A 57,372-nucleotide genomic window follows, 5' to 3' on the forward strand; every position below is an offset into this window, starting at 1 on the left:
ATCACTCCTCAACATCAGGCGGGTAGTGTCGCGTATCTGTGGTGCGTTGTTCAGAGTTTCCCTAACTCAAACTGGATCAATCTTACGGGAGGCTGATACAGGCGCCACTACTGGTCTGAGAACTATCCGAATGTGGCTTCACACCACTTCGCATGTGCAACAACGAGGCGAGCAGCGCCGAATCGATCGTGGAGCGGTGTACCTTCGCATCGGCATGACCGAGCGCTCGCATGAGCATCTCCCAGCGCTTCCCTAGATTTTTCTCTCTTGCCGTTTTCAGATGGACGGCGTTAAAAGCCTTGTAGCCTAGGGTAGGCAACGCGTCCGCCGTCACCGGCTCGGCAGTATGCAGGTGTACGAACCATGGCGCAGGGCGCTTGCCGTTGGACAACGGTGTGTGGTCGATACGTATCTCAAACAGCGTGCCGCGATCTCCATTGTCGTGGTCGGAGGGTAATCGAATTGGTGAAGTTACGCGGGCAACCTCGCTCATCTTCAGCAAGCGCGAAAGATGCGGCGAACGGGGCTGCGGGTCGCTCTTCAGCGCATCTGCTTCGCGGATCCGCACACGCTGCTCGATCATGTCCACCAGCTGCAAACGCTCGGTGAGTTGGGCAACCCGATCGTCTTCTGGCGACAGTTTCGCCTTTGTCTGCAGCAACCGATCCCTTGCGAACCAGTCCCGGACCGACGCGCGTACGAACGTGAAAGCAATCGCCGCATCTTGCCCGGAGCGATGCATCATACTGCCGACGCTGCTGGTGTCCCTTCCCAGCATTTTCGCAATCAGCATGAAGTCCGCGTCCAGTTCGTTCACCATGGATCGTTCCAGCGGAATGCTCTTCAACAGCGCATCCGCTTGTTTTTGTGCAAGCGTCCGTTTATCGCTCAAGATGGCAGGAGGTGCAGGGACTAGGCTAGACTCTTCGGCCGCTCGATTGACCGGCTTGCGATGCTTACGGGCCGGTCTCGGCGACGCCCTCGGCACGGGCAGCTGCTCGATCGTTGCAGATGGCGACGTGACGACCTCGCGCTTTCCGGCGACAACGGAACTGGTGAGGTCAAGCACACACTGTCGATAATCGGTCAGTGCCTGCGCCAAATCGAGCATCGATCTCCAGATATGATCGTCACAATCATTCTCAATGAGAGCAGCGACATCCACGCATAGCTTCAGACCGATGCGCCCAAAGTGCTCTGCATAGTCCTCAAGAACGTCTTTGTGTTGTGCCACCACCTGCGGAGTCAATGCAACGCCGGCTTCCGAGGGACATATCGATTCGATCACGACTTGGCTCAGCGCCGAAAACGCCGCTGCTACGTCATCGCCGCGGTAGTTCTTGGCCTCGTCCAATTCGTGCAATCTAGCCATGACTTCCGGCATGCCCTTGGCCTCGACCTGACGCTCCAGCTGCAGACGATGGATATCGACGAGCCGACTCCGGATTGACTGCATCGTTTCATGGCAAAAACCCAGATTGGTCCTGATCAACGGCACCATGGCTGAGACATTTTCGCGTATTTTCTTGTGTGTATCCGGCGCCTTCATGCGTCTCAGCAACTCATCCATTGCTCCCCGGCACTGTTCGATTTCGCTCAAATACCCCTGCCACTCTTCGGTTTGCTGACGCTCAACATCACTATTGTGCAGCTCCGCCTGCACAATAGTGGCGCCGATCGCGGGCTCAATCGGCTGAATGATGTCAAATTGCTGCATCCACTTGTCTTCCAGCAGTTCGTCACGTGCTGCATAACCGACTGCAGCGGACGTTCCGAGAAGCGTCAACAATGCATGTTCGTGCTCCACTGCGGCTTTAGACTGCAACCGCCCCTGCACCTTCAAATCGGCGACTGCCTGCAATCCTTCGCGGGCAGACTTCATGGCAGCCAGCGATAGCTTGACCTTCTGTTCCGGGACCACTTTTGACGTAGCCCCTCGTTGTCCCTGCGGGCCTTCGTTACTGCCGATCACATCTCTAAAGATCTTGGCCTTGCTAAGCGCTTTTCTCAGCATTTCGCCTGGGTCAATGCGCTGAAGCTGCATGGCAGCCGCGGGTAATAACACAGGGCTTGATGGCCCCGGCAACACATCAGACGAACCCACAACGGTCTGCCTTACCGGCTTGGGGGGCCTGGCGGCAAGTCCGTGTAGTTGCGGCGACTGCTTAGCAGGGCGGCCGCCAGTAGTGTTTGTTGCCGTCGCGGAGTCTGTCGGCACAATGGCAAGGTTCGTCGACTCAGCCAACTCTATAGAGCGCTGCTTGATCATTTCGACACGATGCATGATTTCTTCCTTTTCTTCTGGCGTTCGTAACGCCGTCACTGATTAACTGTTCGCTGCGCTCTATTGACAATTATTAATCACGTCGCCAGCAACTGAAAATAATTGCTGAATACTGCCGATTGCCCTGCCAGCGCACAATTAGTCAATCGAAGGATTAGGAATAGCCCCGATTTTCTGCCAGCTTCCGCGATTAAAGGTGGCGCTTTCGTCCCTTCGAAAAGATCTCGAAGAGGATCCTTCTGAAGCATGTGGTCGGGCTGCCAATGAGTATGAGTGCGCTCGCCTTGTCTAGTTTTGTGTAAATGAATGTCCGCATATTCGTCGACAAAAGCGCGGGGACAACAAGTAAGTCAGAACCGATCCGGCTCTGCGCAAAAAGATGCGAACGGATGGCTATTGCTCCGAATCTCCGCACTGCTCCCCAGCGTGCATCGGCGATGCGGCGGTGGATCCGATTTTTCCTTGTCCTTGAGTGGCACTGATTAGCCCACCCTTATTCTCCATCGCGCGTTAGACGACGTCCAGAACGACGGTCGATTAACTCGCTTATTTCGCACATGAAAATAAAGGTTCGCTCTTCGAGAAATCTTAAAGTGCCAAGAGGATCAGACTTGCCGTCCCGTATCCAGGACGTTGACATGCCAAAGATCCATCGTTCCAATGGCTTACACGAATCCCATTCACCCAATGGCTTGGCAGGCTTCGATCAAGAGTCCATTGTCAAACTTCATGAATATACAGCTCCTGAGTTCCTCGGGTTGAGTAAGTTCAGTTCGAAAAAGAAGAAAGTAAACGCCTCCACTATGCAAAACTTGAAGCTCGCTGAAGATGCAGTGCTGAAAGTGAAGTACTTGCTACCTTATGGTGCAGGTAACCAGAAAACTGACATCAGTTACACCCAAGGAGAGTCATGGGCAAGGCGGGCGATGCTGCGAGACAATGAGTATAACCAGGATCCCATTCAGAATGCGGGTAGGGCTGTAGCTTACCAAGCCGGAAACTGCAACGAACATGCAAATGTGGGTTATACGCTATTGGCGGCCAGCTCACTCAATGCGCCTCTACTTCGAGTAAGCGACGCAGATGAAGACCATGCTTACGTGCTGATCGGTGATCCCCGTGACCCCACGTGGGGCGAGAAAGATACGGTCGTTGTGGATGCGTGGGTGACACATCCAACAGCAATGACGTTAGACCAATCAAAAGGCTTAAATCCGCAGCCTACTCCCTTGTTCCAACGGCCTCCACGGGCTCAGCCAGATGCCAGAGCGACCGCTGCACTTGCCAACGTAAGCCCAGTATCGACTGAGAATGTCAATAAATATCTTCTTGAGCAGAGAGGCGCACCTGAAATTGGGCAGCCGCTCCTAAGGCATATTGATGCCTATGTGGATACAAGCAAATTTTTCAACGAACGCGTTTCGGTTGGCGACCCAAGCACCAGATATCAATCCTCAGCACTATCCTCAAAGTCGTTCGATAAGATTATGTACTGCACAATCGAGAAAGAAAATTATGCAGATGCTGCCTGGCGTGGCAACGGGTTTAGGTGGTAGGTCGATGGAGGAGCCCGCCATCCGCCCGCGCAAGTGAACCCGACATCCCCCCGATTCGACTAGCGACCCGGTTTGGAGTCTGATTTCCTACTCCGAGGAAGTTGACGTGAAGAAGCGTTTTCCCCGTAGAACAGATCATCAGGCTTCTGCGCGAAGCCGACGCGGGCGTCGCGATCAAGGACCTATGCGGGCGCCATGGCTTCAGTGGGGCGTCTTTGCTCCCCGTCGCGTAGCAAGGCTCGCCGTAATGAGCGTGCCCGATGCCAAGCGATTCAACGTTCTGGTCAAGGATGCGCGACGAGAAAAGTCGTGAGCGCATTGGCGCACCGTGCGCCGGTGCACGCGTGGATCGGGGGTGGTGCCAGCGAGCGCCGCACCTTGGCAGCGATCGGCATTGGCACCAGTGCGCTGAGCTATTGCCTGCGCGACGACAATAATTTCGAACTGCGCTGGCGCCAAGGCGCCTTGGCGCCTTGGCGCACCGCCGTCGCCGTTATGGCGTTGGGATGATCGATCCCAAGTTGCGACGGCAAAAACGCATCGTGAAATACAAGCGTGGGGCGTGGTTGTACCCAATAGGGCTGCCGCCTCAATGGAAGAGAGAGAATCGTCGTGCTGAGAAAATTGTTCTGGAGTGCTCCGAAAGCCCATTCCGATGCTGCAAGCACAGACCATGGCGGCCCGCCGGCCGCGCGAGTGGTACCGGGGGAATGGTCAGGACTAGGTCGTGCGCCAAAGCGGCCTGACGGCACAGCTAAGCGGCGTTCCCCAGTCCGTATCCCTGTGCTCCCGGTGCCAGCGGCTAGGGCAGGTCGGTTGCCAGGGACCTCCGCGGTGGAAAGCCTCCCTTCAGCCCATTGGTCACGGGGCGAGACCCAGTTCCATCCTTCCGTAAGCAACCCGCTGCCTTTGCAGCAGCCCCCGCCGACTCGTCGCCAGACGCTGGGTGCATTGTTAGCCGAGGAGCTAAGCCAGGAAGAAGCCGCCAGGCTGGGCAAGCAAGCCCGGCGCGACGCACTGACGCAACTACTGCAGGCCGCCTTGCCCAACGGGGGGCGAACCATGAAGCGGCTGAAGGCGCGGGCGGCCAGAAAGCAACCTGTCAGCGTGGCCGATCGATGGAGCGTGATCCGCAATGGAGCTCCCAAACCGATGCAAGGGGAGCGAAGGGAGTCGTTCGAGGCACTGGTGCGCAGTGATCTGCTGGCGATCGCACGCGCCGGCGAGATCGATCCATTGGTTGCAGTCAAAAAAATGGCCGAAGCCCTGGAAGAGGCAATTCTGGGCCAGGGCATTTTGATGAGCGATCGGCAACTGCTGGATGAAGTATTGGACAGCCTGTCGATTGATCGCCTGTACACGCGGCTGAATCTAAAGATGACGGACGACACCATGCCTGCCTTCACCAACGCGCAGGTGCTGCAGGCGCCGAGGGAGCTAGGAGAAGGCCGCTCCAACACGGTGTACGAGGTCGAGATCCGGAACGCGGATGGAGCTGCGATGAGCGCGGTTTTCAAGCCGCTTATCCACGAGCCACCCTCTCCGGATAAGTGGAGTGTGGTTGCCAGATTGACGGGCATTTCCAGGGAAGAACCGCAAACAGCGATGCGCAATCTCGCAACCGTGGCCTATGCAAGGAGGCTCGGGTTCCACGTGGTTGCCGACACGCGCGTGGCGCTGATGAATTTGGGACAAGATCCCTTTGAGCCAGCTCTGGGTCTGATCATGGAACGCGCCCAAGGAAAACCAGCCGAAGAGGTCGATGCGTCCACCCTGGTCCAGGCGAACGTGTGCGCCGAAGTGATGAAGCTGCAGCTGCTCGACCATCTGACGGGCGAAGCTGATCGCCACGACAAAAACTATTTCATTCACGTCAAGCCGGATGGTCGAGCCAAGGTTATGGGCATCGACAACGACAACTGTTTTGGTGCGGAACTTACCGCCCCAGACGGTGCCCAGCCGGACCTGGAAGACCCGCAACGCAGGGCGTTTCATGGGACTGCGCTTCCCCCGGTGGTAGATACCGACATGGAGCGCGCCATCCTTGCACTCACGGAAGAAGACATTCGGTCGATGCTGAAAGACAAGCTCAACGATTCCGAGATCGCTGCCGCCATCCAGCGTTATCAAGGCGTCCGGCAGCATCTCCTTGCCCTGCGGAATTCCGGCCTGGTTATCGAGCCGCACGAATGGGGCCGGGCGGATGTACAACAACGCCTGACCCCGACAAACAGCTATTTGGGCCGCGAACTCGAATTTGCTTAGCTTCTCGGCCCGGCCATCCCAGGCCGCGATGCCACTCCTGCCAACGATAGCCAGCGAGCAACATCCCTGGGACCCTCTTGCAGGCGATGCGGACCAGGGCACCATCGCACCCACAGCCTAGTTCCAGTTTAGCCGGGAGCGGCCTCGCACGCAGGGTGCCCGTCTCCGTTACGCGCAGTCCGGCGGGCCGTGTCACCTCACGCGCTTTGGCAGGCACATGCCTGCCGGTAGAAGGCGACCGCAGGTAGAGCAGTCCCGGGGCGGGCGGCACAGGCCCGTGGGAGGTGCATGCCCGATGCCGTGCTGTGTGACGAGCGCCTAGCGAGGCTCTGGTGCCCAGTCTGGATCTTCGAAGTTCAAACGACATCGATGGGTAGAGGATCTTGCTGCGGACAACTTCCCGTCCTCGGGTAGCGTTGATCAGACCATCCCTAAGAGAATCGAGCAGCAACATTACTCGGATCTGGTCAGCCGGCTCGCGCTGGGTGGCATTCTGAGCAACATCGCCGTGGGTGCGGCCGGCAAGTCAGCGGGCCAACCGGAGATGGCGGCGAGGCTGCTGGCCAGCGATCTGAAGATCGCCGCTTATGCCGCAGCCCGCGACACCATCCAGGCGACATTTCGCATGGTGGGAATGCGTGGCCCCACCAATGGCGGCATCAGCGACCCGCGCATCACCAGCGCCGGCAGGTTCTATGGCATGGCCAACGTGCTGGCCAACCTGGCATCGAACGAGCTGGCATCGCCGGACTTTGCAGCGGCCGAGCAGCGCTGGGCCGGGCTGAACTCGCCTTTCACCAAAGGCGAGGCGACCAGCGTCATCTTTCGTCAATCGGCAGTGAACACCGCCTTGAATGTCGGCCTGGAAACGTTGGACTGTATCAACGTCACGCAGCACGAAGCCGACGAAGCCGGGACCAAGCAAATCTGGGAACCCGCGTGGAAGGGCAAGCGCGGGGATTACGAGCGGGTGATGATCACTCGGTCGCACGCACGGCCGCCATCAACTCCAATATCGCGCTCGGTACCGCCATCAACATGATTGGCGCCTGGGTCGGGTTGTCGCCTGCACGCAGCGGATTGCTCGCCAACACGGTGTCCGGCGTGGTCGCCGGCATGCAATACAAGACCATCGGTGCCACCTGGCAGGCCGAGGCCGCGGTTCGCGGCGCCGAAGCATCTCGCGCGCAGTCTGATTAAGCACAGCGCTCAAACCACCGCCCCCGGTGGGCGCGGCGATGTACTGCATTACACGCGCCACTGCGGTCGCAACAGTGTCATTCGACAACCACACCGCGCCTGATCAGAATCGCATGAATGGCGTGCGCATATTTATCGCGCTCCGCGGGCGTTTCGGAATGATAGGCACCCACAGCGGCCCAGGTATTCCCGTATTTATTGATCATCTCGCGCAGCCGCCAGGCGGCGACATACACGCTGACGCACGGCTGCATCAACGCATCCCTGGAGATACCGTAGCTGGAAAGACGTCGCAGATGGATCGAATTGATCTGCATCTTTCCATAATCGATCGTGCCGTTGTTGTTGCGATGGATCGCGTCGGCACGACCACGTGATTCCTGCCACGCAATGGCGCGTAGCACCCATGGATTGACATGTTGATAGCCGGCGGCTTCTTCAAAACAGTCTGCGCGTGCGAGCGGCGCGGCGCACAGCAACGCCGCCGCAATCAATACGCGTCGCAGAGGGGCAGCAGCCTGCCCGGGCTGAAGCGCACAGCGTCGCTGGTCTGCTCGCATGTTGCTGCAGAGCGTGGCCCAGCACTGTGGACGCCAAGCACCCGTGCCGTGCACGGACGCACACGTGGTCGGCGTATCGGTCTCTTTCATGCCTGTCACCTGATCGTCGTTGATTCGAGCAACGCAGCGGCGTGGACGCACACCTCGATTGATCCAACGCTTCGCTCGATCGCAGCACCATAACGGTGCTGCGCACACGCATGCGCACGCTGGACGAAGCGTCTATGACGTAAACGAAATCACAGCGCGCACCGTTGCAACGCAGCTGTTTTTCAGTGTGTTTCCGATGTTTTGCGCAATCACGTTCGCAAGCAAAAGCGCGCCTTCGCGTCCTGGAAGATGCACCGCCGTTGCCTCTTCTACTTTGCGCTCGGGGGCAGCACAGCGCCCCGGTTGCGATCTTGCCGTTGCAACTTCCCCGGCAATCAGCGATGCATCCAGTTCAACCACATGAGACGAGAATCACCATGGACTCATCTATCGGAAACAAATTTTCCAACTTCATCAACCTGCAGACGATGGGCATCGGGCCCCAGCAAACCCAGAACTCCAGTCAGCGCTCGCCTTCGGCTGACTCCGAGCAGCAGCTGGATCAGCTGCTCGCCATGTTCATCATGATGATGCTCCAACAGAGCCAGGGCAGCGATGCCGATCAGGAGTGCGGAGACGAACAACCGCAGAGCGGTCAACAGGACGGTGTGAGTCCGTTGACGCAGATGCTGATGCAGATCGTGATGCAGCTGATGCAGAACCAAGGCGGCGCCGGCATGGGCGGCACCAGCTTGGGTGGCGGCTTCAATGCCAACCTGTCGAGCATCACCGGCCAAGCCTGATTGACCATGCGTGCAGGCTGCCGCGCCGTGCGGCAGCCTGCACGTTGTACCCGTATCGCGTGCAGCCCGACGCGTTGCTCAGGGCGAGACGATATGCGGGGTCAGCAGGAACAACCGCTGCAACCGCGACCCGCTCTGCTGGCGATGCTTGAACAGGTTGCCGACCAATGGAATCCTGGACAGCCCGGGGACGTTGTTCAGATCTGTCTGATCGGTGTCGGAAGCATAACCGGCGATCAGCAGGCTCTGGCCCTCGTTGACGAAGGCCTGCGTGGTGATCTCGCTGGAGGTGATGACGGGAATGCCATCGACGGTATTGGCGCCCAACTGCCCGTCTTCGATACGCACATCCAGGCGCATCTGACCATTTGGCGACCCCGGCACCACACTTGGCAATACGCGTAGCGATACACCCGCGGACAGGTTGTAGAGGTCGGCGGATGCATAACCGCTGACACGCACGAATGCCTGTTGCTTGTGGTCCATCACCGCTTCCACGTTGTCCAGCGTCGCCACCTGCGGGGTGGAGACGATCTTGGCCTTGTTGGTCTGCTCGAGCGCCGAGACGCGCGTCATCAGGTAACGCCCTGCATCGCCCAGGACAGCGGTCAACGTCCCGCCCAACGGCGCGGCTGCACCTGCGGCTGCTGCACCGCTCAAGCTGCCATCGTAGCCAAGCTGGCCACCACGCCCGTCGCCGGTCTGCACATCCACACGCCGGCTGTGGAACCGCCAGTCCACGCCGAGATCCTGCAGGGCGCCGTCGCGGATCTCGATGATGGTGGCATCGATCTGCAGCAGCTTGGGACGGTTGTCGAGCTGCTGGATCAACGTGCCATAGGCGGCCATCCGCTCGGGGCGGTCGCGAATGAGAATGCCGTTGGTGCGCGGGTCGGCTTCGATCACCGGCGCGTCGGATGCCAGCTCACCGCCGCTGCCGGCGTCCACCGCCAGCGGCGCATCGCGTCTGGCCTGGCTCATCTCCGGCCACACGCTGGCCGGCGCATTGGCGCTATTGCCACTGCCCGGCAACGGCGGACTGACCGGCACCCGCTCGGACGGCGACCCAGCGCCGAACCACGACGCAGGCAAACCGAGAATGCCGCTGCCGCCACTCTGGCGCTGACCGCTGTTGCCGAAGGTATTGGACGAGCCACCGCCGATCGGTTGCACACGCCCGAAATTCGCGCCTGGCCCGGGCAGCGCCGCAGTGGGCGCGCCACGCACGCCGTATATGTTGCGCAACAGGCTGGCCATGCCCGGCACCTGGATGTCTTGACCACCGATGCGGGTGGTGTGGTCGGCCGCCTGCGCATAATGCAGCTGAAACACCTGCACTTCGGTGGCGTCGCGTTGGCGCGCGACCTGCTCGACCTGCTTGGCGATCGCCGCGACGGTATCCACATAACCCGGCGGGCCCGACACCACCGCCAGGTGCGCGGTCTCGTCATAACGGACCGGAAAGCGCGGATCGTCCAGCCGCATGCGCGCAAGCGCATCGCGCAGCGCACTCGTCGATGCAGCGCCCAAACTCAAGGTCGCATTCTTGGTCTCGTTCGCGCCCCAGATTCTGAGCACCGAGCCATCGTAATACCAGACAAAACCGAACGTGCCCGATAGATCGTCGAGAAACTTCTGCGGAGTGGCTTCGAATTTGCCACTGAGCGTGCCGGTCACCTCCGGTGAAATCCAGGTGGTGATGGATTGGCTGGCGGACAGGTCGCGCAGCACCTCCTTGAGATCCTTGCGGTCGGCAACGTATTTGAAGCTGCGCGAGTGCCACGGCACCGACGCGGCGTTGGCATGCGGCGGCAGCAGCGGCAGCAAGCCAAGCAACAAGGCAGCGGCCAACGGCGCGCGTCGATGGCGGTGAACTGGAGGACAGGCGTATGCCATTGCGTTCCCTCTGCGAGGAAGTGAAAGAACATCGGAAAGGCAGCGCGCCTGGCGTGCACGCGTCTGCAGTGAATTGCGTGCCGGATGAGCCGGACTGGGACCGCAACGTTGCGCAGCACGTTGGCACTCCTGCAATCAGCGTCGGCAGCACACGGCCGTTGGTGTCTCAACAAGGATCAGTGCGATGCGCCTCCTTTTGCACTTGCGTTGGCGGCATCGTGCAACTGCTGCTGGAAGTGGAGGAAGCCGAGTGCGTCACCGGATTGCGCAATGAACACGCTGGTCAGCAAGGCCAGCAGCAGCAGCGCCAGCACCCCACGGATCGGTTGACTCAGATTGGAGGGTTCCAGCTTGTCGGCGGCGCGCGCCACAAAGCCGATGGCCAGATCCACCAGCACCAGCACCAACATCACTGGTGCGGACAGCTTGACGATGGCGGCCATCATGCCGTCGGTCTGCTGGATGACGAACGACTCGCCGATCGCTCCCATGTCCGGCATGAGCTGGCTCAGCGGCCACCAGCGAAACGATTCGAACAGCGCGCCGAGCAGCATCAGCATGCCGCCCAGCGCGTAGAACGACACGATCGCCAACTGCATCAACACGGTGGAGACCGGCGTGCTCTGCTCACCGCTCAACGGGTTGATCATCTGCACGTTGTTGTAGCCGGACACATCGTCGATGAGCAGACCCACACTTTCGGCAACCCAGAACACCGTGGATGCGGCAAACCCGATCAGCAGGCCGATAAAGGCTTCCTTGAACACCAGCCCCACCAGGCCGGCCGCTTCGATCCTGGCCAGCGCATCGGCCGGTTGTCCGTAGGCGATGAACGAACTCAGCACATAGATCACGCCGTTGCGCGTCATTCCGGGAAGACTGTCCTGCGCGGTTGCCGGCAGCACGAAGAACAACACGAACACGCGCACACCGCACAGCGCCAGCAGGGTCAGCAGCGACACGCCCTGGGATGACAGCGCCAGCAGCGCGGTGGCGGTGTCGCTCATGGCCCCACTCCGCGGGCGGCACGATGCAGACGCAGCCCGATCAAGGCTTCGATCGCGTCTTCCTCCTCGGCCGCTTCGCGTTGGGCTTGCCAGGCACGGCGCGCGCGGGCGGCTTTTTCCGCATACACCTGCGCCTGCGCCTCCAGCCTGCTCACTGTCTGTTGCACAGTCGCCACCTCATCGTGCGCGCGCTGCAACGCCTGCGTCGCTGCGACCAGCGCCTGCTCTGCGGCGCCGCAGCGCTCTTCCAGCACTGCGCGGAAGCGCTGGTGCTGCAGGATCGCCTCGATGCCGATCGGCTCACCCGCGCCGGCCGTGTCGGCCAGCGCGGCATCGAACGCGGCCAGGCGCGTGGTGCAGGCGTCGGCCTGCTGACTGCAACTGGCGCGCTCGCCATCGCACTGCTCCAGCGCACGCCTGCAGTCGCTCAGGCGCTCCTGCATCCGCTGGTAACGGCGCGTCTTCAACTGCTGCAACGTGGCCCAGGTGCCGGCACGCTCACGCATCGTCGATCACGCCGGCAAGCTGCTCCAGGGTGGCGTCATAGTCGCTGAGCTGATCGGTGGACTGGCTGAGGAAGTCGCGAATCGCATCGATCCTGGCGATCGCCTCGTCGGCGACCGCATCGCTGCCCTGGCGGTACTCGCCGACCTGCAGCAAGGTCTCCACCTCGTTGTGCTTGGCCAGCAAACGCCGCAGCTGGCCGGCGTACTGGCGTTGTTCGGCAGAGACGATCTGGCTCATCACCCGGCTTAGGCTTCCCAGCACATCGATGGCCGGGTACTGGTTTTTGGCGGCGATCTCACGCGACAGAATCAGATGGCCATCCAGGATGCCGCGCACCTCTTCGGCGATCGGATCGCTGCCGGTGTCGTCTTCGGCCAGCACGGTGTAAAACGCGGTGATCGAGCCCGTCTCGCCCATGCCGGCACGTTCGAGCAGGCGTGGCAACTCGGCGAACACCGACGGCGGGAAGCCGCGCCGTGTGGGGGGCTCGCCGGCGGCCAGACCGATCTCGCGTTGCGCGCGGGCAAAGCGCGTCAGCGAGTCCATCATCAGCAGAACCCGCATGCCCCGATCGCGAAAATATTCGGCGATGGCGGTGCCGACATAAGCCGCCTTGGCGCGCTCGATGGAGGAGCGATCGGAGGTCGCGCACACCACCACGCTGCGCGCCAGACCGTCTGGGCCAAGAATCATCTCGATGAATTCACGCACTTCGCGCCCGCGCTCGCCGATCAGCACGATCACGTTGACGTCGCACTGCGTGCCGCGCGCGAACATCCCCATCAAGGTGCTCTTGCCCACGCCGGCTGCGGCGAAAATGCCCATGCGCTGGCCTTCGCCCAGCGTCATCAGGCCATCGACGATGCGCACACCGGTCGGTAGCGGCTGTTCGATCAGGCGCCGGCGCATCGGATCCGGCGCCTGTGCCTGGATCTGCACCCAGCCGTCGCCGGCGAGCGGCCCCTGGCCGTCCGCCGGCTCACCCAGGCCATCAAGCACGCGCCCCAGCAGCGCCTCCCCGACCGGCACCGCCAAGGGGCGCCCCAATCCGATCACGCGCGTCTCGCGCGACAGGCCCACCAGCTCGCCAAACGGCGCCAGCAAGGCGAGAGTGCGGCTGAAGCCCACCACCTCGGCGCGCTGCAACAGCGTGCCGTCGCGCTGGCGCAACTCGCACACCTCGCCCAGGCTGACCTGCACCCCGGCGACCTTGAGCATGGTGCCGATCACCTCGACCACCTTGCCGTAGCGACGACCGAAGGCCAGCGCAGCCAGTTCGCGCTCGAGCGTTGCCTCCAGCACCGGCATCTCAGCAGACATCCGGCACCGCCTGTGGCGCGGCCAGCACGCGGCGGATGACCCGCTGGAGGCTGCGCAGCTGATCGCGCAGATCGGTCTCAAACACGCCGGTATCCCATTCGCACACGCAGGCACCCAAGGCCAGCGTCGCATCGCCGCACAGTTCCACCGGCATGGCCCAGCCTGCGGCCGCGGCGGCCGCATCGAAGGCGCGCCGTGCGTCGTCCAGCGCATCGGGATGCACGCTCACCCGCAGGGCCTTCGCCTCGTCCAGGGCGCCGTCCAGCGCCTGTGCGGCGCGCGCGTACAGCGCCGCAGGATCGTGCCCGTGCAGAACCTGCTCGCAAGCGTGCGCGACGATCTCGGCCAGACGCGCGCGGGCGCGCTGCGCGGCGTCCTCGGCCGCGAAGGCATGCCGCACGCCGCGCTCGTTCCACGCGTCGAGCTGACGGCGCAGCCCGGCGGCATAGCCCAGGCGTGCACTGCGCTCGGCCTTGTCCTGGGCATCCTGGAGGATCGCCTCGGCCTGTTGTTGGGCGTCGTCGATCAGCGCCTGCGCACGCGTCTGGGCGTCCGCCAGCGTCTGCGCGCACCGCGCGTGCACCTGTGCAGTCGCTGCGTCCAGTTCCAGCACACAGGCCAAGGCCTCGCGTGGGATGACCTCGCAGTCCAGGCCGACTGCCTCCGGTGTGGACCTCAGCCAAAGACGCATGGCAGCTCCGGCAACAAGGTAGGCAGCGCCTGCAGAAACGCATCGCTCGCGCCATCTGCTGCGATGGGCGCCACCTTGGCAGCGCCCAACGGCAAGGACAGCGCCAGTACCTTGGCGATGCAGGGGTCAGGCCAGGCACCATCGGCCTCCATTCGACGCCAGCCATCGCCGATCCATGCCGCGTGCTCGGCATCGCGCGGCAACAGCGGCACTGTCATGCCGGTGACTGCGCGATGGCGCACATGCTCAAGCACCGCCGGCCCCACCCACTGCTCGAACCAGGTCAGGCGCTCGCGTTCGATACAGCGGCGCAGCGCCAGTGCGCGCGAAAACACTGCGCGGCTCATCAACACCTTGGCGAGCAGATCGGGCGCGAGCACGACCAACCGATTGGCCAGCGGATCCAGCGCCGAAACCTGCATGCGCGAGCATCCCGACCAGGCCTGGATCACGCGCACACGGCGCTGCGCCGGTGCCCATTCCCAGCCCAGCGCAGCGACCGGACCCAGCCAGTGCGCCACCCGCTCTGCCTCCAGCGATTGCGCCAGCACGGACACGGCCGCCGTCCATCGCTGAAGCCACAGTGCTGCGTTGTCGATGCGTGCCTTGTCCATCCGCCGGCCTCATCCAGCATGTTTTCTGGACAACGCGCGCAGGCGCTGCCAGCCGCCCCAGCGGCGTGCATCGGCGCTCGGCCACCAATACAGCGCTGCCGCACCGACCGCTACGCACAGCGCCAGCGCGCATCCGGCCAGCCACGGCCACGGCCATGCGCGCGCAGGCGCCGATACAGAAAGCTGCGCATCGCTCTCCGCCCCGCCCGGCACCAGCGTGACGCTGACGTTCTCGTAGGTCAGTCCTTCCACGCTGTGCATCACCAGGGTCTTGATGCTGGGCACCAGGCTGGTCAGATCGCTACCGACGCGAAACTTGATGAACACCGCAGCGCTGGAGGGTTTGACCGAGGTGGACAGCGGGTCGTTGTTGGGAAGCACGATCTGCACATCGGCCGCGATCACGCCGTCGATATTCGACAAGGTCTGCGACAGTTGCTGCGACACGCCGTAGATGAAGCGCACGCGTTCTTCGGTGGGTGTGGAGATCAGGCCGTCTTTCTTGAACATCTCGCCGAGATTGGCGTGCCGCTCACGCGGCATGCCATGCGTGCGCAGCACGTTCAATGCGTACGCCACCTGATCGTGCGGCGCGTTGACCGCCCAGGTCTTGCCGTCATCGGGCGTGAGCTTTTCTGCATCCACACCGGCCGTCAGCAGCACGGCCAGCATGTCGTTGGCGTCGTTCTCGGTCAGCCCGGAATAGAGCTGCTGGTCGCAGCCAGACAGCAGCAGTGCCAGCAGCAACACCAGCAGATATCTGAGCTTTCGCATGCTATTGGTTCTTGAACAGCGTCTGCACGGCGTTCTTGCCCGACTGCGCCACGCCGACGCTGACATTGAGGTTGAAGCCGACCATCGTCAGCTCGTGCATCAACTTCATTTGTTGCGAGGCCATTTCCTGCAGGTCCATGGTCGGCGCCTGCATGCTGAAGGCATCGATATGCTCGGTCATGCTGCGCACGCCATCGTTCTGCACGTCGACCATGCGGCTCATCATGCTCGGCTCGCCGACACGCTGCATGGCAGGCGGCAACGGGCTGGAGGACTGCATCAGCGCCTGGAAGCGATTGACAAGCGCCTGGTTCGGCGCCGCCGTCGGCGACACCGCTGGCGTGGACAGGCCGGTACTGGCAGTGATTGCTGGGACAGGAGGAATGAGCGTCATGACATGTTCCGCAGGCTGGGTTTGGTCGGGGTCAGGCGCGCAGATACTGGGCGTTGGGAACTTCCATCGGCGCGGCGGATTCGGCCGCCGCTTCCAGCGGCGCGGGTGCCGGGGTGTAGCGTCCTGACAGCGCCTTGACCAGTCCAACGGCGTCGGCATCGGCGCCCTCTTCGATCAGACCGTCTGCAATGCCATGCCAGGACGGGTCGCCCACCGCAAACAGGCAACACGCGTACAAGGCCTTGCACAACGGCTTGGAATCGGCATCGGCCTCCAGCTCACGCAGCAGGCGCGCGCCCTCCAGATAACTGCCGCGCTTGATCGCAATCCAGGCATCGAAGGTATCCAGCGCCTTCAACTCTGGCCGCAGTACTCGCACGGCGGCCAGCACCGCTGCGGCCTCTTCGATTTTTTCGTGGGTCAGCCCGACCGTGATCAGTTCGATCAGCCCGCTCACGACCGAACCGGGACATTCAATCTTTTCCATACCGCACCTCTTCATTCAATGGCTGTGGACAGCATGCGTGCGTAACGTACGCTTCGGCGCCAACGAAGACTTTTCAGAAGCGAACATCGGAATGCCATCGCGAACAAACACGTCGTGCTTCGTACACCCATGCACACGTTCGCCTTGGAAGCGGATCGTCCGGCGACGGCTCGCTCAGAATGGGGGGTGCAGCAATAGCGGCCGGAGATCGCCATGTCGGATGAGAAGACCGAGAAGCCGACAGAAAAGAAACTGCAGGATGCGCGCAGGGATGGGGAAGTCCCGATCAGCCCGGATGTCACTGCAGCCGCGGTGCTGCTGGCCGCGCTGTTGGTGCTGAAGCTGGCGGGCAGCTATTTTGTCGAACATCTGCGTGCATTGATGTCGATCGGTTTCGACTTCACCGCCAATACGCGCGATGCCACCGCCTTGCACCGGGCGCTCGGTCGCATCGGCATCCAGGGTGTGTTGCTGACGCTGCCCTTCGTGACGGCCTGCCTGGCCGCAGGATTGATCGGCACCTTTGTGCAGACCGGGCTTAATGCCTCGCTCAAACCGGTCACGCCCAAATTCGATTCGCTCAACCCCGTCAACGGCGTCAAAAAACTTTTTTCGTTACGCAGTCTCATCAACCTACTGAAGCTGGGCATCAAGGCGGCCGTGATCGGCGTGGTGCTGTGGTACGGCCTTCGTGCACTCATGCCGACCATCATCGGGCTCGCCTACCAGCCACCGGCCGACATCGCCCAGATCGGCTGGCGCGCACTGGGCATTTTGTGCGCCCTGGCGGTCCTGGTGTTCGTACTGGTCGGCGCAGCGGACTGGAGCGTGCAGCACTGGCTGTTCATCCGCGACAAACGCATGAGCAAGGACGAGCAGAAACGCGAACATAAGGACAGCGAAGGCGACCCGGAACTGAAGGGAAAGCGCAAGGAGTTCGCCAAGGAGCTCGTCTTCGGCGACCCGCGCGAGCGCGTTGCCAAGGCCAAGGTGATGGTGGTCAACCCGACCCATTACGCCGTCGCGCTCGCCTACGAGCCGGACGGCTTCGGTCTTCCGCAAGTGGTTGCCAAGGGCGTGGACGAGGGCGCACTGGAACTGCGTGCCTATGCGCACACCCAGGGCATTCCGATCGTGGCGAACCCGCCGTTGGCGCGTGCGCTGCATCAGGTCGAACTGGGCGAGGCGGTGCCCGAATCGCTGTTCGAAACGGTTGCAGTGGTGCTGCGCTGGGTCGATGAACTGGGCCGCGACAACGATGAAGGCAGCGGTCCGCTGCCCTGCTAGGAGATGGCATGCGCGTAACACGGTATTTTGCATACACCGGTGAAGTGGCGATCGCCGCCTTGGTGGTGGCGGTCATCGGCTTGATGATCCTGCCGCTGCCTACCCCGCTGATCGATACGCTGCTGGGCATCAACATCACGCTGAGCGTGGTGTTGCTGATGGTCACGATGTATGTGCCCGACTCGATCTCGCTGTCGTCGTTTCCCTCGTTGCTGCTGTTCACCACGCTGCTGCGGCTGTCGTTGAACATCGCATCGACGAAATCGATCCTGCTGCACGCCGAAGCCGGCCACATCATCGAGAGCTTCGGCGAGCTGGTGGTGGGCGGCAATCTGGTGGTGGGCCTGGTGGTGTTCCTGATCATCACCACGGTGCAATTCATCGTGATCGCCAAAGGTTCCGAGCGCGTTGCGGAAGTCGGCGCGCGCTTCACCCTGGATGCGATGCCGGGCAAGCAGATGAGCATCGACGCCGACCTGCGCGGCGGCAATCTGACTGCAGACGAAGCACGCCGCAAACGCGCCCGGCTGGCCATCGAGAGTCAACTGCACGGCGGCATGGATGGCGCCATGAAATTCGTCAAGGGCGATGCGATCGCCGGCCTGGTGATCACCATGGTCAACATCTTGGCCGGCATCGTGGTAGGCGTGACCTACCACGGCATGAGCGCGGGCGAGGCCGCCAACCGCTTTGCGATCCTGTCGGTAGGCGATGCGATGGTGTCGCAGATCGCCTCGCTGCTGATCTCGGTGGCGGCCGGCGTCATGATCACCCGCGTCGCCAACGAGAATGAAACCAAGATCAGCTCGCTCGGGCTCGACATCGGCCGCCAGCTCACCAGCAACGCACGTGCCTTGATGGCAGCGAGTGTGCTGCTGGCCTGCTTTGCGTTCGTGCCGGGATTTCCGGCGCTGCTGTTCCTGCTGCTGGCAGCGGCGGTCGGTGCCGGGGGCTATACGATCTGGCGCAAGCAACGCGACACCAGCGGGAGCGATCAGCCCGCACTGCCATCAACCAGCCGCAAAGGTGCCAAAGGCGATGCGCCGCACATCCGCAAGAGCGCCCCGGATTTCGCCTCGCCCTTGTCGATGCGGCTTTCGCCGCAACTGGCTGCACGGCTCGACCCGGCGCTGCTGGATCAGGCGATCGAAAGCGAGCGGAGGCAATTGGTCGAGCTGCTGGGATTGCCGTTCCCGGGGATCGCGATATGGCAGAGCGAATCCCTGCAGGGCCTGCAGTACGAAGTGTTGATCCACGACGTGCCCGAGACCCGTGCTGAATTGAACGACACCGCAGACATGCAAAAGGCACTGGCCCAGCAGGCCATTGCGCCGCTGCATGCACGCGCGCACCTGTTCGTCGGCATCCAGGAGACGCAGTGGATGCTGGAACAGGTCGGCGCGGACTATCCCGGGCTGGTCGCCGAGGTCAACAAGGCGATGCCGGCCCAGCGCATCGCCGATGTGTTGCGACGGCTACTGGAAGAACGCGTCCCGGTGCGCAACATCAAGAGCATCCTGGAGAGCCTGGTGGTGTGGGGACCGAAGGAAAAGGATCTGCTGATGCTCACCGAGTATGTGCGCTGCGATCTCGGCCGCTATCTTGCGCATACCGCGACCGCAGGCACCGGGCAGCTGCCTGCGGTGATGCTCGACCATGCGGTGGAGCAACTGATCCGGCAGTCGATTCGCGCTACCCCGGCCGGCAATTTCCTGGCCCTGCCGCCGGAGCAGGCCAGTCAGCTCGTTGAGCAGGTGGAGCGCATCGTGGGCGATCAGGCGCGGCATCCACTGGCAGTGGTCGCATCGATGGACGTGCGCCGTTATGTGCGTCGCATGATTGAGGCGCGGCTGGGTTGGCTGGAGGTCTATTCGTTCCAGGAACTGGGCGCGGAGGTGCAGCTGCAGCCGATCGGCAGAGTGGTGGCCTGATGCGCAAGCCACCGGTCCGCCATGTGCGCATCCTGCCCATTGCCGGCGCACCGCTGCAGCCGCACGCAGCGGCAGCACCGGCGCGTGCGACGCAACGTGTCAGCTTCATGCAACTGCGCCGACGCCTGAGCAGCGTGCTGGCCGGATTGCCGGACACGGTGGTGCCGGAGGACGGCGACGACGATCCGACGCTGCCCGAAGTGGTGGATGCTGCCAGCGACGATCACGGACCCGCAGCGCTGCCAACCGCACCGCCCTGCCTGGATGACGGCAATCGTCGACAGATCGCCCGAGGCGATGACGGCGACGCACTGGGTCGGCAGATCGCCACCGAGTGGATCCGCACCCAACGCGCGCAGCTGGCCATCAACCACATCGCGCTGCGGGTTGCCGAGTTTTGCAACGCCACGCCGGTACGCGGCGCAGGTACCTGGGAAGCGTGGCTGGAGATCAACCACGACATCCTGCCGCAGACCACGCTGTTCTTGCGGCTTTCGCCAGACCAGCTATCGCTTCGCTTCGACAGCGGCTCGCCGGAGACGCGCGAGGTACTTTTGAATGGAAGAAAACGTTTGGATACTGCATTGAAGGCTGCGCTCAGCGACACGCTTCAGATCAGCATCGAGGTCGTCTAGCGCTGCATCTGCAGCAAACCAGCCATAGCGAGGGACGCCGTGTTGTCAACAGAGCCGAGCCTGACGTCGCCGGCACGCGACTTGTCGCAGGCGCTGACCCACGTGCCCGCCGTGCGCGCGCAGCTGGGCAGAGTGCTCTGCGATCCGCGTGCGGCACAGCGTTGCGGCTACACCGCGCAACGCCGCGGCATTCGGGCTGCGGATGCAGCGCGCCTGCAGCTGCAGTTCGATAGCGGCAGTCTGGAGTTGCGGATCGCGGCACGCGACGGCCTGGCGCTGCTGTTGAACGAAGCCGATGACGCCCTGCGCGTGGCGATCGCCGGTGTGCTGTTGAGCGATGATCTGCGCGCCCTGGAACCACTGGGACTAGGCGCTGCCGAGGTGGTCGCCTTCGAGCGCTGTGCGGATGCGGTCGATCGCCTCGATATCGGCATCACGCTGGGCGGCATCGACGCAATCGCAGAGACCGCCAGCCCGCTGCTGCTTGCCGCGCTGCAAACGGCTAGCGCTGCGCTGGCTCAGCCATCGCCACTGCCGGCCTGGCTGAGCGCACTGCGGGTGACTACGCGCCTGCGTATCGGCCAGCGCACGGCAACGGCGGCGTTGCTGCAATCGCTGCGCCCGGGCGATGCCCTGTTGCACGCGCTCGCCACGGCTCCCGTGCGCAGCGGCGAGCTGCTCTGGGGCATCCCTGGAGGTGCAGTGTTGCGCGCTCCGGTACGCCTGACCCTGCAACAGATGATTCTGGAGACTGCCCCCACCATGCAGCACGATATGCCCGCGTCCGACTCCTCATCGTCCGCCACCGATGTGGCGGCACTGGAACTGCCCGTACAGCTGGAAGTGGACCAGCTTGCGCTGTCTCTATCCGTGCTGTCGGGCTTGCAGCCCGGCCAGATCCTCGAGCTGTCGGTGCCGGTGGACCAGGCCGACATCCGCCTGGTCGTCTACGGCCAGACCATCGGCATCGGCAGATTGCTGGCGGTGGGCGAACATCTCGGCGTGCAGATCCTCAGCATGTCGGAGACTGCGCATGCAGATGCCTGATGTCGGCTCGCTGCTGCTGGTGGTCATCATGCTGGGGCTGCTGCCCTTCGCAGCGATGGTAGTCACCTCCTACACCAAGATCGTGGTCGTGCTCGGCTTGCTGCGCAATGCCATCGGCGTGCAGCAGGTGCCGCCGAACATGGTGCTCAACGGCGTCGCGTTGCTGGTGTCGTGCTTTGTGATGGCGCCGGTGGGCATGGAGGCGTTCAAGGCCGCGCAGAATTACAGTCCCGGTGCCGACAACAGCCGTGTAGTGGTATTGCTCGATGCCTGTCGCGAACCGTTTCGGCAGTTCCTGCTCAAGCACACCCGCGAGCGCGAGAAAGCCTTTTTCATTCGCTCGGCGCAGCAGATCTGGCCCAAGGACAAGGCCGATACGCTCAAGCCTGACGATCTTCTGGTGCTGGCACCGGCATTCACGCTGAGCGAGCTGACCGAGGCATTCCGCATCGGATTTCTGCTGTATCTGGTCTTCATCGTGATCGATCTGGTGGTGGCCAATGCGTTGATGGCGATGGGCCTTTCGCAGGTGACGCCAACCAACGTGGCCATTCCGTTCAAACTGCTGTTGTTCGTGGCGCTGGATGGCTGGTCCATGCTGATCCATGGCCTGGTCCTGAGTTATCGGTGACGCCATGGACCATGACGATCTGGTGCGATTCACTTCCGAAGCCTTGTTGCTGTGCCTCAAGGTGTCGTTGCCGGTGGTCGGCGTTGCCGCAGTGGCCGGGCTGCTGATCGCCTTCATCCAGGCAGTGATGTCGCTGCAGGATGCCTCGGTTTCGTTCGCGCTCAAGCTGGTGGTGGTGGTGGCTGCCATCGCAGTCACTGCGCCCTGGGGCGCCTCGGCAATCATGCAGTTCGGTCAGGCGCTGATGCAGGCGGCGTTTCCATGATCCGGCGCATTTCGCCAGGCGCTGTGCCTCCGTCGCTGCCGAGCGCGCCCGGCGCATCGCACCACCACGCAGATGCGCCGCAGGCTGGCGTGCAGCCGCCGGCGGACACGGCACATCATGCACCCCGTCTGCGCCCCGCCCCGCCGCGCAAGCGGCGACGCGGCATGCGCTCGCTGGATGGCATGGACGACGAACTCGACGCCACCGAACTGGAAGAAGCCGAAGCGGCACGCGTCTCGGCGCTGCGCGGCCGGGTCAGCATCGCAGTCGCTCAGCCACAGGGCCAGGGACAACGCCAGGATGATCAGCACGGCGAGGGCGGCAACGCGCAGGCCGGCGATCCGCAGGCCGGTACGTGGCCGATCGCCGCGCCATCGCAGGTAGACGACAGCGTCCGTGCCAGCGTCCAGGAAGTGCTCGACCGCTACGCGGCGACCCCTGCCGCCGACCAGACGATCCGGCGACGCGCGCTTGCCGTTGCGCTGGTTGAGTTGCGTGCGATCGGTGTCGCCCATCCTGCCGCAGCACAGTTGACGACCATGGCCTGGAGGTTGATGCGCGAGCATCTGCACTCGGGCAGCGCAGGCGCAGCTGCCGAAACCCTGCAGGCCTTGCGCAAGCGCCTGCTGGATCTGGTGCCGGCGCAACCGGATACATCGCCTGCACTGCGCAGTTTCCATCTGCTGCTGCCGTTGATGCTGCTCAACGCAGAAAAACCGCGTAAACGCCTCGATCGCGCGCGTGCCATCACGCGTTTGAACACGCTATTGATTGAACACCACGATGGGACCGCTCAGGAGATTCGCGCATGACCATGCAACTTCGCGTGCTGACGGGAATCCATGCCGGCGCACGATTAGATTTGCAGCCAGGCAGCTATACGTTAGGCGCCGATCCCCAAGCCGAAATCCGGATCGAAGATTGGCCTGATTGTTCGCTCATCATCGAGGTGGATGCAGATGGTCAAGTGTGTTATCGCAGCGAAGCGTTGCCAACGACAGCGTTTGTTGCGCTGCATCCGGTGCGCTTTGGTCCGTTGGTGCTCTGCATCGGCGACGCTGCAGCCGATTGGCCGGACGACGTTGCGCTGCTGGAGCAGCTACTGTCGCCCGCCGCGACGCCGGCAGCGCCTTTGCCACGCAGGTCCAGGCGCAACGCACTGCGTGCAGTGGTGGGCGCCATGCTAGCGCTGGCCGCTGCGGCACTGTTGCCCTCCCTGCTCCCGGCCTTCCTCTCCGATGCGGCTCCCCCACGCAGCCAGGACAACCAGCTCAATCAGGTGCGATTCGTGCTCAAACAGCTGGGCTTGCGCGAAGCGCGCGTGGAGCAGGTCGGGTCGCGCGTGCGGGTCGAGGGCCTGGTGACAAGCAGCGCGGATGCGGCACGCCTGCGCGCACAACTGCATCGGTATCAACATGCGGTCACCGTCGATGTGGTGGTGGTGGATGAGGTATTGGCAACCCTGCGCGATACCTTGGCCGACCGCGACCTGAGCGTGCGTTACGACGGCCAGGGCGTTTTCTCCATTGCCGGCAGCAGCGACAACGCCGAGCGTGCGACCCGACGCATCGCCGACCTACGCAGCGATCTGGGCCCGGAAATCCGCACACTGCATGTGGAGATCACCCAGCAGGACCCGTCCGTGAAACCGCCCGCCAATTACGACGCCGCCCTGCTCGCCGACGGGCTGCATTACGTCGAGACGCCGGACGGTACCAAGCACCTGACTTCCCTGCCGCAGCAAGCGGCGCCATGAGAGCCGCACCATGTTCGATGCCATGACCGACACGCTCACCCAGGATATGAGCAAGATCTTGCAGACCAAGGCGCAGGATCTCTCCGGCGAGCGACTGCGCAACATCGAGGCAGCGCTGCACGCGACAGCGCAACAACTCCGTGTGCATTGGTCCGCCGCGAGCGATCAGGCTGCGCGCAACGATTTCATTGTCTTGCACGACGGCATCAACGCTGCACAAGACATCGTCGCGCACATCGCCAGCATGCCTTGATCATCGATTTCCTTGGCCACGTTGGTCAAGCAAAACGCGCCGACAAGCGCTCCACGTTACTTCTCTTCAGCTAAGGAGTATTTATATGCCAAATTTACAATCGATAGTGCCGCGATTGGGCCAGGGCAGGGATCTGTTTGGATCTGACCTTTCAAGCAGATTTGACAATCACACTACCACTCAGACCTCGGACAATCAGATGGATAGTCTGATGGGTGGCATTGGTAAATCAGCCGCAGCACAGGAGCGCATGAACAACTACCTGACCGCGAAGAAGAACGAACTTGACTTCAACGTGGCGCTCAACAAATTCATCGGCAAGGCAGGCGACAACGCGAAGCAGCTGGTTGGCCAGTAATAGGCCCTGACATGACGCAGGGCCGGTGCATGGCCCTGCGCATGTCGTACGACAGATGAGCAGCACCCGATTCGAAGCGATCGTTCAGCAGATGTGCGAAGCATTGGACCTGCCGGATGTGCAGGCGGTGCTCAGCAGTCGTGTGCTCTGGGTGGAAGGGTTTGAAGTCTATCTGCACATGCCTGCAGCCCAGACCGACGATGAAGCACAGCAAGTTCCGGAAGAAGAAGCGCTGTACCTACGCATCTCCTATGGCCTAGCACCTGCAGGACGCACCTTGACGGTCTTCCGGCTGTTGCTGGAAGCGAATTTGTCGGTGTACGCACAGGACCAGGCGCAACTCGGATTGAACGATGCCGGCGTGATCGTGCTGGTCGTACGTGTTCCACTGGACGACGACGTCGACGGCGCATGGATCTGCGATCTGCTCGCCCACTATGCCGAGCATGGCCGTTACTGGAACAACAACATCTTCATTGCACACGACGAAATGTTCGAAGGAATCGCAACCGGAAATTATCTGTGGCTACGCGCGTGAGGTGCTCGGTCTTGCCTGCCTGCCGATGGTGCTAGAGAGACATGCACGCCTCCATAGCACGCTGCCGCAGCCTTGCGTCTCCGCTGTGCTGTAGGACATCGCCACGCTGTGTCGCGGTTATTTCCCGCCGCAGGACTTCGTCCACCATTCATCTCTTGCAAGGACACTCGCCAATGAATCTTGCGATCCCCTCACAGACCAATGCGAGCTTACCGCCGTCCTCATTCTCCCTTTCGCAGCAGCAAGCCCTGACCGCGGTGATCATGAGCATGCTGACGTACTGCATGCAACGCATGCTCAGGGACATGCTGCAGCCACAGGATCAGCCATTCAGCGACGGTCAGCCACCGACCAACCCGAATCCGACACCACCGATGCCGCCCTCGCGCCCGCCCTGTTCCACCAACCCCGGCGGACAACACGGTAGCGGTACTGGCGATGGCAGCGGCGGCAATGGCGGCAACCACAACAGAGGCAACGGCGGCACCTGCGGAACGGGAGCCGATCACCGCGCATCGCCCACCAACCCGGGTCAGGCGGTGAGGCCCTGCCCCGATGGTCCGCAGGCCCCACTTCCTCCCGGCAAGGTCGTCACCGCGCCACCCGGCCTCCAGAACAAGACCATCGTGGTGCATAAGGGCGAGGTATTCGACGGCAAGGGTCAGACCTACATCGGTGGCCCTGGTCTGGGCGATGGCTCCCAGAACGAACACCAGCAGCCGCTGTTCGTCGTCGAGGACGGCGGTAGCCTGTGCAACGTCAACATGAAGGGCGGCGGCGACGGCGTGCATTTCATGGGCAGCGGCAAGATGGTCAACTGCGTCAACGACGATGTCAGCGAGGATGCGGTCACCATCGATGGCCAGGGCAACCGCGAGCATGATGCGCGCATTGCCGGTTGTCGCCCGGAGGTCAGCGGCCGGCCGAAGGTTGAAATCATCAACTGCACGTTCAAGAACGCCGCAGACAAGGTCGTGCAGGACAACGGCGCTGCCGACGTGGTGATGTCGGGTTGCACCGTCAACGGCGCCGGCAAGGTCTTTCGTACCAACGGTGGACACGCTGATATCGACACGCATCTTCAGGTCGAAAATTGCGATTTCCAACAGGTCAAGGAAGCGGTGTTCCGTACCGATGCGCCGGGCGCGACGGTGAAGCTGGCAAACCTGAAGACCGATGCGCCCGACGAGGTGATTGCCCCCAGCGCTTTCCAGGCCACCGGAGCGACCCGAATCGGGCATCAGCCCTACAGCGGCTGATTGCCTCCTGCGTAAGCGGTGCCGGGCGCCGATCGCGCCCGGCAGATGCACCGCTTCGCCCCATCTTCCGGGCGTCGTCGCTGGGTGGTGTCCCTGATCGACGACCACCGACACATCGGTGGGCCGGTTGGCCTGCACATCGCGTACTACGTCGCAGGGTGCAAGAAGGCATGCGCACGCCCGGTCAATGGCCGGCATACGAAGCGGTGCCGTGTGCCGCCCCCCCGTTCCACACCCACTGCCCGCACCTCAGCCGCGCACCCGCCTGGCACCGGGACCGCCAACACGCGACAGACGCCGGCGCGGCTGCGTCTGTCGTTGCGGCCGGCAAGACGCCACCGGATCAACGGTGGGATCGATCGCTCACGGCCGGCCATTCTCCCACTGACGAAGTTCCTCGCTCTCGTGCAGTGCACGCCTGAGCGTGCGTAACTCGGTGTCCAGTGTCTTGGTCACGTCGTCACGTGGCACACCGCTGAACATCGCCGCCCAGCCGGCATGCAGCTGATCGCGCACCGCGTCGATGGTCGCAATCGAGATGCACTGCGTGTCGATTTCCGTACGCAATCGCTCAAGCGTTTCACGCAACATCCTCGCCAGCGGCCCCGGTGCAGGCGCAAGCCGTACCCCCTCTTCCAGGGCGCGTGCAATCTCCGCCGGCGTCGGCGCCGAAAACAGCGCGATCGCCTCGTCGATGGGCTCGGCCAGCGCCTGAAGCGTGCGCTCGATGGTGCGTTGATGATTGGCCGCGGTGACGGCACGTTCCTGATCCAGTCGCGTCGCCTGGGTGGTGTTGGCGCCGTTCTTGGCCTTGAGCGCATTCCAGACCGTATCGTTGAACAGGGTCTGTACCGCCTGCTGCACGACCGTGGCGGTGGAATTGGCGGCTTCGCCTGCAACGCTGCCGTTCTCGTTGCCGCCGCGCAACGGCGCAGCGATCAGGCGGCCGGCCCCGAGCGAGGCAAAATTGGCCAGCACGTTGCTGAGCATGTGACGGCCCAGCACATCGCGTAGCGCAGTGGTAATCGCGTTGGTGGTGCTCAAGGCCTGCCTGGCCAACGCCAGGCCTTCTTTCCCGGTCTCCAGCAGATAGTTGGGAGGAAAATACACAGCGTCGGACCATTGCGCAGGCCGACGCGTCTTGTCCGGCACTGCCAGCGAAAACAGATTCAACCGCTGCTGTCCGCCAAGCAGGTCGGGGACGCTCACCTGGCCGGTACGCGCCATCGCCTTGCCGGTTTCGAGCATCGCCTTCTGCACGACCCCGGCCCCGCCAATGGCCAGCGCGCTCAACCCCAGTTGGCCGGCCGGCGTGCGCGTGCCCGGGTCGTCGGAGGTCCGCCGCGCCGCGTTGAATCCTGCATTGATCGTCGGCTTGAGCAACAAGGTGTCCAGGGATTTGTCGTCCAACGTCGATTGCCACTGGGTGATTCCCTGGCGGATGTCGTAGGTCTGCGCCTTGAGCTGCGCAAGCGTGGGCGCGTTGCCCTCGCCCGGGCGCGTGAAACGCTTGCCTTCGGCGGTGATTTCCAGCAAGACCGGCGGCGGATCGGGCACCAGGATCTTGGGGTCGATGGCCTGGAACCGCGGCAAATTGGCAACGCGCGCGCGCCGATCCATTGCCGGGATCAGCAACGTATCGCTGGCATAGGACACAACGCCCGCCACCGCACCGGACAGCGTTGACGTACTCAGCGTCTCCGATCCAGGCGGGCGCGAACTGTCGTAGGCGGCGCCCGCGGCAAGACCGAACGGAGTCCGCATCGAGCCGATGACGAAGGCCCTGAGACACTCGTAGGCGATCGGCCACGCTGCCTTCGCGCCTGCCGCCTTCATATCGCCGACGACCTGGTATCCGGCGTCCGGCCCGAACGCGGTGATGCGTTCCTGCATGCGCGCGTCAGCCCATTCCAGATAGGCGGCCTGCAGCGCCTCCTGCCCCTCCGAGGGCGCTGCAAATGGCAGTTTGTCCAGGTGTGTACGTATCTGCGCCTTCAAGTCAGCGGCGGTCGACGCGCTGCGCTGCGCATAGGTCGCTGCAGCGGCAGGCGCGTCGATGACCGAGGACGCGGGGCTTGGCTGCGGAGTGTAAAACGATGCATCCGTCAGCTCCGAAGAATGCGACGAGTGCGAGGACTCCGAGCGATGGGATGCGCCATGCGAGGACTCGGCATGACTTGCCTCGGTCGCCGCGCGACGTGAAAGCGCTGCGCGACGACCACGCAACACCGGGCCCGGAGAGGGCAAGCCGGCAAGCGGCCCGGTTGGCAACCGCTTCTGGGGCGGGGCCATGGCCTCCTCGCCCTGCGTCTGGTGTGTGGGGGCCGGCGACGTTGCCCGGCTGCTGGAAGAGGTGCCGATGTCGCTGGTGAGCTTCATGAGGCCACCTCGGTCGCGCTGCCGGCCTGCGGCACCAGCGCGTCCAGCACCACACGGGCGACCACTTGCCCGCGCTCCAGCGCGGCGGCCACGGCATCGGGCGAGCGCTCGAGCAACAGCGGGCAGACACAGAGCAGACCAAGATCCGAGAGCGTGAGCCGCCATCCGTAATGTGTCAGTAGTTATTCCTGCAGCGCCAGCAGGGTCACCACCTCGTCGCCGCCGAGTTCGCGTGCGGCCAGTGGCAGGATCACTTCCGGGAACGCCGTCGTGCCGCCCTGCTGCACCTGCGTGTGGACACGACACGGCATGCCCGCAGGCCCAAGGATGGTTTCGCCTTCGCTAAGTCGCTGCGCGAGCTCGCCAGGCAACCCGAGACAGGCGCCCAGGCCGATGAAGAACGCGGTAGTCGCTGTACGGTGATTTTCTGATTCCAACGTCATCTGAGCTTCTCCGGAGAAAAATGCAATGCGTTGCCGCTGCACCAGTTCGGCAGGACGCAGTGTCTGGCTCGGGCTGCGCAGCCAAGCCAGACGCTGCGAACCACTCGCGCCGCGCACGAAGTTGGTCTGTTGGAGTGCGCGCAACCGAGATCTGCGTCATACGTCTTGCATGTGCACGAGTGCGGGGCCGGCCTCCGGGGCACAACGGCAAGCAGTCCTACGGCAAGACCATGGCAGTCTGGGCACCGCGGTCGCCGCTTCGGATACGGCATTGACCATTCGCCTATCCTGGCGAAGTGCCCAAAAGCGTTCTGCTCTACTGTGTCTCCCTTTATGTTCTAATGCTTTCACGATGCGCAATATTTTCGCTAGTTGCCTGGGCCGTCCTCGCACATCTACGACACACGGCGAACAGACACAGACGCATGCGCCGCAGATAATGCCGCAACGATCGATGCCAGCGACACCCACGCTGGACCAATCCCCACTGCAGGGGCTCAGGCATCGTCCCGCGCGGTCGCCGCGCCCTACGACGCCCTCAGCATTGCCGTTGCGATCCGCAACGCCACTGAGAAGCAAATGGGAGAGGCGGGCGCTGGAGCGTTTCCAGCCGATGGCCCACCAGTTGGTCGATTTGATCAAACGCACGCGTGGTCATGCAGCCCTGAGCGCCCAACAGCAATCGGCGATGACGTTGCTCAATCGCATCCGCGCATGTGCCGCCGGAGAAAAATCGCCAAGTGGTGCTGACGATATAGACGCGCGTATTTCGCGGATTCGGGATCAGATCGACCGGTACTATCAGAACCCTCCGAACGCAGGTCAGGCTTCTGCTTCCACTATCGGGGCTTCTCCGGACATCAGTGATGAAGAAATGGGGCGCACCCTTGCGTTCATCGACTTGTCGTTCAAGGCGGAAAGGTCCGGAGGTCAGTCCGAGCTGCTCAAGCCAGTCATGGGGGGACTCAGCATCAGGCCTGAGGTAGCGGCGCTCGCTGCGAACATGCTGTGTGGATACGAAACCGGCATCAATCCACCGACCGAAGATATTGCAAGACGAATGCAGAATCTGCTCAAGCATCTTGTCGAGGGAGCCCCAGTAGCGCAGGTGGTGTACGAGGCCATCATCACAGGAAATACGAGGCATGACGCAACGCAGTTAATCGCCGCGCTACGACCATTGCTTCAGCACTTCCCAACGCTGGGGAACAACGCGGATTGGCGGGCGCGGCAATAATGCATTGCCTTCCGTCATCGGGAATTTCCTTTCGTCCGGCGGGCATGGCAATGCGAGCATCCCAAGAGAAGGCAGCGGCCTTCTCTTGGGATCACTAGCGCCGGAACGCCCTGCCGGTTTCGCATGCCTACACATCTGGATGATGTGATCCATGCAGCTGACGTTCGGTGACGCTGAGTGCCTGGGCAAGCGCAGGCAGACCCGCCGCACGATCTTCCTGGCCGAGATGGACCACATCATTCCGTGGCAGCAACTGCTTGCACTGATCGAGCCGCACTATCTGGTGTCGGGGTGGCCAGGTCGGCAACCGTTCTCCCTGGCGACGATGTCGCGGATTCATCTGCTGCAGCAATGGTATGCGCTGAGCGATCCAGCGCTGGAAGAAGTGTTGCACTTGGAACTTAAGTCGGCCAAGCTTTTCGGAAAATCTCCTCAATAGCGTTGCGAATCGGCGTTGAAGCCGCCGCTGAAAAAATAATATATTTCTGGCGGCCGATCGGCCGCCAGAAATATATTCAGTTAATAAATTCTGTCTAACGCTCGGATTTTGGCCTGTACTGCTGCCAAATTTCTGCCTCCTGCTCCCATGGCGGATCACATCTTGAGAATTCAATATCAAAATGACGCCCTAAATCTTCGCGATAAAATTTAACGCGCTCTTGATATTCAGGATTATTACGATTTCGATATAGAAATCCAAGCTCCGAATCAGTGACGCTGGTCTTCGCATATATCCCATGCTTATAAAACGGATTCTTGGCTGGGGCTGAAGTCATCTCGTGATGACCACTTAGACCAAAGGCGACATCTCGGCCATCTTCAACAGCAAAACTAATGGCTCCTTTTGACTTTCGCGAAAAAACCTCTGTTTCGTTGAGAGCCGCCTGGCTCTCAACCTCCCGATAACTTCTACCCGCCAATTTTTCCGGATCACCCATCATACACATTGCCATGCTCATGTCGGGCTTTTCGTCGCTGAAATTCTCTCTATTTTCTTCATTAACAGCAGATGCGCGGTTTGGATTTGATCGCAGATGATCTGCAAACCTTTGATTCAGCTCCGGATGCTTCTCTTCTGGGTCGTACAGGCCATTACCACCGAGAAACTGACGGACCGTTATCGGGGTATTCTCTAAACTTTTCATCATCGCATCATGATCGCAGTCATGCGCCCATAATATCAGTCTTTCTTGCGTCTCAGCACGCCCAAAGAAAAGTGTATTTTCAACCTCTCCAGCAAGGCGACAAGTTGAATCTCTGTGCGCCATCGATTTCCTACTAGGCCTAGGCGGAAGATTTGCAAACCCCGACGAAGATGAGTGGCTTGAGCTGAGCGGGCTACCAACAGCGGGGTATTCTACGTCACCCCCCACATTTACACTGTTCGTAGTTGGGGGCCGTTGCACACCGCTAGATTTAGAGAAGCATGATCCCATTACTATAAACCTCGCTAAAACTTGGAAAGTTATTATTAATTAAATTAAATTTACTGCCACCCCACTAATCAACGCCATTGAATTTAGCATTCAATAACGAGATGGTTAATTTTACCCTTATTAATACCACCTTCCTTTTCACCTATGCGAACGTAGTCGCAAGAATGCGAACGCCTGATCGAGCATATTAGCGCTCACTAAATTAGTTAGTCTCACCTGAAGAAAATCAATCATCCAACTACCGCAAAGCATCGTTGGCTTTCAAACAACGTATCGCGCCGAATGGCGCGCGTTTGATCCCAGGTTTTGATGGTGCTCTTTGATTAGAGCACCACCGGGGTCGGCTGGACCGCGACTTGACCCGTTGCCAAAGGCGTCAGCCTGCCAAGAGGCTGATGCCGTGACAAGGCCCCTTACAACACGATGCGCGCAGACGCCTGCCCTGGATTTTGCAGCGTCTTTGTGGGTGCTTGAAGTTTGGAATCGACAACAGGGGCCATGCTTGCCACGTTCGGGATGTTCTCCTCCTCCCAATCGTCGATTTCATCGCAGCCGGGCGGCGTAGCGATGAGACCGAATGCCTCCCGCGCAGGCGCCATCAGTTCATCCTGATCGCTGAAAGGAGCGCCCTCGAGCTTCAGCGTATATCCGCTCTTGTATGTATCGTGGAATCTCTCCTTGAGCGCAAACGTATCCTCCGTATGGAACTGAATCTCCCATAGCGCATCGTTGGGGCCGCGCAACGTGACGTTGACCGCCTTGAATGTCTGCCGGCGCTTGGTGAAAAAATTGGTCAGCTTCACGCGCGCATGACCTTGGTCGTCCAGCGCGGCCAGCACGCTGCGCAGGCCGCTGCTGAAGTTTTTCGGGTCAAGTATCACGCTGTAACGCAGTGCGTCATTCACACCAGTCGCCGCTTGTTCCAGGGTCTTGCGCTTCAAAGCTACCTGCTGCTCAAGCTTTTCCACCAACGAGCCGAGCGATTTCAGTTGATGGTGCCTTCCTGCCAGTCGCCCATCATGGGTCTGGACTACGCTTTCAAGCATGTCGGTGACCACGGGTTCCATCTCGCGTGCGCGGGTCAGCAGCGCTTGGGCATTACGCGAGATGTCCTCGGGCCGTACCGCGCGCAATCGCTCGGCCGGCGGCGGTGGCGGATCGATCAGGCGCGCCTGTTGCAGCGAGCGCAGCGCATCCTGCATGACGCCCGCAGCCATCGTCGGCATGCGCTGCAAGAGTGTAGCGGCCTGCTCGGCGTCGAAGCTGCCGTCGTGCATGGCCCGGGCGGTTGCCTTGCTGTACGGCACGATGCGTACCCGCTCAGCGAAGGCCCGTTCGGATCGTTCACAGGACTCGACGATTTTGGCGAACAGCGCTGTACCCGTGTCGGATTTCAGCGCATCGGTCCCCACCTTGATGGCGATGGTGAGAAGGTTGCGCATGCTCAGCTCTGGCTCCCCAGGGATGAGCCCCGGTTGTCCCTTCGGAAACTGCGCGCGTGATAGCCGGCACACCGGGTAGTTGTCGAGGATGGCGTGGATGCGTGCCTCGGCATCAGGCGCGGCAGCGTAGGCCTCGGCAAGCTGCGGGAACGCTTCGGCCAGCCCATCGGGCAGGTGCGGTGCGTCTATGGAGGCGGCCGAAGCCTGCTCCAGCCCGAGCAGCTGCGCGTACAGCAGTTCGGCAGCTTCACGCGCTTCGGGCATATGGGCGCGCTCAATGGCTTCATGCGCCTGGGTGCGTAGTCCCTCCAACATCTGGGGATCTCTATGCTCGCCTTCGAGCACCTGACGCAAACCATTGCGTAGATCGCGCTCGATGCCATCGTAGGTGCCGAACATCATGCTGCGCGCCATCGCCTCGCGCAGCTCGTCGGGTTGCGCCATGAAGCGCGCCGCCAGGGTGCTGGCCGCGCCCATGATCTTGCCGCCACGCTGCAGCGACATGATCTCGGACAACCGACCGGCCTGGTAGTGACCACTCTCGGGATCAATGCCCGGCGTGGCAGTCTTCGGTGGTTTGAAGGACTGCGGCTGGCCGCGCCTTTCCTCGCGATCGGCCATCTCGCGCGAGATCAGCGCCGCCAGCTTGGGATAGCCCGCGTACACAAATGCATCGTCCCCCTCGGTATCCATGTTGCGCTTGCGCAACTCCGCGATCGGCAACGCACCCAGGCGCCCTGGCTCCACGATGTCCTTGAGCCGCAGGCTGCCGGTGCTTAGCATGTCGCGCGGCACGGCGCTGCGGTCGCGGCCGGATGTCCAGCTCGACAGCGTCTTTAGGTCCTGCTTCGAGCAAACCAAGTCCGTGTTTGCGAAATCGGCCGGCCAGCTCTTCTCCGGCACCACGATGAGCATGCCCTTGCTGTGCAGCATCTGCTCATCGTCGTCCGACGTGTCGTCGAACCCGGTGTAGCTGTACTGAATGCCGAAGGACTGCGAAAGGAACTCGGCGGTGGCGTCGCCCTTCGCCACGGTCGCGACGCGCTCCTCAGGCACCGGCAGCAGATTCTCCTTGTCGTAGGGTGGCTTGCCGATCAGCAACGGACCGCCTGCAGCGTCGAAGGCCTGACTGCGCTCCCGCGGCAGATGCACCTTATCGTCAGCGGAGGGCACCGCCCTGACTCTCTGGCCCTGGTAGCCGCCGCTGGTGGCCAGCTCGAACAGCGCGAGTTTGTTCAAGGCCGACGGCAGCGCCTTAAGCCGGCGCTGCATCGCCTCGTGCGCCTCCTGCAACGCCATCTCGTCGCGAGGGAAGTGCTGCAATGCCTGCGGTGCCAGTCGCGTGGGGCCCTTGTCCTGGCCAAGAAGGTCACGCTGCTCTTGGCTGGCCTGACCAGACTGCACAGCTTCCCAGGCAGAGAAATACTTACGGAAGGCTGGAATACGCTTGGCTACCTCCAGCTTCAGAAAGCCGCAGCCATCGTTGGGGCACAGCGCCAGAGGCCGGCCGTCCGGCGCCAGGGGCTTGAACGGGTGTTCTGGACCGCTGACATCATTGAAAAATCCTATCCTCAGCGTCCCCTCAACCACGTGATCGCTCGGTACCATCTCCAGCAGCGAGCGCTGCATACGCGACCAGTCCTCGCGCTGTGGAGCGAGCTTGGCGACGAGCTTCATCAGGCTGCTGCCCGGAACAGTGTCGGCATAGCGGATCGCCGGCAGCATCGACGACGCTCCAGAGGTGCCGGACAACAGATGGACTGGGCGGGTCATGTTGCCGCGCGTGGCGCGGCTGCCGCCAAACATATCGAAGCGCCAGGGCTCGCCTTGGTAGGTAAGTGTGCGCGCGAGCATGAACGTTGAAATCGATCCAGGCAGTTGGACCTCTACCAGCGGCTGGCCCGTCAGACGCGCGAACAGCGAATACGGTTTGTTCGTCTCGGCTGCGTTGGTCGACACTTCCTTGCCACGCAGATCGACAACGATGTGGGTCGTGCTGCCGATGCCGGACGCTGGCGCGCGGGGCTGGCCGGGTTCCGAACACATGCTCAGGCGCCCGGCGCCTAGGCCGAAGTCGCTGGGTGGATGTGCCTGAGCGATCTTTGGCGCTTCCTTCGCCATGCGCCGGTCCAGCGCGTCGAACAGCTGGTCACCGGCCTCGATCTGCGCGATCAGGTTCCAGCTCATCTCGCCTAAGTCCGCCTCGATGGCATCGCGCGTGCGCTCGAGCGTCTGGTCAACCCATTCCGCCAGTTGGTTGCGGCGCTGCTGCAGTTCCTTGCGCGGTCCTTCGAGGTGCCTTGGCTTCCATTGCCGGCTCACTACGGCGTAGGCCTTGAGTACCTGGAAGAACGTCAACGCCGGGCAGCGCGTGGCGTGATGTTCGGTTTCGGCCGATGCACGTGAGCCACCCGATGCGAGGTATAAGTCGATCTTGCGCTCCAGAATCGGCTGCAACGCGTTGAACACCCCAAGGGTGCGACTCCGATGGCGAGACATCAGCTCCGGACTGCGGATCAGCGGCAGCAGACCCATGCACAGGCTGCCTAGCCCCTCGAGATTCGTCTCGCGTAATCCATCGTCGCGCACGAGCGCTGCGATCCGCTCGAGTCCCGGTTGCGCCAAGGGGCGCATCTGGCGATGAAGCTGCGCCGACGAAAAGGCCTTGAAGACCTGGCCGATCTCTGAGACGGAGGCAGACGCGAAGCGCTCGCGGTGCAGTTCCAAGTGCCCGGCGAGTGCCTGCAACTTGGCACGCCCCAGTGCCTCAAGTTCTTCCTCGTCCACCCGCAACAGGCGTGACATCGCATTGCTAACCAAGGCGACCCCACGCATCCCGAACTGCTGCCATGGCAGCTCGGTCGAGCCTGGGCGCTCGGCGAGCAGCAACAACGCCTGTCGACAGACCGCTCCTCCGAGCAATTTGCTGAGCGCGTTGAGCGACAACGTGACTCCTTGAGGGTCGAGAGCGTTGCGCAGAACGCCATCATCCACGAGCCGCTTGGCCAAAGCGCTGGCGGCCGTCTCGCAGACCTCTGCTTTGGGCCATTTGCTCAGTGCGTTTAGAGCGTTGGCCACCTCTTGCGCTTTGAGGGCGTTGCGCAAAACGCGATCATCCACAAGCCGCTTGGCCAGAGCGCTGGCTGCCACCTGGCAGACCTCCATTTCGGGCCATTTGCTCAGTGCGTTGAGCGCGTTGGCCACGCCCTGCGGTTTGAGCGCTTTACGCAAACGGCTACCGTCAGCGAGCAGCTCGGCCAGAGCGCTGGCGGCCGCTTGGCCGACCTGCGTGTCAGGCCATTTGCTGACTGCGTTGAGCACGGTAGCGACGCCCTGTTCGTTCATCGCCAACCGCAAGTCGCTTTCCTGCGCCACACGTGCCATTAGCATGGCTGCGGCCGCCTCGCAGTCGGGACGCTCGGGCCATTTGGAAAGGGCATTGAGCGTCAAGGCGAGCCACTGTGCATCCAGCTGCCCCTGCAGCCGGAGGTCCTTGGCCAGACGTGAGGCCAGCGCGCCAGCAGCTGCATTGCAATTCTGCTGGTCGGGCCATTTGCTCAGGGCGTTAAGTGCGTTGGTCACTCCTTGAGATTCCAGGGCGTTACGCAAATCGGGATCCTCGGCCAGCCGCGCAGCCAGAGCGCTGGCGGCATCCCCACAGGCACGCGTTTTCGGCCATTTACTCAGCGCATTCAGCGCGCTGGCAACTTGTTGAGAGTTGAGCCGGTCGCGCAAACCAGAATCTTCATCGTCAGCCAGCCGCTCGGCCAACGCGCCAGCGGCCGCCTGGCAGACCCCAAAGTCGGGCCATTTGCTCAGGGCGTTCAGCGCATTGGCCACGCCTTGCGGCTCGAGTGCCTTGCACAAATCGGGATCCTCGGCCAGCCGAGCAGCCAGCGCACTGGCAGCGTCGGTGTCGGGCCACTTGCTCAGTGCGTTCAGCGCGTTGGACATGGCCTGCGGGTCGAGCCCGTCGCGCACACCGGGTTCGTCGGCCAGCGACCGCGCCAAAGCGCTGGCGGCTTTCTCGCAGACCTCGGTGTCGGGCCATTTGCTCAACGCATTCAGCGCAATGGCAACGTGTTGAGAGTTGAGTTGGCTGCGCAAACCACCATTACCGGCCAGCCGCTTGGCCAGCATCGAGGCAGCTCCCTGGCAAAATCTCGCGTTGGGCCATTTGCTCAGGGCATTCAACGCGTGGATCAGTTCCTGAGGATTAAACCTGTCGTACAAACTGTGATCATCGGACAGCCGCTCGGCCAGAGCTACGGCGCCCGCCTCGCAGAAGTTGGCTTTCGGCCATTTGCTCAACGCGTTCAACACGTTGGACACACCTTGCGGCTCAAACGCGTTGCACAAGCCGGGATCCTTGGATAGTCGCGAGGCTAGAGCGCTGGCAATCTCCTCACAGATCTTCTTTTCGGGCCATTTGCTCAGCGCATTTAGCGTGTTGGCTACGCTTTGAGAGTCCATCTTTTTGAGTAAATCGGGATGCTCGGCAAGCCGTAGTGCCAGAACGCTGGCAACCTGCTCGCAGACCGCCACATTTGGCCATTTGCTCAGTGCGTTCAGCGTACTCGCGAGCTGCGTTTCAGTTAGCGCATTGCGTAATTGACTGCTGCTGGCAAGTCGCTCGGCGAGCGAGTGCGCCATAGTTCGGCAGTCCTGATTATCGAACCACTTACTAAACGCATTGAGTGCCAGGCTGATACCCAGAGGGTTCAGGTAATGCTAATCTTGGCTATCATGCAGATGACGAGCCACGCGAGCCACGGCGCGCTCACAGCTACGGCTGTCAGTGTTCTTGGCAAAAGCATTCAGAAGCAGAGCATAAGATTTTCCATCGAGCCGCAACGGTCCCTTTGCCCGCTCCAGCTGTCCTGCGATCCACGCGATAGCCTCCATGCACGCGGGAAGATGAAGGTGTTTGTTCAGCTTGTTGCCCACATGAGCCAGCTCCCTCAGCGAGGCCCCATCGAACCACCCGGTCTTGTAAAGATACTGCGCCGCTAGGGCGGTACAACGATCCAGATCCCCTTGCCGCACGCTTCGGGCCCCGCTTGCATTGGCAATCATCAGAAGATAAGTGCTAAGCCACCCCGTATTATCGTTCGCCTCGGCGCGCACATCCAGGAAGGGCAGGGCCAACTTGCAATCGATGCGATGCGCCAGTTCGTCTGCGCTGTGCCATGGGCAGGCATAGATCAGCGTTATGCGGCTGAGCTCTCCGCCTGAGATCATTCAATTGTTGCCGTTGCAGCTCTCGCTCTTGACGCAGCCGTTGCTGTGCTGCCGGGCTGAGGTTTTGTTCGACCCGCCGAAGATCTTCTACATTCAATTCCAAAGCACGAGTTAGCCCCTGCGCATGTCTTGGCCGCTGTAGCGGCCGAGACGGTTCTTGCCCTTCTCGCATCCGCTTGCTTCCTCGCCTGGCACCTTGTTCGGCCAAGCCAGTATCTTTTGTCGTCTGCTCCAATCCAGACGTTGGTTGGTGTGGCATACGACGCGATGACGTGCTTGCGTAGGCAGGCACCCTGTCCGTGCGCGACTCGGGCACCCTACTGCGTTCGCCGCTACTACCTGCAGCATTGTGCAGATTCACCGACAACGGCTCTCTGCGTTGCGGTGCCATCCCAGGTTCGTCCTGTTCTACCCTCGGCCGTTTGGCCGGCTGCCTTGCAAGCCGCTGCTCACTGGCGCTTGCGCTGGTTGCAGCCTGCTCCCCGGCTGGCCTGGGCTGATCCTCTTGAGAGAGAGACCAATTTGTGCTCGATGAGTTTTGAGTGAGGTTAGTGGTTTTCATGCCGGAAATTTATTACGGATTATCTGCCAGTGACCTGCTCGCCGCGAAGTCTTGATAACGTTTGCGATGCAGTCGTTGTGGCTTGCCAATCTGAGCGCAATCAGCTGCTTATTGCATACTCCCAATAATTCAAAAATCATTATCTTTATGCAATATAGTTGGTAATCCTAGATACATACGTTGCCATGCATAACATGCATGCACCGTTGGACAATGATTGAGAAAAAATATATACAACAGATGGTTACAACGAGTGGATTGCACCACCATCAGGCTGGATAACTTCGTGATTTTTTGATTTCCACTTCGCGTCATAGTCGAGGTGGGTGAAAGCCGAATCCGCAAATTATCATCTGATCGTTCCATAAAGCGACATTGCAATTGCCTTTACTCACGGGAGCACTCTACAAACTGATACCAACTCAGGTGCTGGCACACCTTGACGTAACCAAACTACCGCTTGATTGCTCGAGAAATGTACTTCTTCTTCGTGCGCAAACTGGGCTTGGCATGCTCCAGCGCTTGGAAAAATTCAGTTCGCACATGCTCTTTATCTACCTCAGCTTCGACGGCTTTCGTTAGCCAGGTAGAAAGCGGGCAAGGGAATGACCGTTGACGCGACTATTGTCGGAGCGCCGAGATCGACAAAGAAGCCGGACAAGGCCTGTCATCCGCAGATCCACCAGACATGCAAGAGCCAGCAGTGGCACTTCAATATGAAGCTGCACATCGGCGTGATTGGCCGGATCGGGCTGGCGCATAGAGCCGCGATGACGACGTCGAACGCGCACGACAAGCACGTGCTGGACGACCTGCTGCACTGGAACGAATGACGGGTAGATGGAAATAGCGACTATGCCATCTAGAAGTCCCTACTCCGGAAGTATGGTCTGCATGCCCAGGAACTTCACGAACAAATAGGAGCGCAAGCGCGGCAGGGTGGATGACGTCGACTGAAACAGAAACCGCACCACACCCAAGATCCGGGCGCAGGCGGAGTACATGTTTGCGTCGGTGAGGCGGTTACTGGATCCTGCCAAAGTGCGTTACTGAGGCCCGGAGAAGATCGCCAACCGCAGCGTCGCGACGCTGCGGTTGGCGAACCTGTCTCTGGTGCGCGGTCGATTGGCGGGATGGAGACTACTACTGGGTGCCACGAGGCCGAAAGGCAGGCCCCAGGCATACCAAACGGGCACCGATACGATCTTGACCAAGCCAGCAACGCTGCGGAGCTGTCCCAGTCCGATCATGCAGCACGGCGCAGCGAGTGACCAGCGTTGCCTGGTGGTGAAACGTTCTCGGTTCGTCTTTTCCTGGCTGATCGAGCGATTCCGTTGCTTGCATTTCCATCGGTCACGATTGTCGCTCAAGCAAGATCGTTACTTGCGGCGCCCCCTCACATGCCTGAGGTTTTCTTTCGTGTCTGCCTCGAAGTTGTCGGCAATTGCTTTTGGAATAAACTGTTTCCCCAATGGCACCCCGCCCGCCGCTTCCAGATTCTTGCGAATCTCGCCCTTTTTCTTCTCCTTATCCAGCCGCACTTCTTCATAGTGCAAGCCTGCCAACACGGGAGTTTTCAACATTTCAGTCGGCCTGTTGATGCTAGTACCTATTATGTAGCCTTTAGCAATATCACGGGGTTTTTCCCGCTCGGCTACTCCCTTGCCGCCTCCTTTGGCCGCGCCCTTGGTTGTACCCTGGGTCGCTCCCTTGGCTGCGCCCTCGGCGACCCCCTTGGCTGCTCCCTTGGCTGCGAGTCTGGCCGTGGGTCCGCCAACGGCGCCAACCACCGCTCCAGCCATATTGATGCCGGCGAGTTTCCACGCTAGTGACAGGTTGCCACCTTGCAGTGCGGTATCAATTACCTGTGCTGCCTGCGCTTCGCTCTCAAATGCTAGCGCTGCTGCATCGGCAACCTCGCCGATCAGGGGAATGCCGTTCATTGCACTAAGTGCTACGGAAATCCCATCCAGGATCTTGCTGTCCCACTTGAGAAACTCATGCAATCCCTTGCTGAAGGTACCGACATCGTGTTTTTTCCTCTTGATCTCGGGCTGATCGGCTTTTCCCATCAGCATGTCCGCGACGGCCTTCTTTTGCTCGGGCGATGTGGCTGCATGCGTGGGCGGTGTATCCAGGGTTTTGTTGACCGCCGTCATGTGCTCGTAGAACTGCTGAAAATCTTTGTTGCTGATCTTTCCCGAGTCGACGACATGGCCACCACCGAAGAAGCTGTGGGGCTTCTTGTAGCCGGTGATCGCGTTGTTCAACAAGCCGAACAGTAGCGGGTCGCCCAAAAGTTGCTTGGCCGCGTCGCGCACTGCGGGGTCGGCTTTATCATCCTTGACAATCGTGTCGAGCTTGTCGCGCGTTACCTCTTTGCCGTCGCCGAAGAACGCTTCCTGGTGGCTATTGATGGTGTCCAGCGTTTTCAGTTCGGGCACGGTCAGGTGCATCTCTGATGTAGATTTCTGCAGGAAATCTGCCGTGCTCATCGACTCTTTGTCGCCAGCCAGCGCTTTCCACTGGTCGGGATGCTCACGAAAATACTGTGCGGCGGCAATGACCTGCGGCGGGCTCTTCTTGGTCGTGCTGTCGCCTTCGACCAATTGCTTGAACGCGTCCTGGTTTAGATCCTTGGGCAGATAGTCCGAGTAGCGGTAGAGTTCACGCATCGCGTCACTCTCGGTCATGACCGTCGGCTCGGTCTTGTCGGGGCTGTCAGACGCCACATAGTTTTGCGTGTAGCCCTTTGCTTGCTGCTCGGCATATTGAGCGATCTGTGCGTGTTTTTCGGGCACTGAAAAGCGTGTGAGATCCTTTTCAGTGAATTTTCCATCGCAACTTCCTTTGCTACCCTGCGCACCAATTGCATGAAAAAGAGCTGGATCTTGCTGTAGATCTGCAAACGCTTTTTGCAGATCCGGCGGGATGGCGGGATCCTTCGACTTTGCATCGAGATCTGTCCACTTGACTGGGCACTTGTCCTTGTGGCGATTAAGTGTGGCGACGATCTCCAATTCGTTCTGGGTGAGCGTCCCGCCATCCCACGTGACCGAAGAGCCGTCCACCGGCGGCGGCAGGTCGCGCCCCTTCATTTTTTCGGGATTGTAGGTCGCGTTCTTGCCGCCCTGCGCCGTCACCTGCGGATGGCGGTCGGCGAAGTCGTAAAGATTGTCGGCGATGAGCTTGCCATTGCACTTGCCCTGGTCGTCGTGGTGGTGCTTGCCGTGACCCTGAGACGCCATCGCAAAGAACAGACCAGGATCCTGTTGCAGGCCCTGCAGCGCTTTTTTCAGGTCGGGCGGAGTGGCTGGGTCGTTGATCTTTTCATCGAGCTTGGCGAACTCGATCGGCATCATGTCGCGATGCTGATTGAGCGTAGAGACGATCTCAAGCTGGGATTGCGTCAGCGTGCCGCCGTCCCAGGTTACCGACGAACCTTCTGCGGCAGGAGGCGGTGTCGCTCCCTTGATGTTTTTAGGATTGAACTCGGCATTCTTCCCGCCCAGAGCGGTCACCTGTTGATGGTGGTCTGCAAAATCCCACAAATCACCCGCCTTGATCTTGCCGCCGCATTTGCCGTCGCCCTGCGAACCGATGGCGAAGAAAAGACGCGGATCTTTCTGCAAGCCTTGCAGCGCACTCTTCAGATCCGGAGGTGTAGATGGATCATTGATCTTGTCGTCGAGTTTTGCGAACTCCAGCGGCGTCTTGTCTTTGTGCTGATTGAGTGTCGAAACAATCTGAAGCTCCGATGGGGTGAGCGTGCCGCCCTCCCAGGTCACCGATGACCCATCCACCGCAGGCGGCAACCTGGATCCCTTGATGTCCTTGGCATTGAACGGAGCCGATAGCGTCGGCCAGGAGGTCCGTTTCTCAATCGGCTGGCTGGCTTGAAGGTCGTCTGCTGAAGGCGTGTCAAGCCCCGGAATACCACTGCCTGGCCCATTGAGCGACGTATTGCCGTAGGTGGCGGCAATCAAACGGTAAATCTGCTGCAGAAACAGGTTGTCCATCGCCAGCAACAGATCGGAGTCATTCATGGCCGAATCGGATCCGAGCAGCCCCGGGGACGACGCGTCATCCGTCAGAGGTAGAAACAGACCGGCGGTACTCCCGGTCGAAAGCGTGTTGAGCGACATGTGCGGCCTCGCAGTGACAGAGCAGTGGCGGAGCTGCTGCATATGAGTACATGCTCATACGGTTACACGGGCATGTCTCATGCGGCGAGCTCATATGTTGCCACTCCCGGTACGGGATGCATGCGCCGATGAACTATTTTGGCGAAAAAAGCGCAAAAACGAATGTGCGGGCGACACCCCTGCCGCACAACGGATCCTACGGGGCACCTTCACTCGGCGCGAAAACTTGTACCAGATACATACCGCGCCGCCATTGTTACGTTCGACTTAAAATGGTCACTTCAGTCGCACGCAGCGCCTTGCACTCGCGTGCAATTGAGGCTGAAATCATGGTCCAGAGCAGAATCGCCGAAAAGTGCGCGAGTTGTACGATACCCCAAGGCATGCCGCAACCGTGGAGCAACTGTGTTGATCAGGACCTCGATCCACGACCTACGCGACGCCAGAGGCGCGTCGCTTGGTAGAGGTAACATAGGTTTGAAATGACTTCAATCGATGTACGAGCGCTGCAAGGGGCAGCGCGATTCCTGCTTTGCCACCATCAGCCGCGTATGCGGCTTGGATTGGACCCCGAACAATTCGAGCAAATTGTGGTGGGCAGCGATGTGCCGCTGCAGTGGCGGGGCCGCCTGGCTGCCGCGCACGCTGGTGGAAGGACGTGGCCAAAAGGCGGCTGGTCCATGCAGCGCCCAGACACACGCACTGGGATATCAGCATGGAGATCTGTTTGATACGCCATATCGGCGGCTTGTCTCAGCAAGCCGAAGACACGTGGGAGAAACTCAAGCAGGGCAAGTTGAAGCACTAGCGACGCAATGGCCGACGGCAGCTACGACGAGATGCTGAAAATGCTGTCTACCGTCAAGTTTTAGGGCTTAGATCGCGCGTTGGCGTCGTCAGCACGGCGCCATCGCCGTGTTGCGTTCCAGCCACTCAACCAGCTATTGCGTTGTGGCTGGGAGAAGTCATGTGGCCGGCAAGTGCATGCATCCACGCCGCATTCCTCGGCACTACGCACTCACGGCCCGATTGCGCGCAACGATCGTCTCGTGGCTTGGCGGTATATCGCCCCCGAAGAACTCCACCATCAACGCGTCGCGAAGATGCGGTGCGTCGCCCTTGACTGCAACGTTGAGCGCCGAGTGCAATGCGGCAAGCGGAAGCTCGGTGCAGTACGCAGGCATGCCGGGCTGCTGCCGCCACGAGTCTGCAATCGTCCACGCGTCGAGCGCGTCGAACCCGGCATCGTCGAGCAGCTGCTGCGCGATCGCTTTGCCGGCCAGGCTGTCGCCTGCTACTGGAATAGCGATCCGGTTATCAGTACCTGCGGGCTTGCCACCGTCAGCAAGTGTCTTAGCGATTATTGCGTTGAACGCTTTGATGATGGGCCGGCCGAGTTGCTCCCTCGCCCAGACACTCTCCAGTTTGCCGTCGTCGACTTCCGGTATCCGGGTGCCAAGCTGCGGGTAGTAGTTCGAAGTATCGATCACCACCACCTCCGCAGGCACGGTGGAGAACAGGCCGGCAACCTCGGGAATCTTGGCAAACGGGATCGACAATACGATCACCTCCACGTCCTTGACCGCCTCTACAGCCGCAACAGGCTCGGCGCCGATGTTTTCAGCCAGTTCGCGAATGCTGTCGGGGCTTTTGGATCCAGCCAACTTGACGCTGTGACCTGCTGCGACGAATTTGCGCGCCAACGTGCCACCGATGTTGCCTGCGCCAATGATGCCGATTTTCATGTTCGTGCCTTCCTAAAGTAGGTGGGGTTTTGTTGGTCGATCAGTGAACTCGCCCGAGACGGCCATAGCTGATCCCCTCGTCAGTTTCCAAAGCCTGGTGATTCACAATACCCAAGAAGGAGAGCCCCTCCGTTTGCCACAAGAACTATATGGAGATACACTCCGGATATCAAGCAGCAGACCCACTGACCATGTCTCCCAACGTTCAGCCACGCCCTCCCCGAGCCGACGCCCAACGTAACAAGACCCACATTCTCGAGGTCGCCAGCGACGCGTTTGCCGAGGAAGGCATCAATGTTTCGATGGACAGCATCGCCAAGCGCGCAGGCGTTGGCCCGGGGACGCTCTATCGCCACTTCCCTAGCCGCGAAGCCCTGCTGGCCGCGCTTCTCGAAACGCATCACGCCAACATCGAGCAAGTGCGCATGGCCATCACTGCAGAAGAGCACGACCCAGGGTGTGCGCTGCAGCGATGGATTGAAGCGCTGGGAACTTGGATGAACGCCTACGAAGGTCTGCCGGAACCGCTACGGGCCGCATGGTGCCAACCGAGCTCGGTGTTGAGGCCGACATGCCAATCCATGGTCGAGGCCTCAAGCGTTTTTCTGCAGGCTGCACAGCGCTCCGGTCAGGCGCGGGAAACGTTGACCGGCCGCGACATCTTTCTGGCCGCGCTCGCGATCGCATGGGCAGGAGCTGCCAACGGCGGCGCGGATAGCGGCGCCCAACCGGTGCTGCAGGACGTCTTGCGCTCAGGCTGGGCGCTTTCGACTTGAAACGTGGTGCGTCTGTAAGGTGGCGATTCGCGCCCACCTCCACCGACGCCAAGGGCCTGGTGTAGGCAGACGACCATTGGCTTTACTCAACGACGGCCAACAACTGCGCCATCCGCGCAAGCCCCAACTCAAGCTCGGGCAACGACACGCCCCCTGCTCCCAGGCGCAGATGCTGCGGGCACGCATACGCACCACCCGACATCACGAACGTGTTGTACGGCGGCGCCAGCAGCTGTTTGCTGAAATCATCGGCGCTGATCGACAACTGCAGTCGTGCAAGCCCAAGCAGCCCGGCTTGCGGCGGTGTCCATGTCAGTGCGGGTTGTTCGGCGACGAAGCGATCCAGCAATGCGATCCGTTCGCGCCCGACCGTGCGCGAATGCGCCACCGCCGCATCGAAGTGCTCCGGTCGTAGCGCGACCTCGGCCACCCGCTCGCCCAGCACGTTCATGATCTCGCTGGTGTTCTCGCGCAGTACCATCGCAGCGTTCAACAGCGCACTATCGCGCGTCACCATCCAGCCGGTGCGCAAACCCTGCAGACCCAGCAACTTGGACACGCTACCGGTGCTGATGCCACGCTCGTAGAGCGTGGCGATGCGCGGGGTCTCCTGCTCGGTCCACTCCAGTCCCCGATACACCTCATCGGAGACGACGTACGCACCGACCCGATCTGCTGCGGCAATGATGCGTTGCAGTGTCTGCGTATCTTCCACGCGCCCCGTGGGATTGTTCGGGTTGCACAGGAAGATGAGCTTGGTCTTCGCTGTCACCAGCGATTCGAGCTGCGCGATGTCCAACGCCCATCCGGATGCTTCCGTGCGCGCCACGCGCCTGGGAATCGCGCCGATCTGCTCGGCAAGCACCAGCGGCTGTTGCCAACCGGGCGCATCGATGACGAATTCATCGCCAGCACTCAACAACTGCGTCAATGCAAGGTAATTGGCTTCCTGCGCACCGGCGGTGATCAGCACATCGTCCACGCCGCAGCTGGGGCGATAGCCATATTGATCCAGTACCCGCTCGCGCAGGCTCGGCAATCCCTGGTAATCCTCACCCGACCAGTCCAGCGACAGTGCAGGATCGAGTTGCGACAGGAACTGCTGCAAGGGGGGTGAAGGCGATAGGGAATACGTCACGCACGCCTCGGGTTTGGCACGATGCGCGATGAGCCACTGTTCCCAAAAACTATTCGACGGTACAGGCATACGTAGCTTCCTTATCCCATGACGGCTGGGCAGACGCCCAAGCCAAGCGAGGCGTCGATGACAGCGCCGCGCAAGATGCGCGCTTCATCGCGACAAAGGTAGAAGCAGAGATCGGCGATCTCGCGCGGCTCGATCAGGCGGCCACCAGGCAGCGAGGCCTCCAGCTCCTGTCGCTGCTGCGGCGACAGCGCATTCAAGGTACTGGCCTGGAACATCGGCGTATCGGTGGCACCCGGACATACGGTGAACACGTCGATCCCGGTGCAGGCAAGCGTTGCAGCAAGTTGCCGGCCCAAAAACGCGACGGCCGCCTTGCTCATGCCATCGGCCGCACGGAAGCGCGGAAAGTGGGTGATGCCACCATCCACCGAACTCATGAACAGAATCTTGCCCTGCCCGCGCGCTTGCATGCCGGGAATCAGATCTTCGCTCAACCACAACGGCCCGATCGTGTTGACGCGAAAAAACGCCTCGTCCTGTTCCTTGTACGTGGCAGCCGCACGCTCCACGGTCTTGGTGCCCACGCCGGCGTTGTGGATCACGATATCCACCGGCATCGTCAAAGCTTGCATGAAAGCAGCGTGGCTCCGCCGATCGCCGACATCTAATGCATGTGCGTGGACACGATCGTCACCAAACGCCGCGACCAGGTCGAGTGCGCGGCGCCGGCTGTCTTCGCCTGGGCGGTAACCATTACTCGCCGTCGCCTCGCGATCATCCTGACGGCCCCCGGTTGCGCGCATTCCCGCCGCACGCTATAAAGCCGGTGCCGGTCGCAGAAGCGCCGGTGTTGTGCCCGCATAGCCAATAGGCTCCGGGTGCCCGAGGTTCTCCTATAGGAGGCACGGGAATCTTTTTTGATTCCGGAGCCCTATATGAGCAACAAACGCCTCAAATCCCTTCGCGCCAATGCCTTTAAGTCGCAGTCCGGCCGCTGCTACTACTGCGGTCTGGCGATGTGGCATTCCTCTCCAGATGAGCTGGCGCTTCGACCACGCTCTGCTGGCCCGCTCCGATGCACGGCCGAGCACCTCGTAGCTCGCCAAGACGGCGGGAAAGACGTGGTAGGCAACGTCGTTGCGGCTCACGCGGCATGCAACCACCGCCGGTACAAACGGTCTGCGCCTGCACCCTCAGCTACTGACTATCGAACGTTGGTGCAACGTCAGCTGGCGAAGGGAAAATGGTGGCCGCGGTGGATCCACGGGCTAGGCGGCGGTGCGCCGTGACATCGAGCGCCCACCAGGGACGCCCTTTCTCCAGTCATCAGGCGTTGAAGGTGAGCCGATCCATACGGGCAATGCGCTGGCGCATGTAGCGGGCCATGGTCGCGGCAGCGTATGCAACCAAGTCATTGTTTTCCCATGCCCCAACCCCGCTTCTCGGGGGATTCTCAGTCATGCCACGGGCCAGTCGTGTGGACACACCAGCAGGTGCCGCAACGCTGCGGCCCGGTCCTCCCAGCGATCCACGTTCCACGAGGGGTGGTAAACCCAAGTCATCCACGCCATACCATTGCCGTAATCAAGCGACCATACATGCCGCTCCTCCAAGTAGCGCCGCCGGCGCCCTTCTGAGTTGACGTGGCGCGCGTGGAAGACGGGCTGATGGGCGCGATCACCGTGCGCGAACATGCGCCACGCCGTCCGCCCCAGCACCAGAATCACCTCTGGCTGGAGGATCGGAAGAATCGCATCTACCAGAATTTTCCCGCCGTCCTTGAAGTCAGAACCCGACGGGCGATGCCCTGCTGCGGTGCCAGCGAAACGTTGGGAAAGGTTGCAGAAGGCGACGCGTTCCCAAGCCTGCGCTGCATCGGAAAGCGCTGGTGTCCCATTGCCCGTCAGCAACCGATCCAACTCGTCGAAGAACTTTCCCCCGCCCTTTCGCTCGCAGGTCTCCATGTCACCGAACGTCTTGCGGGTGAAGGGGCGAGTGGGGGCGGGGTCGTCGGTCCACCCGTCTTCGCGGTAGTGGGACTCGCCTAACAGCAGCACACGGCGCCCGCCAAATCCCTCTAGATAGCGGCTTCCCACGTAGGGCACAAAGGCTACCGCGTTTGGCCAGTCTTCAAATTTCAACGATGCGCTGTCTTCCATGATGGAGTCTCCTCGGCCCTCAGATCTTGCTTGGTTTTAGTCAATGCGGTCTTCGCCACTTTCCCCGGTTCTGCGGCCCACAAGCGCGCGACTTCGGGGAATAGGCGGACCAAGAGCGCGTCCCAGGATCGATCGGGCGCGAACGTGCTCTCGCCCTCGGCTAGGCTGGCGAGCACGCGTTTCATTTTGTGCTGGAGCTTTGCGGTCCGATCCTGCGGCAATACAGTCCTCAACTGGCCGCGCACCCGAAGCATGCAGCGGTAGAACCATAGGCTTTTAGGCCAAACCTTGTGGGCATGGTGCCCTAACTCGGCCAGCGTCTCAAAGCCAATCCCAATGGGCCGCCCCTGCCCGTGCTTGATCGAGTAGCCGATCACCAACAAGCGCTCCAAGTCGCCATTCCCCTTGGCATAGAGCGGCAGCGCGATCCCGACTAGAGCAAATGAGCGGCGCAACTCCCCCCATCGGCGATCCCGTTCTTTGTAATCGACGAATTCGCCCCGGAGCATGGCCACATAGAAGATTTCGAAGGCCTCTCGGCGGAGGCCCCAGACTTGATGCTCCTGCCAAGCCACCCGCTCTTCCTCCACCTGGGCTTTGTGCCCGTCGTAGTCGAAGACGTAGGCCCGAGGAATGCCTCGGCTGCAGGTGTCGAACATCAGCTCATCAAAGCAAACCTCCCTTCGAACCTCCACGTCGCGGATCATGCCGCTCTCCAGGCGGGGCTCCAGCCAAACGCCTTCGAGACAGAAGCGGCCCTCGCGTTGGGAGCGGGCCACGGTGGTGGGGGTGACGCGAAACGCGTTGCGATTGTTGGCGAAAAACAGGTCGTCTTCGGACAATCGGAACTGGTCCAGATCCACGTCCTTGAAGAGCCACAGCATGCGCCCCCCGTTCTTCCGGTAATGCCGCATCCGCTCCGCGATGACATGGACAAATGTGGTGGAAAGCTGAATCTCAATGGCCCACTTCTTACCGTCACGCCGCGTCTGGACGTCGGGCTGTCGCCATTGAACACCGTCGACGTCCCACCAACGCTTTTCCAACTCCGTCTGGCTAAACGACGGATCCGCATCCAAGCTGTCGCGCACCCATTGCTTGAGTGTTTTGTGGAGCGCGCCTTCTTTGCACAGCCCGAACTTACGCAGCCCGAACTTACGCGCCAGGATGGCTTGGGGTGAATGGCCCTAAGCCCGGTGCACCTTCTCGGTGGCGGGCCGTGCGATGATCAAAGTAGAAGCGGAACTCGCTTCGTGCGCGTATGGCTTTGGAGCGAACGCCCATTGCATCGTGGCAGTGCGGGCATTCGAACCGCGGGGTGCCGTCGAGCACCTCCAATTCCGCAGCCAGCCGCCCATCCCGAACGACTTCCCCGTAGTCCCGGCCTTCCATGAAGGCTTCCAGGGTTAGGCAGTCACCAGTCACCCGGTCCCAGACCAGATCATGGGACCGCTTTGCGGCGGGCACGTAAACCATGTTCTCCATGCCGCCACTTTAGCCGAGCCAGGTCGCCCTGGATGAGACGCCCGGCTCCCCCTACATGTGATCGTTCCGACGCAATCGCTCCGTTGACGGGGGAATCCAGCCATCCGTTGATGTCACCCGTGACAGGGTGGGGGAACCTCTGGTGTTGGGCTTGCTGCGAAGGCCGCAATGCCACGGCTCGACGCTTACTTGCGGGCGTTCGTTGGCAGAATCACTGTGTCGCAACGCAGATGATCGCCTTGCTCTTCAAAGACCGACCCAAGCACTTATTGCCAGAACAGCCCGATGCGACTACCGGCTCTCAGGCGCCGATGTTTCGGTGCAGAAGATCTCATGCATGGCGGTCAACAGGGCGGCCACACGCGGGTCCGCCATCCGGTAAAAGATCGACCGAGACTCACGCCGGGTGGTGACCAGGTCCCGCTGTCGTAGCTCCGCCAGTTGTTGGGAAAGCGCCGGCTGCCGGATGCCGGTTGCCTCCTCCAAACCGCCTACAGTCGACTCCCCTTGAGACAGCTGACAGAGCAACAGCAGGCGCGACGGCGTGGCCATGAAGCGCAACAGATCTGCGACTTCTGGGACCCGCCCCTTCATGTCGACGAGGTCAGCGGCGGTAAGGGAAGAGTTTTTCACATGCGGAAACCATAGAAAGCCGTAGAGCCTAGCCGGAACGCCGCATGGCGGCCCGATCAGGTGTAGAGATGCGTCCATAGTTGCATAGTTTACGAAACTATGAAACCTTAATGACCCTCTTCCTTGGTAAGAGCCAATCGTGAGCACCCCTGTCGTTTCGGATTCTGCATTAAATTGGGCTTTTGGCAGCGGGCGCGGCGCGCGCGCCGGCCGGCGTGCGGGCCCTCGGTTCGGACGGGACGACACCGGAGTTTGCTTTATAAAGCTGCCGGTAGACTTGCCATGATGCTGGCCCCTTTAGCGTGGTATTGGCCGCTCATCGGCGGCCTGATGATTGGCACAGCAGCAGGCGCATACCTGGTGTTCACGGGGCGAATCGCCGGCATCTCCGGCCTGATTGCTCATACCCTCGGCCTTTCGGCAGGTGGAGATCGCTCCTTGGCTGCCCTGTTCCTGGCGGGACTGTTGGTGACATCGGGTGTAGCACTGGCGGTCAAACCCATTTCGCTGCCCTCGCTTTCAAGCTCGACTACACCGCTACTGATTCTGGCCGGACTGCTGGTTGGGTATGGAACGCGTCTGGGTTCGGGGTGCACGAGCGGCCATGGCGTCTGCGGCTTGGCCAGACTTTCGCCGCGCTCCATGGTTGCGACCGTCGCCTTCATGCTTATGGGCATGGCCACTGTGGCGATTGTGCGCTTCATCATCGGAGCTGGGACATGATCCGACTGTTGGCCTTTCTGTGCGGCTCGTTGTTTGGCCTCGGCCTTATCGTCTCAGACATGGCGAACCCCGCGCGCGTGATCGCCTTTCTTGACGTCACGGGCGCCTGGGACCCTTCACTGGCGCTTGTCATCATCGGCGCACTGATCCCCTCTGCCATCGCCTATCGGTGGGCGCGTGCACGGAATACCCCCCTGCTTGCTGCTGCGCTACATGTACCGCAGCGCCGAGACATCGATCGCAATCTGGTGATCGGTGCGGCAGTGTTCGGCATTGGTTGGGGGTTGGCGGGCGTATGTCCTGGCCCAGCCGTCGCCCTGTTGGCGACGGGTCAACCGTTCGCACTCGTGTTCGCAGCTGCGATGGTTGCCGGCGTGCTTATCCATGGGCTTCTGCACCGCCCTCGCTTAGCGAAGGAATGACCATGGCAACAGCACTGTGACCACAGGACCCACCGAAGGCTGAAGCGCCTAGGCCAGCGAGTGTCCATGCAGCGAAGCCTCCCTCCCCCCCCCTTTTCAGGCTATCGCGCGGCTTAGCCACTCTGCGCCCGGAATCAGAACCTTTAGTTCTCCAGTGAGAACGTCCGCCGCCACCCGCGCGGACTGATATGGAATGCTCGATTGAAGCTCTGTCGGAACGCCACGGACGTGCGATAGCCGGATTGTTCGGCTACTTTTTCAATCGATAGATCGGTAGATTCAAGCAGCTCCTTTGCTCGGCGCAAGCGCTCGGCTTCCAGCCAAGCGCCCACTGTCATGCCGGTGGCTTTATGGAATCGCCGGGTGAACGACCGCCTGCTCATCGCTACCCGGCTGGCCAGTTCATCGAGCGATTGATCCGCTTGCAGATTCTCACGCATGTGGTCGAGCAACGCGCTCAACAGAGCATCCTGCGGCGAGGCGGGAACCGGCTGCTCGATGTATTGGGACTGACCTCCCTCACGATGGGGTGGCAGGACCATCAGGCGCGCGATTTTGTTGGCCTCCCGCGCACCGCAGAGTTTCCTGACCAGATACATGCAGCAATCCAGCGCCGCACCGGTCCCAGCAGAGGTCACCACGCGCTCTTCGTCAACATAAAGCGCGTTCATGTCAAGCTTCACGCGGGGAAAGCGTCTATGAAAGTCGTCCTCGGCAAGCCAGTGGGTCGAAGCTAGGCGTCCATCCAGTAGCCCGGCATAGGCCAATGCGTAGGCGCCGTAGCAGAGCCCGACCACATGCGCCCCACGACGATTCGCCGCGATGAGCTTGCTTTTCAACTCGTTGCTGGGCGCATTTCCCAGATCCGCCCATCCTGGAATGATGACCACCTCTGCTTCGTCCAGCAGTTCCAAGCCCCCGCTGGCGCTCACTCCCACCTGCCCCCCCGCTCAGGGTTACCAAGGGCTCCTCAGCAACAATGCGGACATTGAACAAGGCGCGCTCCTCCGAGTGGATGTCGAAGATCATCAGCGGCACGGACAGGTGAAAGGCGCTGATCCCCCGAGGGGCAACGACTACCACCTCAATAGGGCGGTGAACTGGTTCTGTCGCGCAACGGTTGATCATGGCCTGATTTAATCGATGTTAGTCCCACGGGCCAGTATTGCAATCACCACGGAACTGTCAAGCTCTGTCTTACACATTCACACAGAGATTGCGCCATAAAAATGATGTCACTCGCCATCGCAACCCTGCTGGCCCTGGGCCTCCAGACCAATGCACACGCCGCAGGCAACCCGCCGAGCACCACGTCTATCCAACAGATCCGAAACGCCACGGCAAAGATCGCCTACGGCGACACGGTGCTCTTGGTTGATCCGATGCTGGCCACCAAAGGGGCCTACCCCGGCTTCCCGGACACCTATCGCAGCGAACTGCGCAACCCGACTGTCGAGCTCCCGTTCGATGTGGCTCAGGTGCTCAAGGACGTGGATGCAGTGCTGTTGACGCACACCCACTTGGATCACTGGGACCCGGCCGCAGAGACGCTGATACCGCGTCAGATGACCATGTTCGTTCAGAACGAGGCCGACGCTGCCCAGCTTCGCGGTAAGGGGTTTGAAGATGTCCGGATTCTTCCGGCCCACGAAATGTTTGGTGGCGTGAAGATCTCGCGTGTTGCTGCCCAACATGGCTCAGCCGCAATGTTCAAAGTGGAGCCGCTGGCGACGCTGCTGGGCAGTGTGACCGGCTTTGTCTTTGAGAAAGCCGGTGAACCGACCATTTATCTGGCTGGTGACACCGTCTGGACCGGCGACGTGCAGGATGCGATCAAGCGCTATACCCCGGATGTCATCGTGTTGAACACGGGCGACGCACGGGTCAAAGGTTTCGACACCGGCATCATCATGGGCGTTGATGACACCTCTCGTGTCCATGCATTGGCCCCTAAGGCAAAGATCGTCGCCGTGCATATGGATGCGGTGAATCACATGACCGTTTCCCGCGCTGATCTGCGCCGCTACACCGTCGAGAAGTCCATCCAGGACAGCGTGCTGATCCCGGAAGACGGCGAAACCATCACTTTTTAAAGGAACACACCATGAAGACTGCACTGATTGTCGTGGATATCCAGAACGACTACTTCCCCGGCGGCCGCCTTACGCTTGAGAACAGCGAGCAGGCCTTGTCGGCAGCGTTGGACGCCATCGCGCAAGCCAAGCAGGCCGGTGAGGTGGTGATAGGTATCCAGCACTTCACGCCCAGCGACGGCCCCTTCTTGGCTAAAGGCACGGCGGGTGCCGAGTTGCATCCCGCCATCGCTGAGGCACTGAACGGCTGCGTAGTGATCGAGAAACAGCAAGCCGACAGCTTTCTTGGCACACCGCTGGGCCAAACCCTGGCCGCCCAGAATGTCTCCGACATTCGTCTAGTCGGCATGATGACCCAACACTGCATCACGCACACGGCGCTGTCGCCCGAGGCAGCTGGGCTTGATGTGACAATCCTCGGCGCAGGCTGCGCTGCGCCAACGGCGCTGATCAGCGATATCGCGTTGTCTGGCCTGGCGGGACGCTGCAAAGTCGTCTAAGCCGCACCGGAGCGCCTGCAATATGCAGGCGCCTCCTTACGGCGAGTGGACCTACTGCATCTGCCAATGGATACTTCTACGCGACCTGCGTCTGACGTTGACGGAAGGTTGCAGGTGTACATCCCACCTCGCGCTGGAAGAACTTGATGAAATTGGGGGTGTCGCTGAAACACAGTTGTTCAGCGACTTCAAGCACCTTCAACTCCGTATGCGTCAGCAAGCGCTTGGCTTCGAGTGCCAGCCGCGCGGCGATGAAAGCCTTGGGGTTCAGCCCTGCAGCATCGAGCGTCGCTCGCGTAAGCGTCCTTTCAGCACACCCCATGGCCTTTGCGTAGCTGGAGACCTGATGCCATTCCCTGTGCTTCTCTTCAACCAGTCGCTCGAACTCTCTGAATCTACTTCCAGCTGGACGAGGAAGCTTCACCCGCCCATCGCCGCGCTCATCTGCCATGCGGATCCGCGTCAGTGCAGTATGGAGTTGATGGCGTAGCAACGCATGCACGCTTTCCGGTGAGTCATCGAGGCCTGCGTCGTCCTGCATCTGCATGATGCATCCGGTGACGACCCGCATCTCTTTCGCCGTCAGTCGTATCACGCTCTCCAGTCCTTCAAGTATGCGGCAACTCTTTTCCGCACCTGGGCAGGCCGTAGGCCAGGCAAACTCTGGACGAAACGCAACAATCCAGCCCTCCCAATCGGTTGGCGGGCCAAAGCTGTGCGCCATCCCCGGCGTCAACGCGAGCACCGTATTGGGTGCACATTGCACAAATTCGAAATCAATACGGTGAGTACAGGCCCCTTCCGTAACACCGACGAGGGTGTAGAACTCATAACGGTGCGCCAACTCGAGCATTTCAGCGCCCGCACGACGACGCAGCTCGGAGAAGGCAAGGATCTCCAAGTCGAACCGATAGCCGGCTTGGGGATGATAGGGCAGCTGCCCGATATCCATGCCGCGCTGCTCCTTTCGCCTAGCCATCGGCATCCTGCCTTTCGTGTCCAATAATGACAATCAACATGGGCATATTGACCGTGAAACCCTGTGCTCTTTGGCCGAGAATAACATCTTCACCCCGCGTTCCCAGATTGGCTTTCACCCGCGTGCGATTCGATGCTTGCCCACCCGCCTCCTCAAGGCCTGACGAAGAAGAAGACGATGACCTATATCATTCATGGTGCCTCCGGCGCTCAAGGCGGACCGCTACTCAAGCGCCTCTCGGCGGCCGGAAAAAACGCCGTCGGTGCAGTGCGCGCATCTGAGGTACTGGCTGGAACACAGAGCGTTCGCATTGACAATGCATCCGTGGAATCTCTGGTTGAGGCTTACCGTGGTGCGGACGGGGTGTTCATTCACCTGCCTCAGACAGACGAAGGCACCCGTACAACCTACGCACGCAATATCGCGCACGCGGTTGACTTGGCCAAGCCGGGGCGGGTGGTGATCTCCACCAGCGGCATCATCGTTGACGAACCAGGCTCACCATTGCAGACCGCAGCTGATTCGGCGATGGCGATCTTGATTGAGGGCGTTCGCAACACCGGCGTTTCGTATGCCGTCGTCGCACCGCGCCTTTACCTGGAAAACCTACTGTTGCCGATGGTCTTCGAGCCTACGCAGTCCGAGGGGCTGCTGCGGTACCCGCTTCGGTCGGACCAACCGGTGTCCTGGAGCTCTCACTTGGACGTAGCCGAGGTTGCCGAGCGTCTCTTCGGGCAAACGTCGGTCAGTGGCGTTGTGGGCGTGGGCCAGCTGCCAGGGTTACTCGGGGAGGATCTTGCAACAGGTTTCCAGGGTCACCTGGGGCGCGATGTTGTCTTTGAGAGCATTACACCCCAAGCGTTCGGTGCGTTGATTGAACCGCTGATCGGTCCTGCCTCCGCTGCCATTGCCGCCTTCTACGGCGCGCTGCAGGGCAGTCCGACGAATACGATCTCTCACGACACCAGTGCGCAGACGTTGTTTGGCATCGCGCCAAGGAGCGTGCAACAGTGGCTTGGTGAAACGCTCGGCTAACCTTCATTGCCGCCCACGAGCATCGACTGCCCGGTCTCGTGGGCGCTTGGTCAACCATGGCTGATCTGGCTCGGCGGGGACGATCCTAATTCCAAGAACGCCCCATTAGCGATATCCAGCAACGCCTGCGCGGCGACCACCGCCTTGTCTCCAGCATCGGCGCGGCCTTTGTGCATGTGTTAAGCAGCTGCCTTCGCCGTGCCCTTCTTGGCGGGCTTCCGAATCGGCTTGGCCTTGCTCGCCTTCTTGACCGCCTTGCTCGCCTTCTTGACCGCCTTGGTCACCTTCTTGACTGCCTTGGTTGGCGATTCGGTCACCGCGCCATCGGCCGCCGGGAACTTTGCACCCGGGTTGGCCTTGGCCCATGCTTTGCCGTCGGCGGATTTGGCCCACGTGGTGAAGGCCTTGGGGGTCAGGCCACGGCCCGCCCATGTTTCACCGC

General features: G+C 61.2%; 46 protein-coding genes and 6 pseudogenes. 26 read left to right on the forward strand and 26 right to left on the reverse strand.

Features of this window, described 5'->3' with window-relative positions:
- Nucleotides 1–82 precede the first annotated feature (82 nt).
- Nucleotides 83–2,284 (reverse strand): type III secretion system effector XopP, encoded by a 2,202-nt coding sequence (gene xopP / locus ACD584_RS19030; protein ID WP_076036144.1) that lies wholly within the window; start codon nucleotides 2,282–2,284, stop codon nucleotides 83–85.
- Nucleotides 2,285–2,922: 638 nt separating this feature from the next.
- On the opposite strand from xopP, the gene ACD584_RS19035 reads away from it, so the two are divergent.
- The 4 genes and pseudogenes from ACD584_RS19035 to ACD584_RS19050 form a co-directional block, all read left to right on the forward strand.
- Nucleotides 2,923–3,840, forward strand: a complete 918-nt coding sequence (locus ACD584_RS19035) for a hypothetical protein (protein WP_014507126.1) — start codon at nucleotides 2,923–2,925, stop codon at nucleotides 3,838–3,840.
- Between the two features lie 134 nt (nucleotides 3,841–3,974).
- A pseudogene (locus ACD584_RS19040) lies at nucleotides 3,975–4,412 on the forward strand (IS3 family transposase); the annotation flags it as partial.
- Nucleotides 4,413–4,674: 262 nt separating this feature from the next.
- The gene (locus ACD584_RS19045; RefSeq protein WP_223647673.1) at nucleotides 4,675–6,105 is read left to right on the forward strand and encodes a hypothetical protein; all 1,431 of its coding nucleotides are present in this window, start codon (nucleotides 4,675–4,677) and stop codon (nucleotides 6,103–6,105) included.
- Between the two features lie 433 nt (nucleotides 6,106–6,538).
- Nucleotides 6,539–7,305 (forward strand): annotated as a pseudogene (locus tag ACD584_RS19050) (hypothetical protein); the annotation flags it as partial.
- A 77-nt stretch (nucleotides 7,306–7,382) separates the two neighbouring features.
- Here the strand turns inward: ACD584_RS19050 and ACD584_RS19055 are convergent.
- The gene (locus ACD584_RS19055) at nucleotides 7,383–7,865 is read right to left on the reverse strand and encodes a lytic transglycosylase domain-containing protein (RefSeq protein ID WP_223648109.1); all 483 of its coding nucleotides are present in this window, start codon (nucleotides 7,863–7,865) and stop codon (nucleotides 7,383–7,385) included.
- Between the two features lie 467 nt (nucleotides 7,866–8,332).
- Here ACD584_RS19055 and xopA point away from each other — a divergent pair, with 467 nt between their 5' ends.
- Nucleotides 8,333–8,698 carry a XopA/Hpa1 family type III secretion system protein gene (xopA, locus tag ACD584_RS19060; protein ID WP_011036435.1) on the forward strand — a complete coding sequence of 122 codons (366 nt, stop codon included), beginning with the start codon at nucleotides 8,333–8,335 and terminating at the stop codon, nucleotides 8,696–8,698.
- A gap of 78 nt (nucleotides 8,699–8,776) precedes the next feature.
- Here the strand turns inward: xopA and sctC are convergent, their stop codons facing one another.
- From sctC to ACD584_RS19105, 9 genes are all read right to left on the reverse strand, one after another.
- Complete coding sequence (gene sctC, locus ACD584_RS19065; RefSeq protein ID WP_011036434.1) at nucleotides 8,777–10,594, reverse strand: type III secretion system outer membrane ring subunit SctC; 1,818 nt, start codon at nucleotides 10,592–10,594, stop codon at nucleotides 8,777–8,779.
- Between the two features lie 176 nt (nucleotides 10,595–10,770).
- A complete protein-coding gene (gene sctT / locus ACD584_RS19070; protein ID WP_076036147.1) occupies nucleotides 10,771–11,601 on the reverse strand; it encodes a type III secretion system export apparatus subunit SctT in 831 nt (276 codons plus the stop codon).
- Nucleotides 11,598–12,107: a type III secretion protein HrpB7 gene (locus ACD584_RS19075; RefSeq protein ID WP_076036148.1), complete on the reverse strand. Its 510-nt coding sequence runs from the start codon at nucleotides 12,105–12,107 to the stop codon at nucleotides 11,598–11,600. The genes sctT and ACD584_RS19075 overlap by 4 nt, the downstream gene beginning before the upstream one ends.
- Nucleotides 12,100–13,428 (reverse strand): type III secretion system ATPase SctN, encoded by a 1,329-nt coding sequence (sctN, locus tag ACD584_RS19080; protein WP_076036149.1) that lies wholly within the window; start codon nucleotides 13,426–13,428, stop codon nucleotides 12,100–12,102. Before sctN ends, ACD584_RS19075 begins: the two co-directional genes overlap by 8 nt.
- On the reverse strand, nucleotides 13,418–14,119 hold the full coding sequence (sctL, locus tag ACD584_RS19085; RefSeq protein ID WP_023903184.1) for a type III secretion system stator protein SctL: 702 nt from the start codon (nucleotides 14,117–14,119) through the stop codon (nucleotides 13,418–13,420). Before sctL ends, sctN begins: the two co-directional genes overlap by 11 nt.
- Complete coding sequence (locus tag ACD584_RS19090; RefSeq protein WP_076036150.1) at nucleotides 14,104–14,733, reverse strand: type III secretion protein HrpB4; 630 nt, start codon at nucleotides 14,731–14,733, stop codon at nucleotides 14,104–14,106. Before ACD584_RS19090 ends, sctL begins: the two co-directional genes overlap by 16 nt.
- 9 nt (nucleotides 14,734–14,742) lie before the next feature.
- Nucleotides 14,743–15,507, reverse strand: coding sequence for a type III secretion system inner membrane ring lipoprotein SctJ (sctJ, locus tag ACD584_RS19095; protein ID WP_076036151.1), 765 nt, complete (start codon nucleotides 15,505–15,507; stop codon nucleotides 14,743–14,745).
- A gap of 1 nt (nucleotide 15,508) precedes the next feature.
- Nucleotides 15,509–15,901, reverse strand: coding sequence for a type III secretion protein HrpB2 (locus ACD584_RS19100; RefSeq protein ID WP_076036152.1), 393 nt, complete (start codon nucleotides 15,899–15,901; stop codon nucleotides 15,509–15,511).
- Nucleotides 15,902–15,932: 31 nt separating this feature from the next.
- Nucleotides 15,933–16,388 (reverse strand): HrpB1 family type III secretion system apparatus protein, encoded by a 456-nt coding sequence (locus ACD584_RS19105; protein WP_076036153.1) that lies wholly within the window; start codon nucleotides 16,386–16,388, stop codon nucleotides 15,933–15,935.
- A gap of 213 nt (nucleotides 16,389–16,601) precedes the next feature.
- Between ACD584_RS19105 and sctU the strand changes: the two genes are divergently transcribed.
- From sctU to ACD584_RS19165, 12 genes are all read left to right on the forward strand, one after another.
- Nucleotides 16,602–17,675, forward strand: a complete 1,074-nt coding sequence (gene sctU / locus ACD584_RS19110) for a type III secretion system export apparatus subunit SctU (protein ID WP_076036154.1) — start codon at nucleotides 16,602–16,604, stop codon at nucleotides 17,673–17,675.
- 8 nt (nucleotides 17,676–17,683) lie between these two features.
- Complete coding sequence (locus tag ACD584_RS19115; protein ID WP_076036155.1) at nucleotides 17,684–19,606, forward strand: FHIPEP family type III secretion protein; 1,923 nt, start codon at nucleotides 17,684–17,686, stop codon at nucleotides 19,604–19,606.
- Nucleotides 19,606–20,241, forward strand: coding sequence for a type III secretion system protein SctP (gene sctP / locus ACD584_RS19120; RefSeq protein WP_070692492.1), 636 nt, complete (start codon nucleotides 19,606–19,608; stop codon nucleotides 20,239–20,241). Before ACD584_RS19115 ends, sctP begins: the two co-directional genes overlap by 1 nt.
- Before the next feature lie 93 nt (nucleotides 20,242–20,334).
- Nucleotides 20,335–21,288, forward strand: a complete 954-nt coding sequence (gene sctQ / locus ACD584_RS19125; protein WP_175611804.1) for a type III secretion system cytoplasmic ring protein SctQ — start codon at nucleotides 20,335–20,337, stop codon at nucleotides 21,286–21,288.
- A complete protein-coding gene (sctR, locus tag ACD584_RS19130) occupies nucleotides 21,275–21,919 on the forward strand; it encodes a type III secretion system export apparatus subunit SctR (protein WP_006451038.1) in 645 nt (214 codons plus the stop codon). The genes sctQ and sctR overlap by 14 nt, the downstream gene beginning before the upstream one ends.
- A 4-nt stretch (nucleotides 21,920–21,923) precedes the next feature.
- Nucleotides 21,924–22,184, forward strand: a complete 261-nt coding sequence (gene sctS / locus ACD584_RS19135) for a type III secretion system export apparatus subunit SctS (protein WP_076036156.1) — start codon at nucleotides 21,924–21,926, stop codon at nucleotides 22,182–22,184.
- On the forward strand, nucleotides 22,181–22,996 hold the full coding sequence (locus ACD584_RS19140; RefSeq protein ID WP_076036157.1) for a 4-hydroxyphenylacetate catabolism regulator HpaA: 816 nt from the start codon (nucleotides 22,181–22,183) through the stop codon (nucleotides 22,994–22,996). The genes sctS and ACD584_RS19140 overlap by 4 nt, the downstream gene beginning before the upstream one ends.
- Nucleotides 22,993–23,940 carry an HrpD5 family protein gene (gene hrpD5, locus ACD584_RS19145; protein WP_076036158.1) on the forward strand — a complete coding sequence of 316 codons (948 nt, stop codon included), beginning with the start codon at nucleotides 22,993–22,995 and terminating at the stop codon, nucleotides 23,938–23,940. Before ACD584_RS19140 ends, hrpD5 begins: the two co-directional genes overlap by 4 nt.
- Nucleotides 23,941–23,950: 10 nt before the next feature.
- Nucleotides 23,951–24,193: an HrpD6 family protein gene (gene hrpD6 / locus ACD584_RS19150; protein ID WP_011036418.1), complete on the forward strand. Its 243-nt coding sequence runs from the start codon at nucleotides 23,951–23,953 to the stop codon at nucleotides 24,191–24,193.
- 85 nt (nucleotides 24,194–24,278) lie between these two features.
- Entirely contained in the window at nucleotides 24,279–24,551 is a 273-nt protein-coding gene (gene hrpE / locus ACD584_RS19155) for an HrpE family protein (protein WP_076036159.1), read from the forward strand.
- Between the two features lie 55 nt (nucleotides 24,552–24,606).
- On the forward strand, nucleotides 24,607–25,089 hold the full coding sequence (locus tag ACD584_RS19160) for a CesT family type III secretion system chaperone (RefSeq protein WP_011036416.1): 483 nt from the start codon (nucleotides 24,607–24,609) through the stop codon (nucleotides 25,087–25,089).
- Nucleotides 25,090–25,262: 173 nt separating this feature from the next.
- Entirely contained in the window at nucleotides 25,263–26,348 is a 1,086-nt protein-coding gene (locus tag ACD584_RS19165) for a pectate lyase (RefSeq protein ID WP_175611541.1), read from the forward strand.
- Between the two features lie 363 nt (nucleotides 26,349–26,711).
- Here the strand turns inward: ACD584_RS19165 and xopF1 are convergent, their stop codons facing one another.
- Both xopF1 and hap3 read right to left on the reverse strand, forming a co-directional pair.
- Nucleotides 26,712–28,727 carry a type III secretion system effector XopF1 gene (gene xopF1, locus ACD584_RS19170; protein ID WP_014507103.1) on the reverse strand — a complete coding sequence of 672 codons (2,016 nt, stop codon included), beginning with the start codon at nucleotides 28,725–28,727 and terminating at the stop codon, nucleotides 26,712–26,714.
- A pseudogene (gene hap3 / locus ACD584_RS19175) lies at nucleotides 28,724–29,170 on the reverse strand (Hpa3 family type III secretion system protein). The gene xopF1 and the pseudogene hap3 overlap by 4 nt, the downstream one beginning before the upstream one ends.
- Before the next feature lie 613 nt (nucleotides 29,171–29,783).
- On the opposite strand from hap3, the gene ACD584_RS19180 reads away from it, so the two are divergent.
- A complete protein-coding gene (locus tag ACD584_RS19180; RefSeq protein ID WP_076036160.1) occupies nucleotides 29,784–30,407 on the forward strand; it encodes a hypothetical protein in 624 nt (207 codons plus the stop codon).
- A gap of 151 nt (nucleotides 30,408–30,558) precedes the next feature.
- A pseudogene (locus tag ACD584_RS19185) lies at nucleotides 30,559–30,834 on the forward strand (transposase); the annotation flags it as partial.
- A gap of 106 nt (nucleotides 30,835–30,940) precedes the next feature.
- Here the strand turns inward: ACD584_RS19185 and ACD584_RS19190 are convergent.
- Nucleotides 30,941–31,675, reverse strand: coding sequence for a hypothetical protein (locus ACD584_RS19190; protein ID WP_139328362.1), 735 nt, complete (start codon nucleotides 31,673–31,675; stop codon nucleotides 30,941–30,943).
- 581 nt (nucleotides 31,676–32,256) lie between these two features.
- A pseudogene (gene xopAD, locus ACD584_RS19195) lies at nucleotides 32,257–39,088 on the reverse strand (XopAD/skwp family type III secretion system effector).
- Nucleotides 39,089–39,693: 605 nt separating this feature from the next.
- On the opposite strand from xopAD, the gene ACD584_RS19200 reads away from it, so the two are divergent.
- On the forward strand, nucleotides 39,694–39,921 hold the full coding sequence (locus ACD584_RS19200; protein ID WP_052307388.1) for a transposase: 228 nt from the start codon (nucleotides 39,694–39,696) through the stop codon (nucleotides 39,919–39,921).
- Nucleotides 39,922–40,467: 546 nt separating this feature from the next.
- Here the strand turns inward: ACD584_RS19200 and ACD584_RS19205 are convergent.
- Nucleotides 40,468–43,233, reverse strand: coding sequence for an HrpF/NolX family T3SS translocon protein (locus ACD584_RS19205; protein ID WP_076037748.1), 2,766 nt, complete (start codon nucleotides 43,231–43,233; stop codon nucleotides 40,468–40,470).
- Between the two features lie 1,010 nt (nucleotides 43,234–44,243).
- A complete protein-coding gene (locus ACD584_RS19210) occupies nucleotides 44,244–44,978 on the reverse strand; it encodes an NADPH-dependent F420 reductase (protein WP_076036163.1) in 735 nt (244 codons plus the stop codon).
- A gap of 191 nt (nucleotides 44,979–45,169) precedes the next feature.
- Between ACD584_RS19210 and ACD584_RS19215 the strand changes: the two genes are divergently transcribed.
- Nucleotides 45,170–45,754, forward strand: coding sequence for a TetR/AcrR family transcriptional regulator (locus ACD584_RS19215; protein ID WP_016945359.1), 585 nt, complete (start codon nucleotides 45,170–45,172; stop codon nucleotides 45,752–45,754).
- A gap of 82 nt (nucleotides 45,755–45,836) precedes the next feature.
- Here ACD584_RS19215 and ACD584_RS19220 read toward each other — a convergent pair whose 3' ends face one another.
- From ACD584_RS19220 to ACD584_RS19245, 6 genes are all read right to left on the reverse strand, one after another.
- Nucleotides 45,837–46,892: an aminotransferase class I/II-fold pyridoxal phosphate-dependent enzyme gene (locus tag ACD584_RS19220; RefSeq protein ID WP_223647661.1), complete on the reverse strand. Its 1,056-nt coding sequence runs from the start codon at nucleotides 46,890–46,892 to the stop codon at nucleotides 45,837–45,839.
- An 80-nt stretch (nucleotides 46,893–46,972) separates the two neighbouring features.
- The gene (locus tag ACD584_RS19225) at nucleotides 46,973–47,704 is read right to left on the reverse strand and encodes an SDR family oxidoreductase (protein WP_076036164.1); all 732 of its coding nucleotides are present in this window, start codon (nucleotides 47,702–47,704) and stop codon (nucleotides 46,973–46,975) included.
- 654 nt (nucleotides 47,705–48,358) lie between these two features.
- Nucleotides 48,359–49,060 (reverse strand): uracil-DNA glycosylase family protein, encoded by a 702-nt coding sequence (locus ACD584_RS19230; protein WP_076036166.1) that lies wholly within the window; start codon nucleotides 49,058–49,060, stop codon nucleotides 48,359–48,361.
- Nucleotides 49,039–50,151 (reverse strand): hypothetical protein, encoded by a 1,113-nt coding sequence (locus ACD584_RS19235; RefSeq protein WP_076036167.1) that lies wholly within the window; start codon nucleotides 50,149–50,151, stop codon nucleotides 49,039–49,041. Before ACD584_RS19235 ends, ACD584_RS19230 begins: the two co-directional genes overlap by 22 nt.
- Before the next feature lie 64 nt (nucleotides 50,152–50,215).
- Nucleotides 50,216–50,545, reverse strand: a complete 330-nt coding sequence (locus ACD584_RS19240; protein ID WP_139328363.1) for a hypothetical protein — start codon at nucleotides 50,543–50,545, stop codon at nucleotides 50,216–50,218.
- A gap of 291 nt (nucleotides 50,546–50,836) precedes the next feature.
- Nucleotides 50,837–51,139 (reverse strand): metalloregulator ArsR/SmtB family transcription factor, encoded by a 303-nt coding sequence (locus ACD584_RS19245; RefSeq protein ID WP_076037749.1) that lies wholly within the window; start codon nucleotides 51,137–51,139, stop codon nucleotides 50,837–50,839.
- Between the two features lie 321 nt (nucleotides 51,140–51,460).
- Here ACD584_RS19245 and ACD584_RS19250 point away from each other — a divergent pair, with 321 nt between their 5' ends.
- Nucleotides 51,461–51,901 (forward strand): YeeE/YedE family protein, encoded by a 441-nt coding sequence (locus ACD584_RS19250; protein ID WP_076036168.1) that lies wholly within the window; start codon nucleotides 51,461–51,463, stop codon nucleotides 51,899–51,901.
- On the forward strand, nucleotides 51,898–52,323 hold the full coding sequence (locus ACD584_RS19255) for a YeeE/YedE family protein (RefSeq protein ID WP_076036169.1): 426 nt from the start codon (nucleotides 51,898–51,900) through the stop codon (nucleotides 52,321–52,323). The genes ACD584_RS19250 and ACD584_RS19255 overlap by 4 nt, the downstream gene beginning before the upstream one ends.
- Nucleotides 52,324–52,466: 143 nt before the next feature.
- Here ACD584_RS19255 and ACD584_RS19260 read toward each other — a convergent pair whose 3' ends face one another.
- Nucleotides 52,467–53,237, reverse strand: coding sequence for a GlxA family transcriptional regulator (locus ACD584_RS19260; RefSeq protein ID WP_228438103.1), 771 nt, complete (start codon nucleotides 53,235–53,237; stop codon nucleotides 52,467–52,469).
- A gap of 318 nt (nucleotides 53,238–53,555) precedes the next feature.
- Between ACD584_RS19260 and ACD584_RS19265 the strand changes: the two genes are divergently transcribed.
- Both ACD584_RS19265 and ACD584_RS19270 read left to right on the forward strand, forming a co-directional pair.
- Nucleotides 53,556–54,416: an MBL fold metallo-hydrolase gene (locus ACD584_RS19265; RefSeq protein WP_081391614.1), complete on the forward strand. Its 861-nt coding sequence runs from the start codon at nucleotides 53,556–53,558 to the stop codon at nucleotides 54,414–54,416.
- 11 nt (nucleotides 54,417–54,427) lie between these two features.
- Nucleotides 54,428–54,916, forward strand: coding sequence for a cysteine hydrolase family protein (locus ACD584_RS19270; protein WP_076036171.1), 489 nt, complete (start codon nucleotides 54,428–54,430; stop codon nucleotides 54,914–54,916).
- Between the two features lie 76 nt (nucleotides 54,917–54,992).
- Here the strand turns inward: ACD584_RS19270 and ACD584_RS19275 are convergent, their stop codons facing one another.
- A complete protein-coding gene (locus tag ACD584_RS19275; protein WP_175611542.1) occupies nucleotides 54,993–55,868 on the reverse strand; it encodes an AraC family transcriptional regulator in 876 nt (291 codons plus the stop codon).
- Between the two features lie 204 nt (nucleotides 55,869–56,072).
- Here ACD584_RS19275 and ACD584_RS19280 point away from each other — a divergent pair, with 204 nt between their 5' ends.
- Nucleotides 56,073–56,930, forward strand: coding sequence for an SDR family oxidoreductase (locus tag ACD584_RS19280; RefSeq protein WP_076037750.1), 858 nt, complete (start codon nucleotides 56,073–56,075; stop codon nucleotides 56,928–56,930).
- Nucleotides 56,931–57,109: 179 nt separating this feature from the next.
- On the opposite strand, the pseudogene ACD584_RS19285 reads toward ACD584_RS19280, so the two are convergent.
- Nucleotides 57,110–57,372 (reverse strand): annotated as a pseudogene (locus ACD584_RS19285) (histone-like nucleoid-structuring protein); the annotation flags it as partial.

It is taken from the genome of Xanthomonas sp. NCPPB 2922 (assembly GCF_041520885.1).
GTDB classification, from domain to species: Bacteria; Pseudomonadota; Gammaproteobacteria; order Xanthomonadales; family Xanthomonadaceae; genus Xanthomonas; species Xanthomonas campestris.

Bases quoted from the DNA above. Each gene is read 5' to 3' on its own strand.
- xopP (WP_076036144.1), bottom strand. From the start codon at position 2,284: ATGCATCGTGTCGAAATGATCAAGCAGCGCTCTATAGAGTTGGCTGAG.
- ACD584_RS19035 (WP_014507126.1), top strand. From the start codon at position 2,923: ATGCCAAAGATCCATCGTTCCAATGGCTTACACGAATCCCATTCACCC.
- ACD584_RS19055 (WP_223648109.1), bottom strand. From the start codon at position 7,865: ATGCGAGCAGACCAGCGACGCTGTGCGCTTCAGCCCGGGCAGGCTGCT.
- xopA (WP_011036435.1), top strand. From the start codon at position 8,333: ATGGACTCATCTATCGGAAACAAATTTTCCAACTTCATCAACCTGCAG.
- sctC (WP_011036434.1), bottom strand. From the start codon at position 10,594: ATGGCATACGCCTGTCCTCCAGTTCACCGCCATCGACGCGCGCCGTTG.
- sctT (WP_076036147.1), bottom strand. From the start codon at position 11,601: ATGAGCGACACCGCCACCGCGCTGCTGGCGCTGTCATCCCAGGGCGTG.
- ACD584_RS19075 (WP_076036148.1), bottom strand. From the start codon at position 12,107: ATGCGTGAGCGTGCCGGCACCTGGGCCACGTTGCAGCAGTTGAAGACG.
- sctN (WP_076036149.1), bottom strand. From the start codon at position 13,428: ATGTCTGCTGAGATGCCGGTGCTGGAGGCAACGCTCGAGCGCGAACTG.
- sctL (WP_023903184.1), bottom strand. From the start codon at position 14,119: ATGCGTCTTTGGCTGAGGTCCACACCGGAGGCAGTCGGCCTGGACTGC.
- ACD584_RS19090 (WP_076036150.1), bottom strand. From the start codon at position 14,733: ATGGACAAGGCACGCATCGACAACGCAGCACTGTGGCTTCAGCGATGG.
- sctJ (WP_076036151.1), bottom strand. From the start codon at position 15,507: ATGCGAAAGCTCAGATATCTGCTGGTGTTGCTGCTGGCACTGCTGCTG.
- ACD584_RS19100 (WP_076036152.1), bottom strand. From the start codon at position 15,901: ATGACGCTCATTCCTCCTGTCCCAGCAATCACTGCCAGTACCGGCCTG.
- ACD584_RS19105 (WP_076036153.1), bottom strand. From the start codon at position 16,388: ATGGAAAAGATTGAATGTCCCGGTTCGGTCGTGAGCGGGCTGATCGAA.
- sctU (WP_076036154.1), top strand. From the start codon at position 16,602: ATGTCGGATGAGAAGACCGAGAAGCCGACAGAAAAGAAACTGCAGGAT.
- ACD584_RS19115 (WP_076036155.1), top strand. From the start codon at position 17,684: ATGCGCGTAACACGGTATTTTGCATACACCGGTGAAGTGGCGATCGCC.
- sctP (WP_070692492.1), top strand. From the start codon at position 19,606: ATGCGCAAGCCACCGGTCCGCCATGTGCGCATCCTGCCCATTGCCGGC.
- sctR (WP_006451038.1), top strand. From the start codon at position 21,275: ATGCAGATGCCTGATGTCGGCTCGCTGCTGCTGGTGGTCATCATGCTG.
- sctS (WP_076036156.1), top strand. From the start codon at position 21,924: ATGGACCATGACGATCTGGTGCGATTCACTTCCGAAGCCTTGTTGCTG.
- ACD584_RS19140 (WP_076036157.1), top strand. From the start codon at position 22,181: ATGATCCGGCGCATTTCGCCAGGCGCTGTGCCTCCGTCGCTGCCGAGC.
- hrpD5 (WP_076036158.1), top strand. From the start codon at position 22,993: ATGACCATGCAACTTCGCGTGCTGACGGGAATCCATGCCGGCGCACGA.
- hrpD6 (WP_011036418.1), top strand. From the start codon at position 23,951: ATGTTCGATGCCATGACCGACACGCTCACCCAGGATATGAGCAAGATC.
- hrpE (WP_076036159.1), top strand. From the start codon at position 24,279: ATGCCAAATTTACAATCGATAGTGCCGCGATTGGGCCAGGGCAGGGAT.
- ACD584_RS19160 (WP_011036416.1), top strand. From the start codon at position 24,607: ATGAGCAGCACCCGATTCGAAGCGATCGTTCAGCAGATGTGCGAAGCA.
- ACD584_RS19165 (WP_175611541.1), top strand. From the start codon at position 25,263: ATGAATCTTGCGATCCCCTCACAGACCAATGCGAGCTTACCGCCGTCC.
- xopF1 (WP_014507103.1), bottom strand. From the start codon at position 28,727: ATGAAGCTCACCAGCGACATCGGCACCTCTTCCAGCAGCCGGGCAACG.
- ACD584_RS19180 (WP_076036160.1), top strand. From the start codon at position 29,784: ATGGCCCACCAGTTGGTCGATTTGATCAAACGCACGCGTGGTCATGCA.
- ACD584_RS19190 (WP_139328362.1), bottom strand. From the start codon at position 31,675: ATGGCGCACAGAGATTCAACTTGTCGCCTTGCTGGAGAGGTTGAAAAT.
- ACD584_RS19200 (WP_052307388.1), top strand. From the start codon at position 39,694: ATGACCGTTGACGCGACTATTGTCGGAGCGCCGAGATCGACAAAGAAG.
- ACD584_RS19205 (WP_076037748.1), bottom strand. From the start codon at position 43,233: ATGTCGCTCAACACGCTTTCGACCGGGAGTACCGCCGGTCTGTTTCTA.
- ACD584_RS19210 (WP_076036163.1), bottom strand. From the start codon at position 44,978: ATGAAAATCGGCATCATTGGCGCAGGCAACATCGGTGGCACGTTGGCG.
- ACD584_RS19215 (WP_016945359.1), top strand. From the start codon at position 45,170: ATGTCTCCCAACGTTCAGCCACGCCCTCCCCGAGCCGACGCCCAACGT.
- ACD584_RS19225 (WP_076036164.1), bottom strand. From the start codon at position 47,704: ATGCGCGCAACCGGGGGCCGTCAGGATGATCGCGAGGCGACGGCGAGT.
- ACD584_RS19230 (WP_076036166.1), bottom strand. From the start codon at position 49,060: ATGGAAGACAGCGCATCGTTGAAATTTGAAGACTGGCCAAACGCGGTA.
- ACD584_RS19240 (WP_139328363.1), bottom strand. From the start codon at position 50,545: ATGGAGAACATGGTTTACGTGCCCGCCGCAAAGCGGTCCCATGATCTG.
- ACD584_RS19245 (WP_076037749.1), bottom strand. From the start codon at position 51,139: ATGAAGGGGCGGGTCCCAGAAGTCGCAGATCTGTTGCGCTTCATGGCC.
- ACD584_RS19250 (WP_076036168.1), top strand. From the start codon at position 51,461: ATGATGCTGGCCCCTTTAGCGTGGTATTGGCCGCTCATCGGCGGCCTG.
- ACD584_RS19255 (WP_076036169.1), top strand. From the start codon at position 51,898: ATGATCCGACTGTTGGCCTTTCTGTGCGGCTCGTTGTTTGGCCTCGGC.
- ACD584_RS19265 (WP_081391614.1), top strand. From the start codon at position 53,556: ATGTCACTCGCCATCGCAACCCTGCTGGCCCTGGGCCTCCAGACCAAT.
- ACD584_RS19270 (WP_076036171.1), top strand. From the start codon at position 54,428: ATGAAGACTGCACTGATTGTCGTGGATATCCAGAACGACTACTTCCCC.
- ACD584_RS19275 (WP_175611542.1), bottom strand. From the start codon at position 55,868: ATGGATATCGGGCAGCTGCCCTATCATCCCCAAGCCGGCTATCGGTTC.
- ACD584_RS19280 (WP_076037750.1), top strand. From the start codon at position 56,073: ATGACCTATATCATTCATGGTGCCTCCGGCGCTCAAGGCGGACCGCTA.